This is a genomic window from Uliginosibacterium sangjuense (assembly GCF_059132465.1).
In genome coordinates this window covers 3,059,237-3,115,917 of sequence record NZ_CP101132.1, presented here as the reverse complement: position 1 = coordinate 3,115,917, position 56,681 = coordinate 3,059,237, and the positions used below count along the sequence as shown (strand labels likewise).

Here is a 56,681-nt window from a genome sequence, read left to right as displayed (position 1 = left end):
CGCCCGGGGCGATCTCGAACGGGGCTTCGGCCTCGGGTTCGGCTGGGGTGGTTGGTGCCGGGGCCGGGTTGGGAGCGGCTGGTTTGTCAAAGCTGGCGAACTCGGCGCGGCGGAAGGCGCCGGAGGCCTGGTTGCTGGGAATGATGACGGGGCTGGCCATTTTTTATGCGACCTATACGAAGGCGTCGTCGCCGCCCTTGCCGCCGAGCTGGATCTGCCCTTCCTCCGACAAGCGACGGGCGACCTTGAGGATTTCCTTCTGCGCCGCCTCCACTTCGGACAGGCGCACCGGGCCGCGCGACTCCAGGTCTTCGCGCAGCATCTCGGCGGCGCGGCTGGACATGTTCTTGAAGATCTTCTCGCGCATGTCCGGGTTGGCGCCCTTGAGCGCGATCACCAACTGGTCGCTCTGTACTTCGCGCAGCACGACCTGGATGCCGCGGTCGTCCACATCGAGCAGGTTGTCGAACACGAACATCTCGTCGAGGATGCGCTGGGCGAGGTCCGGGTCGTACTCGCGCACATTGTCGAGAATCGCCGTCTCGGCCGCGCTGCCGACGAAGTTGAGGATGTCGGCGGCATGCCGGGTGCCGCCCATGGCGGTCTTCTTGAGCGTCTGGCCGGAGCCGGAGAGCACGCGGGTCAGGGCCTCGTTGAGTTCCTTCAGCGCGGTGGGCTGCACCCCGTCCAGGGTGGCGATGCGCAGCAGCACGTCGTTGCGCTGGCGCTCGGGGAAGTGCTTGAGGATTTCGCCGGCGTGGTCGTACTCCAGGTGGACCAGGATGGTGGCGATGATCTGCGGGTGTTCGTTCTTGATCAGGTCGGCCGCGGTGGCGGCATCCATCCACTTGAGCGACTCGATGCCCGCGGTGTCCGAGCCCTGCAGCACGCGCGAGATCAGGTTGGCCGCGCGTTCGTCGCCCAGCGCTTTGGTCAGCATGATGCGGATGGTCTCTTCGTCGGGCTCGATGTGTGAGCCTCGCGCGGCCTGCATCTGCAGCTTGTCGAGCAGGCCTTCGACGCGGTCGCGGGCCTGTGGTGGCAGCTTGGCCATCGCGCCGCCGAGTTTCTGCACCTCGCGCGGCGACATGTTCTTGAGCACCTCGGCAGCAGCGTCCGGCCCCAGCGTGAGCAGGAGCAGGGCGCAGTTCTCCAGTCCTTCGTTAGCGTCCTTCGCCACTCTTGCTTTCTCCTGACAGCCATTCCTTCATCATCTGGGCGACCAGCTTCGGATCCTTCAGCGCGATCTCGCGGGCACGCGCCACCTTCTTCTCGAAGCTCATCTTCGCCAGCTCGGCCTCCAGCACCTCCGGCGGAATGTCTTCCATGCCGCCTTCCTTGGCCTCTTCGAGCTGTTCGGCCGGGGTGAGCATCGGTTCTTCCTCTTCCTCCGCTTCCACCTTGGGCGGCAGCACCGCCCCCATCAGCGGGCGCACCACACCGCGCCACACCAGCAGCAGCACCAGCAGCAGGACCAGCCAGCGCGCGGCCTCCTTGGCCATGGCCAGCATCTCGGGGTCCTTCCACACCGGCAGGGCGGCGACCGGCTCGACCAGCGCCTCGGCAAACGCGGTATTGGCCAGGTTCAGGGTGTCGCCGCGCTGCTGGCTGAAGCCCACGGCTTCGCGCACCAGTGCGTCGACGCGCTTCATTTCCTCTTCGCTCAGGGCGACGGGCTTGGCGGTGCCGCGCGCATCCTTCTCCGCCTTGTAATTGACCACGACCGCGACCGACAGGCGCTTGACCTGGCCCAGCGAGCGCTTGACGTGCTGCACCGTCTTGTCCAGCTCGTAGTTGATGGTCGCGCTGCGGTTGCTGTTGAGCGCGGCCGGCTCGCTGGCCGAAGCGCCGGGCACGTTGGGCGAGGTGATCGGTGCGGTGGCTGGCACCGGCGGCTGGTTCGACAGCGCACCGGGCACGCCGGTGGCCGGCGGTTGATTGGTGCGCGCCTCGTTGGTCTGCTCGGAGCGGATCGCGGTATTGGGCTGCGGGTTCGGCTTGTAGGTCTCCGAGGTCTGCTCGGTGGCGTCGAAGTCGACGTCGGCCGTCACCTGGGCGCGGAAGTTGCCCGGACCCAGTACCGGTTCGAGGATCGTCTCGATGCGCCGGATGTAGCTGTGCTCCACGTTTTCCACGTAGGTGAGCTGGCTGGCATCCAGGCCGGGGTTGCGCGGGTCGCGCGCGGTGGTCAGCAGGTTGCCGTTCTGGTCGATCACGCTGACCTGGTTGGCCGGCAGTTGCGGCACGCTGGAGGAGACCAGGTGCACGATGCCGGCCACCTGGGCGGGCTCCAGGCGGCGCCCCGGCTGCAGCGCCACCACCACCGAGGCGGTCGGCTTCTGCTCTTCACGCAGGAAGGCGCTCTGCTTCGGGATCGCCAGGTGCACGCGGGCACCGCTCACCGCCGCCAGCGACTGGATGGTGCGGGCCAGCTCGCCTTCCAGCGCGCGCTGATAGTTGATCTGCTCATGGAACTGGGAGAGGCCGATCTTCTGCGTCTCCATCAGCTCGAAACCTACCAGCCCGCCCTTGGGCAGGCCTTGCGAGGCCAGCGTCAGGCGCAGCTCGTTGGCACGCGAGGCCGGCACGAGGATGGTGCCGCCGCCGTTTTCCACCTTGTAGGGCACGTTCTGCTGCTGCAGCACGGTGAGGATGGCGCCGCCGTCCTTCTCCGCGATATTGGAGAACAGCACCGAGTACTCCGGCTGGCGGCTCCACAGCCATACCCCCATCAGGATGGCCACCGACAGGGCGAGCACCACGGCCCCGGCCATCTTCTGGCGCGGGCTCATGTTGTTGAAGTTGTCGGCGATCACCTGCAGGGGCGAAGGTGCCGGTGCGGTGGCGACGTTCTCTGTTGCCATGTCTCGTTCCCCATGGGTGCCGGCCAGTGGCGGCGCAGCAGGCCCAGTTGTGATGGGCGCATTCTGCGCGGCGGGCGGCAAGCACAAGCGCTCAATAAGCGGCAAGTTTTGCCGGTTAATCCCGATCAGCCCGGCAAGCGAGGCGGGCTAAGCTGCCGGACATCGCCCCTCATGGGGCTGCGCCACGACCATGAACGCACCGTCCACCTCCGCACCTGCCGCCTCACCCGCTTCGCCGGCCGCCTTGCCGCTGGACGCCGCCAGCCTGGCCGAGGCTTTCCAGGCCTTTGCGCGTGCCTCCGACGAGCTGACCCAGGCCTACAACAGTCTGCAGGGCCAGGTGGTGAGCCTGACCGAGCGCCTGGACCTGCTGCTGGCCGCGCTGCCGGCCGGCGTGGTGGTACTCGACAAGGCGGGCGCGGTGGAGCAGATGAACAGCGCCGCGCAGGCCATGCTGGGGCGCGACCTCACCGGCCAGGCCTGGCAGCCGGCGGCCGCCACCTTGTTCGAGGTGACCGACACGCCCGGCGAATGGGCCTTGCTGCCGCTGCCGGCCGATCCGCTGGAGACGCGCCGGGTGTCGATCAACCAGACCGGGCTGGAGCAGTCCGGCGGGCGCATCGTGCTGCTGCACGACGTGTCGGAAGCCTGGCGCATGCGCGTGGCCTCCACGCGCAATGAGCGCCTGGCCGCCATGGGCGAGATGGTGGCCGGCCTGGCGCACCAGTTGCGCACCCCGCTGGCGGCGGCCCTCTTGTATACAGGCCACCTGTCCAACGCCACGCTGGCGGCGGATGAGCGCAGCAGCGTGGCGAACAAGGCGGTGGAGCGCCTGCGCCACCTCGAAAAACTGATCCAGGACATGCTGATCTTCGCGCGCGGCGAAGCCATTGGCCGTGAGTCCTTCGGCATCTGCGAGCTGGTGGCCGAGCTGGCACACATCATCGAACCCGTCGCCGCACGTGCCGGCGTGGGCTTCGGTTTCGGCTGCGAAGCCGGCGCGCAGACCCTGTTTGGCAACCGCAAGGAGATCGCCAGCGCGCTGACCAATCTGCTGGAGAACGCGCTGCAGGCCGTGGGGCGGGGCGGGGCGGTGCAACTGAGTGCTGGCGTCGAGGGCACGCAGGCCTGCTTCCGCGTACAGGACAACGGACGCGGCATCCCGCCCGAACTGCAGGACCGCCTGTTCGAACCCTTCTTCACCACGCGCGCAGACGGCACTGGCCTCGGGCTGGCCATCGCCCGTGGCGTGGCGCGCGCGCATGGCGGCGAGATCGCATTGCGCTCGGTGCCCGGTGATACAGAATTCAGATTCGTGCTGCCTTTAGCCAATTCAGGCAGCGCACAGGGAGCCTCTCAATGATTGATTCACTCAGCATTCTTGTCGTCGATGACGATGCCGGCCTGCGCGACGCCATCGAGCTGATCCTCAAGTCGGCCGGTCACAAGGTCACACTCGCCGCAAGCGGCCCGGAGGCGCTGGAGCGCCTGGGCGCCGGCTTCAACCTGGTGATGACCGACCTGCGCATGGACCCGATGGATGGCCTGGAGCTGCTGGGCCAGATCCGCATCCGCCAGCCGCAACTGCCGGTGGTGCTGATGACCGCCTTCGGCGATGTCGACAAAGCGGTGGCGGCGATGCGCGGCGGTGCCTGCGACTTCCTGATGAAGCCCTTCGAGCCGCCGGTCCTGCTGGAAGTGGTGCGTCGTTATGCCGCCGTCGCACCGACGCAGGACGACATGGTGGCCGAGGACCCGAAGACCAGGAACGTGCTGGCACTGGCCGCCAAGGTCGCCGAAACCGACGCCACCATCATGCTGACCGGCGAGTCCGGCACTGGCAAGGAAGTGTTTGCGCGCTACATCCACCAGCATTCGCGCCGCAAAGGGGGCGCCTTCGTGGCCATCAACTGCGCCGCGATCCCCGAGAACCTGCTGGAAGCGACCCTGTTCGGCTACGAGAAGGGCAGCTTCACCGGCGCCCAGACCTCGCAGGCCGGCAAGTTCGAGCAGGCCCAGGGCGGCACCATCCTGCTTGATGAAATCTCCGAGATGCCCTTGGGGTTGCAGGCCAAGATGCTGCGTGTGCTGCAGGAGCGCGAAGTGGAGCGCGTGGGCGGCAAGAAGCCGGTGGCGCTGGACATCCGCGTGCTGGCCACCAGCAACCGCGACATGATGCGCGAGGTACAGGCTGGGCGCTTCCGCGAAGACCTGTACTACCGCCTCAACGTCTTCCCGCTGGCCATCCCCAGCCTGCGCGAACGGCCCGGCGACGTGCTGCCCCTGGCGCGCCACTTCATCAGCCGCCACGGCGAGCGGATCGGCAAAACGGCAAGAATTGCCGCCGATGCCGCGGCAATTCTTGCCGCCTGGCGCTGGCCCGGCAATGTGCGCGAGCTGGAGAACACCGTTCAGCGCGCGCTGATCGTCGCCTCGGGTGACACCGTGACGGCCGATGACGTGCGCCTGTGCCTGCCCAATGGCGGGGTGGATCTGAGCCCGCCGGACGCCACGGCCGGTCTGCCGTCGCAGCCGGCTGCGGCACAGGAAATGCTTGAAAATCAATCGGCTGAGCGCCCGCAGAACATGAAGGACCTGGAGCGTCAGCACATCATCGAGACCTTGAAGTCGGTGGGGGGCTCACGCAAGAAGGCCGTCGAGAAGCTGGGCATCTCCGAGCGGACCCTCAGATATAAGTTGCAGCAGTACCGGGAAGAGGGCTATACCGATCTATAGGCACGTAACCTGCTTTTACCTTCACTGAATTCATCTGGCAGGCACACATGGACACCCGTGGCATCGAACAACTGATCGGTCAATTGCGCTCGACGGCAGAAGTTGCGTCCAGCAAGACGAACGCGACCACCGACGCCAACGGAGCTGATTTCTCGCAGGCGCTGGCCAATGCGCTGAAAGATGTCAGCCAGGCGCAACAGAACGCCCAGGCCATGGCGCAGGAGTTTTCCACCGGCAATACCGACGTGAACCTGCAAGATGTGATGGTCAACCTGCAGAAGGCCAACCTCTCGTTCCAGCAGATGGTCCAGGTGCGCAACCGCCTGGTCACCGCCTACCAGGACATCATGAACATGCAGGTCTGAGTGTTTCAGACCGCGCCGCCAAGGCCGCCCCAGGGCGGCCTTTGTTTTGCTGCCAACGTTTCATGAACCCTGAAATATCGCTGTAATGTTTCGGCAATACTCTGCGCACTCCTGTTTCCGTAACCCGAAGGAACATCTCATGCGCAAGTTCGCCCTGTCTTCCCTGGTTGCCGCGATGGCTGCCAGCCTGTCGTTCGCTGCCGGCGCGGCCGAAATCACCGGTGCCGGTGCTTCGTTCCCTGCTGCGATCTACTCGGCTTGGGCTGACGCCTACAACAAGGCGACCGGCAACAAGATCAACTATCAATCCATCGGTTCGGGCGCCGGCCTCAAGCAGATCGCCGCCAAGACCGTGGATTTCGGCGCCTCCGATGCGCCCCTGACCCCGGAACAACAGGCCAAGGATGGTCTGGTCCAGTTCCCGACCGTGATCGGTGGCGTGGTGCCCGTGGTCAACATCCCCGGCGTGCAACCCGGCCAACTGAAGCTGACTGGCGCCGTGCTGGCAGACATCTACCTGGGCAAGATCACCAAGTGGAACGACAAGGCCATCGCCGACCTGAACCCCGGCCTGAATCTGCCGGCCTCCGACATCGGCGTGGTGCGTCGTGCTGACGGCTCGGGCACGTCCTTCGTGTTCACCAATTACCTGTCGAAGGTCTCGCCGGAATGGAAGACCAAGGTGGGCGAGGGTACCGCGCCGCAATGGCCGGTCGGCCTGGGTGGCAAGGGCAATGAAGGCGTGGCCGCTTTCGTGCAGCGTCTGCCGGGCTCCATCGGCTACGTCGAATACGTGTATGCCAAGAAGAACAAGCTGGCGCACGCCCTGGTGCAGAACAAGGACAAGCAGTTCCCGGCGCCGGATGATCTGACCTTCGCCGCCGCTGCCGCCAAGGCTGACTGGAGCAAGGGTTTCTACGAAATCCTGACCGAGCAGCCCGGCAAGGATGCCTGGCCGATCACCGCCGCCACCTGGATCGTGATGCACGCCAACCAGGACAAGCCGGCCCAGGGCGCCGAAGTGCTGAAGTTCTTCCAGTGGGCTTACGCCAACGGCGACAAGCTGGCGGCCGATCTGGACTTCGTGGCGCTGCCCGATGAAACGGTCAAGCTGATCCAGTCGTCCTGGAGCAACATCAAGGATGCCTCCGGCAAGCCCGTCTTTACGGCAAAATAAGCCATGAAGGTCTCAGCAGCGTCTGCCGGGACCGCATCCGGGGCCCTCGTGGCCCCGGATGTCATGTCTACGGAAGAACAAGAACCGATGGAACTCCTGCACCGGCCCAAGCGCGACCTGGGGGATCTGGCTTTTACCTGGCTCACGCGCTCGGTGGCCCTGTTCGTGCTGGTCACGATGGTAGGCATCGTGCTGGCGCTGATCTACGCCGCCTGGCCGTCCATTACGCATTCGCACATCGGTTTCCTGCTGAGCGCCGAATGGAATCCGCCGGCTGACCGTTACGGTGCCGTCATTCCGGTCTATGGCACCCTGGTCACCTCGATCATCGCGCTGGTGATCGCGGTGCCGGTGAGTTTCGGCATCGCCTTGTTCCTGACCGAGTTGGCGCCTGTGTGGCTGCGCCGCCCGCTGGGAACGGCCATCGAGCTGTTGGCGGCCATCCCGAGCATCGTTTATGGCATGTGGGGCCTGCTGGTCTTTGCCCCGCTGTTCGCCCAGCATGTCCAGCCCCTGCTGGCGGCCACGCTGGGGCAGGTCCCTCTCGTCGGCGCCCTGTTTTCCGGCCCCGCACTGGGCATCGGCCTGCTGTCGGCCGGCATCATCCTGGCCATCATGATCATCCCCTTCATCGCTTCGGTGATGCGTGATGTGTTCGAAGTGACGCCGGCGATGGTCAAGGAGTCCGCCTACGGCCTGGGCTGTACCACCTGGGAGGTGGTGTGGAACGTCGTCCTGCCGCACTCCAAGGCGGGCGTGGTTGGCGGCATCATGCTGGGCTTGGGCCGCGCGCTGGGCGAGACCATGGCGGTCACCTTCGTGATCGGCAACACCAATTTCCTCAACTCGGCCTCGTTGTTCATGCCGGGCAACAGCATCACCTCGGCGCTCGCCAATGAGTTCGCCGAAGCGGGCCAGGGGCTGCACTCCGCCGCGCTGATGGAGTTGGGGCTGCTGCTTTTCGTCATCACCCTGATCGTGCTGATGATTTCCAAACTGTTCCTGGCCCGCCTGGCGCGCGGCGAGGGCGCCAAGAGCTGAGCGAGGGAAGGACGAAATGGAATTGCTCGCACGTCGCAAGCTCATCAACAAGTTCGCGCTGGCCCTGTCGATGGCGGCCATGGGCTTTGGCCTGTTCTGGCTGGCCTGGATTCTGGTGACCGTACTGAGCCTGGGGTTGGGTGGTCTCAGCATGGACATCTTCACCAAGATGACGCCGCCGCCGGGCGCCGCCGATGGGGGCTTGCTCAACGCCCTGGCGGGGAGCGGCATCATGGTGGCGCTGGCCACCTTGATCGGCACGCCGCTGGGCATCCTGGCCGGCATCTATCTGGCCGAGTACGGCAAGAATTCCTGGTTGGGCTCGACCACGCGCTACGTCAATGACCTGCTGCTGTCGGCCCCCTCCATCGTGATCGGTTTGTTCGTATGGACCGTGGTGGTGGCGCGTACCGGCAACTACTCGGCGTGGTCCGGCATCATCGCGCTGGCCCTGATCGTGGTGCCGGTGGTGGTGCGCACCACCGAGAACATGCTGCAACTGGTGCCCAACTCATTGCGCGAGGCTGCGTTCGCGCTGGGGGCCTCGAAGCGGGTCATGATCCTGAGCGTGTCCCTGCGCGCGGCCAAGGCCGGGGTCGTGACGGGGGTGTTGCTGGCGGTCGCCCGCATCGCCGGCGAGACGGCGCCGCTGCTGTTCACCGCACTGTCCAATCAGTTCTGGACCCTGAACCTCAACGAACCGATGGCCAACCTGCCGGTGACCATCTTCCGTTTCGCCATGAGCCCCTTCGACGAGTGGCAGAAGATTGCCTGGGCTGGCGTGCTGATCATCACCTTCGGGGTGCTGGCACTGAACATCGTGGCTCGCGTCTTCTTCCGCCAGAAGGTCTGACATGAATGACGTACTGAACGTGGCCCCCGTCGCTGCACAGGCAGAGAGAGAAAACATGAGTGCGCTGGTTTCCCAGATCGAATTCAAGAACTTCAACTTCTTCTACGGCAAGTACCGTGCTCTGAAGGACATCAACCTGTCCATCTACAAGAGCAAGGTGACTGCCTTCATCGGCCCGTCCGGCTGCGGCAAGTCGACCCTGCTGCGCACCATCAACCGCATGTTCGACCTGTACCCCGAACAGCGCGCCGAGGGCGAACTGCTGCTGGAAGGCAAGAACCTGCTGGGCAAGGAAATCGACGTCTCGGTGCTGCGGGCCAAGGTGGGCATGGTGTTCCAGAAGCCGACCCCGTTCCCGATGTCGATCTACGACAACATCGCCTTCGGCGTGCGCCTGCACGAGAAGCTGTCGCGCGCCGAAATGGACGAGCGCGTCGAGTGGGCCCTGCGCAAGGCCGCGCTGTGGGATGAAGTGAAGGACAAGCTGCATCAGAGCGGCACCGGCCTGTCCGGTGGCCAGCAACAGCGCCTGTGCATCGCGCGCGGCGTGGCGGTCAAGCCCAAGGTCTTGCTGCTCGACGAGCCGACCTCGGCGCTGGACCCGATCTCGACCATGCGCATCGAGGAGCTGATCGACGAGCTGAAGGATGAGTTCACCATCGTCATCGTGACCCACAACATGCAACAGGCCGCCCGCATCTCGGACTACACCGCCTACATGTATCTGGGCGAGCTGATCGAGTTCGGCGAAACCGACACCATCTTCGTCAAGCCGCAGCGCAAGGCGACCGAAGACTACATCACCGGCCGTTTCGGCTGATCCCGGCGGGGCGGTGTTCCGCCCGCGCCGCGCCTCCCTGGCCGGGCCCCCAGCTGGCTCCTTCCCGCCGGGAGGCCTGTTTTCCCCTACCCCGGTCGGCTGCCTCTTTGCCGGCCGGTGTGTCGACGTTAGCATCCCGTCATGGCGGGCCCGTTTGCGGCCGGCAAGCTGCCCGCAGGGGCGCTTCAGTCCGGCCCGGCCGGACCGTATACGCAGTGATGCACACGACGACGCACCGATGAAAGCATCTCCCGAGGCCTCTCCCTCCCCCGAGGACATGTTCCCGCGCGAACTGCTGGCAAGGGTGTCGGCCTTGCCGGCACTGGCTGAGCAGTTTCGCGATCTCTCCGATTCCGGTGAGCTGGCGCGTCGCGCGCTGGCCCTGCTCGAACAGCAACAGCTCGCTCTGGAACGCATGAACCTGGTGCTGGACAATGCCCAGGACGGCCTGTGGGACTGGAATTTCGAGAGCGGCGAGGACTACCTCAGCGAAACCTGGCTGCGCGCCCTGGGCCTGGACCAGGGGCCGCAAGGCGCGGGCCGCGAGGTGTGGCAGCGCCGCCTTCACCCGGACGATGCGCCAACCGTGCTGCAGCGCCTGGAACAGCATCTCAGGGGCGCGACCGAGATTTTCGTTGCCGAGTACCGCCTGCAGGACGGCAAGGGCGCCTGGCGCTGGATCGCCAGCCGCGGCCGCGTGGTGGCCCGCGGCGCCGATGGCCGGCCGTTGCGTATCGTCGGTTCGCATCGTGATGTGACCGAGCGCAAGGGCTGGGAGATGGAACTCCTGCGCGCCAAGGAGGTGGCCGAGTCGGCCAGCCGCGCCAAGAGCGACTTCCTGGCCAACATGAGCCATGAAATCCGCACCCCCATGAACGGCATCATCGGGATGACCGAACTGGCGCTCGATACCCAGCTCGATCCCGAGCAGCGCGGCTATCTGCAGACCGTCAAAACCTCGGCTGAGTCGCTACTGTCGATCATCAACGACATCCTGGACTTCTCCAAGATCGAGGCCGGCAAGCTGGAGCTGGAGAACATTGAGTTCTCTTTGCCGGCCGTGCTGGGCGACACCTTCAAGGCGCTCGCCCTGCGTGGCCACCAGAAGGGTCTGGAACTGCTGTTCAGCTTGGCGCCCGGTACGCCGCAGGTGTTGCGCGGCGACCCCAACCGCCTGCGCCAGGTGCTGATGAACCTGCTCGGCAACGCCATCAAGTTCACCGAGCGCGGCGAGATCGAGATCCGTGCCCAGATGCTGTCGCGCGAGGGGCATCGGGCACGCATGCAGTTCTCGGTGCGCGACACCGGCATCGGCATCCCGGTTGACAAGCAGGACGAGATCTTCGGCGCGTTCTCCCAGGCCGACACCTCCACCACCCGGCGCTACGGCGGCACTGGGCTGGGGCTGGCGATCTGTCGTCGCCTGGTCGAACTGATGCACGGCCGCATCTGGGTGGAGAGCCAGGCTGCGCAGGGCAGCACCTTCCATTTCACTGCCGAGGTCGACGTGGTGCGCGAGGTGGTCAAGACCGAGCACATCGACCCGCGTTTCACCGGCATGCGAGTACTGGTGGCGGAGAGCAACCCGCGCACCGCGGCCGAGATCGCGGCCACCCTGGGGCGCTGGGGTTTCCTGGCGGCTCAGGCGACCAGCGGCGAGGAGGTCAACGCCCTCCTGCGCAACGCGCACAAATCGGGTGAGGCCTTCGACCTGATGCTGGTCGATGCGCGCATGCCCGAGCCGGGCGGCTTCGGCCTGCCGGCGCGCTTCCACGGCGAAGGCGCGCCCTGCGACCGCATGATCATGATGCTGACCACCGAGTCGCAGCGCAACGACGCGGCGCGTTGTCGTCAGCTCGGGGTGCGCGCGCATCTGGTCAAACCTGCTTCCACCGGCGACCTGCTGGACGCGATCCGCCTGGCGCTGGCGCCGGTCAGCGACCCGGTAACCGACCTCGGCGAGTTCAAGATCGACGAGGCCTTGGCCGAAGCCAAGCAGGATAGCCAGCCGCGCGAGGTGTTGCTGGTCGAGGACAATCCGGTCAACCAGACGGTGGCGACCAAGGTGCTGGAGCGCAATGGTTACCGCGTCACGGTGGCGGGCGACGGTCAGGAAGCCATCGAGTGGTTCGAGAAGAAGCGTTTCGACGTCATCCTCATGGACGTTCAGATGCCCGTGCTGGGCGGGCTGGACGCCACCAAGGCCATCCGCGCACGCGAAGCGCGCCGGAGTTGGGCCATGTCCGGCCGCTGGGAGGCCACGCCCATCATCGCGATGACGGCCCACGTCATGCAGGGCGACCGCGAACGTTGCCTGGAGGCGGGCATGGACGACTACGTGTCCAAGCCGATCCAGCCGGCCGAGCTGTTCTCGGCCATCGACCGCGTGGTGCGACGCTTCGAGGCCACGGATTTCGACGGTAGCAGCACGGTGTTCTGCGACGAGTTCGACAGCGAGGCCAGCATCACCATTGCCGACCTGTCGCAGACGCGCTCCCTGCTGGAAGGCGACGAGTCGGCGTTGCAGACCCTGATCGGCATCTACCTCGGGGACTTGGCCAAGACCTGTGCCCAGTTGCAGGGTGCAGCGTCCAAGGGGGATGCCAAGACGCTGGGGGCCGTCGCGCACTCGGTCAAGTCCTCGGTCGGCGTGTTTGGGGCCTCCCATGCGGCGGATGCGGCGCTCAAGGTTGAAATGGCCGGACGCCGTGGCGAGGTGGAGGCAGCCATTCAGGCCGTGCCGGCGCTGGTGGTGGAGCTCAACCGCCTGGGCGACTACCTGCGGACGCAGCGCAAGACGGTCGATGCCTGAGCTCCTGCGGTGAGTCCGGACGAGGTCGTGACCCGGTATTTCGCCGCGTGTATGTGACACCGAGATTGCCGAGCAGGGGGCTGGCCGGCTATAATCGACAAAATTTATCGACAGCGGGATACGTCCGAGAGGGCGAATCCCGTTTTTTACGTCAGCGGGCCGAGTTTGGGCCGTTCCGCGGGCGTAAATCCTCTTCGCGGGGCCTGCCGGAAGCATCGGTGGGTTCCGACGCCAAGTCTATTTGGAGTGATTGCAACGTGACCGACAGCACGACCCCCGCCACCCTTCACGCCCTGCTCGCTCTTGCCGATGGCACCGTGTTCCGCGGCCAGGGCTTCGGCATCATCGGCAAGACGGTGGGTGAGGTGGTGTTCAACACCGCCATCACCGGCTACCAGGAAATCCTGACCGACCCGTCCTATACGCGCCAGATCGTGACGCTGACGCACCCTCACATCGGCAACGTGGGGGCGAACAAGGAAGACTGCGAGGCCGGCAAGGTCTACGCCGCCGGCCTGATCATCCGCGACCTGCCGTTGCGCGTGTCCAATTTCCGCGCCGAGCAGGATCTCGATTCGTACATGAAGGCCGAGGGAGCGGTCGGCATCGCCGGCATCGACACCCGCAAGCTGACCCGCATCCTGCGTGAGAAGGGCGCCCAGGCCGGCTGCCTGATGACCGCTGCGAGCGCCGCCGAACTGGATGCCGAGGCCGCCGTCGCCGAGGCGCGCGGCTTCCCTGGCCTGGCCGGCATGGACCTGGCCAAGGTCGTGACGACCGACAAGGCCTATCCCTGGACCTCGGGCGAATGGCAGCTGGGCAAGGGCTACGTCGAGCAGGCGCAGGCGCGCTTCCACGTCGTGGCCTACGACTTCGGCGTCAAGCGCAACATCCTGCACATGCTGGCCGAGCGCGGTTGCAAGCTGACCGTGGTGCCGGCGCAGACCAGCGCGGCCGAAGTGCTGGCTCTCAATCCGGACGGTGTCTTCCTGTCCAACGGACCCGGCGATCCGGAGCCCTGTGATTACGCCATCGCGGCCGCGCGCGAGTTTCTTGACCGCAAACTGCCCACCTTTGGCATCTGCCTGGGCCACCAGATCATGGGCTTGGCCGCGGGGGCCAAGACGCTGAAGATGAAGTTCGGCCATCATGGTGCCAACCACCCGGTCAAGGATCTCGATTCCGGCCGCGTGCTGATCACCAGCCAGAACCACGGCTTCGCGGTGGACGCCACCACGCTGCCGGCCAATGTGCGGATTAGCCACGTCTCGCTGTTCGACGGCAGCCTTCAGGGCCTGGTGTGGACGGATCGTCCTGCACTGTGCTTCCAGGGCCACCCCGAGGCGAGCCCCGGCCCGCACGACGTGGCTTACCTGTTCGACCGTTTCATCCAGATGATGACGGCGGCCAAGCAGTAAGAGCCGGTAAGTAAGCCGAATTCCGGGCGCGGCCAGCGGGCCGCGTTCCAACACGCAATGCAATCCAGGTGTTGATATGCCCAAGCGGACAGACATCCAATCCATCCTCATCATCGGCGCCGGCCCGATCATCATTGGTCAGGCCTGCGAGTTCGACTATTCCGGCGCCCAGGCCTGCAAGGCCCTGCGCGACGAAGGCTACCGGGTCATCTTGGTCAATTCGAACCCGGCCACGATCATGACCGACCCCAACATGGCCGATGTGACCTACATCGAGCCCATTACCTGGCAGGTGGTCGAGCGCATCATCGAGAAGGAGCGCCCCGACGCGGTGCTGCCGACCATGGGCGGCCAGACTGCGCTGAACTGCGCGCTGGACCTGTGGCGCAACGGGGTGCTGAACAAGTACAAGGTCGAGCTGATCGGCGCGACGCCAGATGCCATCGACAAGGCCGAGGATCGCCAGAAGTTCAAGGAAGCGATGACGCGCATCGGCCTCGAATCGGCGCGTTCCGGCATCGCCCATACGCTGGAAGAGGCGCTGGCCGTGCAGGCCAAGGTGGGCTTCCCCGCAATCATCCGCCCCAGCTTCACGATGGGCGGCACGGGTGGCGGTATTGCCTACAACATCGAAGAGTTCAACGAGATCTGCACGCGCGGTCTCGACCTCTCGCCGACCAAGGAGCTGCTGATCGAAGAATCGCTGCTCGGCTGGAAGGAGTTCGAGATGGAGGTGGTCCGTGACAAGCATGACAACTGCATCATCGTCTGCTCGATCGAAAACCTCGACCCGATGGGCGTGCATACCGGCGACTCGATCACCATCGCGCCGGCACAGACGCTGACCGACAAGGAATACCAGATCATGCGTAACGCCTCGGTGGCGGTGCTGCGCGAGATCGGGGTGGATACCGGTGGTTCGAACGTGCAGTTCGCGGTCAATCCCAAGGATGGCCGCCTGATCGTCATCGAGATGAACCCGCGTGTGTCGCGCTCTTCGGCGCTGGCCTCCAAAGCGACCGGCTTCCCGATCGCCAAGGTGGCGGCCAAGCTGGCCGTCGGTTTCACGCTGGACGAACTGAAGAACGACATCACGGGTGGGGCCACGCCGGCCTCCTTCGAGCCCTCGATCGACTACATCGTCACCAAGGTGCCGCGTTTTGCCTTCGAGAAGTTCCCGCAGGCCAACAACCGGCTGACTACGCAGATGAAGTCGGTGGGCGAGGTGATGGCCATGGGCCGCACCTTCCAGGAATCCTTCCAGAAGGCTCTGCGTGGCCTGGAGGTCGGCGTCGACGGCCTGAATCAGAAGACCACCGACCGCGAGACGCTGGAGAAGGAGCTGGGCGAGCCCGGCCCCGAGCGCATCTGGTACGTGGGCGATGCCTTCGAGAACGGCTTCACGCTGGAAGAAGTGCACAACCTCACCAAGATCGACCCCTGGTTCCTCGCGCAGATCAAGGACATCGTCGACAAGGAGATGGAGCTGGACGACCGCGCGCTTGACTCCATCGACGCCGACGAGCTGCGCACGCTCAAGCGCAAGGGCTTCTCGGATCGTCGCCTGGCCAAGCTGCTCAAGTCGACCGAGAAGGACGTACGTGCCAAGCGCCATGCCCTGGGCGTGCGTCCGGTCTATAAGCGTGTCGACACCTGTGCGGCCGAATTCGCTTCGAATACGGCCTACATGTACTCCACCTATGAGGAGGAGTGCGAGTCACTGCCGACGAGCAAGAAGAAGATCATGGTGCTGGGCGGTGGCCCGAACCGTATCGGTCAGGGGATCGAGTTCGACTATTGCTGCGTGCATGCCGCGCTCGCGCTGCGCGAGGACGGCTATGAAACCATCATGGTCAACTGCAACCCGGAGACCGTGTCGACCGACTACGACACCTCTGATCGCCTGTACTTCGAGCCACTGACGCTGGAAGACGTACTGGAGATCGTCGCCATCGAGAAACCGGTCGGCGTGATCGTGCAGTTCGGCGGTCAGACGCCGCTGAAGCTGGCGCGTGACCTGGAGGCCAATGGCGTGCCCATCATCGGCACCTCGCCGGACATGATCGATGCTGCCGAAGACCGCGAGCGCTTCCAAAAGCTGCTGCACGACCTCGGCCTCAAGCAACCGCCCAACCGCACCGCGCGTACGCCGGAAGCGGCGATCCAGTCGGCCGACGAGATCGGCTATCCGCTGGTGGTGCGCCCCAGCTATGTGCTGGGTGGTCGCGCGATGGAAATCGTGCACGAGCAGAAGGACCTGGAGCGCTACATGCGCGAGGCCGTCAAGGTCAGCAACGACAGCCCGGTGCTGCTCGACCGCTTCCTGAATGACGCCACCGAGGTCGACGTCGATGCGCTGTCCGACGGCCAGCAGGTCATCATCGGCGGCATCATGCAGCACATCGAACAGGCCGGCGTGCACTCGGGAGACTCCGCTTGCTCGCTGCCGCCCTACACGCTGTCCGCCGCGCTGCAGGACGAGCTGCGTCGCCAGACCGAGCTGATGGCCAAGGCACTGAACGTCGTGGGTCTCATGAACGTGCAGTTCGCGATCCAGGGCGAGACGGTGTATGTCCTCGAAGTGAATCCGCGCGCCTCGCGTACCGTGCCCTTCGTGTCCAAGGCCTGTTCGCTGCCGCTGGCCAAGATCGCCGCGCGCTGTATGGCTGGCCAGAGCCTGGCTTCACAGGGCGTGACGCACGAGATCGTGCCGCCGTACTACTCGGTGAAGGAAGCCGTCTTCCCGTTCAACAAGTTCCCCGGCGTGGACACCATCCTCGGGCCGGAGATGAAGTCGACTGGTGAAGTCATGGGTGTGGGCCGCACGTTTGCAGAGGCTTTCGTGAAGAGCCAGCTCGCTGCGGGCACTCGTCTGCCCTCGACCGGTACGGCCTTCATCAGCGTCAAGCAGTCTGATCGTCCGAAGTCGGTCGAAGTGGCGCGCGAGTTGCTGGACCTGGGTTTCAAGGTCGTGGCCACCAAGGGTACTGCAGGCCATCTGCATGAAGCGGGCCTGACGGCCGTGACGCCGGTGAACAAGGTCATGGAAGGTCGCCCGCACATCGTCGACATGATCAAGAACAACGAGATCGTGTTGGTCATCAATACGGTGGAAGAGAAGCGCCAGGCCATTCTGGATTCGCGCTCCATCCGCACCAGTGCGCTGGCCGCCAAGGTGCCGGTGTTCACCACCATCGAAGGTGCGCGCGCAGCCTGCATGGGCATGCGCCACCTGGCCGGGCTGGAGGTCTACTCCGTACAGAGCCTGCATGCCGAACTGACGAACTGAAACAAGACATGAACAAGGTTCCACTGACCGTAAAGGGCGCCGAAATGCTGCGCGCCGAACTGCATCAACTCAAGACCGTCGAGCGTCCGCGCGTGATCGAAGCGATCGCCGAGGCGCGCTCGCACGGCGACCTGTCGGAAAATGCCGAGTACGATGCCGCCAAGGAGCGCCAGGGTTTCATCGAAGGGCGTATCAAGGAGGTCGAAGGCAAGCTGTCCTCGGCGCAGATCATCGATCCTCAACTGCTGGATGCCGATGGCCGCATCGTGTTCGGTGCGACCGTCGAGCTCGAAGACCTGGAGGCCGGCAGCGCTGTCACCTACCAGATCGTGGGCGATGATGAGGCCGACCTGAAGGCCGGCAAGATTTCGATCTCCTCGCCGATCGCACGTGCCCTGATCGGCAAGTACGCCGGTGACGTGGCCGAGGTGCAGGCGCCGGGCGGCGTGCGCGAGTACGAGGTGCTGGACGTCAAGTACATCTGAGCCTTAGTCCCGCATGAGCCGCCTTGCTGATTACCTGTTCGTGATTCTGCTGACCCTGTGGGTCGGCGGATTGTGGGCCTTGGGCTACGTTTCGGCGCCGGTGCTGTTCAACAGCCTGGCGGATCGGTCCCTGGCTGGCGACATCGCCGGGCGGCAGTTCGACATCATTGCCTGGATCGGTATCGTCGCCGCGATCTACGCGATGATCTTCCTGTTCTTCCGCAACGGCTCAGCAAGCTTCAAGCAGGCTGCCTTCTGGCTGCTGTTGATCATGCTGCTACTGACCCTGGCAGGCCATTTCGGGATCCAGCCGTTGATGGCCAAGCTGCGCGCCGACATGGCGCGCGAGATGATGGCCAGCGTGCTGCGCGACCGCTTCCTGGCCTGGCACGGTATTTCGAGCGTGCTGTACCTGGTGCAGAGCGTGCTGGGCGTGGCCCTGGTCACCCAGGTCTTCAAACGCTGAGGGGCGCTTGCGCGCCCCTCTTGAGAATACTTACGCCGAGCTCTTCTTTGGTCGCGAGCTGCCTTTTGGGGGCTTGCGCAGACGTTGTGAGACACCGGCCATCTTGGCGCGCGGCGGAGCCTTGGTGGTCGGGCGGCCAGGGCGTGTGGCGCTGGTTTTGGCTGCCTTGGCGGGAGCGGACTTGTCCTCCGGCGCCGGGCGGAATACCACCAGCAGCTTGCCGATGCTTTGCACGGCAGCGCAGCCCAGCTCACTGCAGATTTCCTGCAGGAAGGCCTCGCGTTGCTCCCGGTTGTCGCCGTAAACACGAATCTTGATGAGTTCGTGCGCCTTCAGCGAAACGTCGATCTCCTTCATCACGGAAGCGGTCAGGCCATTCTCCGAGATGCTGACGACGGGATTGAGATGATGGGCCTTGGCGCGCAGTTCGCGGCGCTGAGCCGGGGTCAATGAGGTCATTTATTGTGTTTCGATTCAGTCAAAAGCGGATTTTAGTTCGATGAAGCGTAGCAAGACCAGCAAAGGTTGGATGTTGGAGCATGTGAACGACCCCTGGGTGCAGCGTGCCCAGGCTGAAGGCTGGCGCTCGCGAGCGGCATTCAAGCTGATCGAGATCGACAACAAGGACAAGTTGCTCAAGCCCGGCCTGGTCGTGGCCGAGTTGGGATCGGCTCCAGGCTCCTGGTCCCAGGTGGTGGCGAAGCGGGTTCTGCCTAATGGCAAGCTGCTGGCCATGGACCTTCTTCCGATGGACCCTATTCCCGGCGTGGATTTCCTGCAGGGCGACTTTCAGGAGGAGTCCGTCCTGCAAGAATTCGTGTCCAGGCTGGAAGGGCGTGAGGTGGACCTTGTATTGTCCGATATGGCCCCCAATATCTCGGGTATCGCCGTCAGCGATCAGGGGCGTATGTATTACCTGGCCGAACTGGCTCTGGATTTTGCCGAACATCATCTGCGCCCCGGCGGCGCCATGCTGATCAAGGTTTTCCAAGGCTCGGGCTTTGATGCCTACCGTGCCGCCATGGGGCGTTTGTTCGCCAGCGTGCAGGTGCGCAAGCCGGAAGCCTCGCGGGACCGTAGTGCGGAGGTGTACCTGCTGGGCCGCGACCGTCGGGCCTGATCGGCTAAATAGCCTAGCTTAATTGCGACGCTGGAACGAAGCAGCATAGAATTTGTCACAGCTTGGCGTTTCAGGCGCCAAGTCAGCCTGTGTAATCGGGAGCCCCCTTGAATAATCTCGTCAAGAATCTTGCAATCTGGTTGGTGATCGGCGTCGTGCTGATGACCGTCTTCAACCAGTTCAACAGTCGCCAGACGACGGCCAACACCATGGAGTACTCCGAGTTCCTGGAGGAAGCCAAGGCGGGCAACATTGCCAAGGCCACTGTGGATGGCCGGCAGGTCCGCGCCGTGACGCAGGAAGGGCGCGCCATCGTCGTCTATACGCCGAACGACCTGTGGATGGTCAGCGACCTGATGCGCTACGGCGTCAAGGTGACGGCGGCCAAGCCGGATGAAGAGCAGTCCGTGTGGATGAGCATCTTCGTCTCCTGGTTCCCGATGCTGTTGCTGATCGGCGTGTGGATCTTCTTCATGCGCCAGATGCAAGGCGGCGGGCGCGGCGGCGCGTTCTCGTTCGGCAAGAGCAAGGCGCGCATGCTTGATGAATCGGCCAACTCGATCACCTTCGCCGACGTCGCGGGCTGCGACGAAGCCAAGGAGGAGGTGGGCGAACTCGTCGACTTCCTGCGCGACCCCTCCAAGTTCCAGAAACTCGGTGGCCGCATCCCGAAGGGCGTGCTGATGGTCGGCTCTCCGGGTACCGGTAAGACCTTGCTGGCCAAGGCCATCGCTGGCGAAGCCAAGGTGCCCTTCTTCAGCATCTCCGGTTCCGACTTCGTCGAAATGTTCGTCGGCGTGGGTGCGGCCCGCGTGCGCGACATGTTCGAGAACGCCAAGAAGCATGCGCCTTGCATCATCTTCATCGACGAAATTGACGCCGTCGGTCGTCAGCGTGGGGCAGGCCTGGGTGGCGGCAATGATGAGCGCGAACAGACTCTGAACCAGTTGCTGGTCGAAATGGACGGCTTCGAAGGCCAGACCGGCGTGATCGTGATCGCGGCGACCAACCGGCCTGATGTGCTGGACCCGGCGTTGCTGCGCCCGGGCCGCTTCGACCGCCAGGTGACGGTACCGCTGCCCGACATCCGTGGCCGCGAACAGATTCTCAAGGTGCACATGCGCAAGGTGCCGGTGGCGCCGGACGTCGATCCCTCGGTGCTGGCCCGTGGCACCCCCGGCATGGCCGGCGCGGATCTGGCCAACCTGGTGAACGAGGCGGCCTTGTTCGCGGCGCGTAGCAACAAGCGCCTGGTCGACATGGATGACTTCGAGCGCGCCAAGGACAAGATCTTCATGGGGGCCGAGCGCAAGTCCATGGTGATCCTGCCGGAAGAGAAGAAGGCGACCGCCTATCACGAGTCGGGCCACGCCATCATCGGCTCCCTCTTGCCCGGCTGCGACCCGGTGCACAAGGTCACGGTCATCCCGCGTGGTCGCGCGCTGGGTGTGACCTGGCAGTTGCCGGAAAAGGATCGCTTCAGCCTGTACCAGGACCAGATGCTGGCCCAGATCAGCATGCTGTTTGGCGGTCGTGTTGCGGAAGAGTTGTTCGTTGGCAAGGTGTCGACGGGTGCGTCGAACGATTTCGAACGCGCCACCGCAATCGCGCGCGACATGGTGACCCGCTACGGCATGTCCGAGACCCTGGGGCCGATGGTTTACGCAGAGAATGAAGGCGAAGTCTTCCTTGGCCGCTCGGTCACCACGCACAAGAATGTGTCCGAGGCTACGCTGCAGAAGGTGGATGCGGAAATCCGTCGCATCATCGACGAGCAGTACGGATTGGCCCGCCGCCTGCTGGAAGAAAACCGCGACAAGGTCGAGGCCATGACTTCCGCGCTGCTGGAATGGGAAACCATCGACTCAGACCAGATCAAGGACATCATGGCCGGCCTGCCGCCGCGTGCGCCCAAGAGCTATCAGGCTCCGCTCGGAGACCGCCCGGATGGCGGTACGCCGGGCGCTGCGCCTGCCGCGCCAGCGCCTGCTGCTTGACCTTTTGCCTTGCCTCCCGGGCCGACGCTCAGCCGTCGGCCCTTTTCGTTTCTGGAGCCCCCGCATGACGCGCTACTTTCAGTGCGGTCGTTTCAGGCTTGCGCTGGAACGGCCTCTGATCATGGCCATCCTCAATGTCACACCCGATTCCTTCTCGGGCGACGGGCGGATGACGGCCTCGCTGGATGAGGTGTCGGCCCTGGCAGAACAGGCGATCGAGCAGGGCGCCGACATGCTCGACATTGGTGGTGAGTCCACGCGCCCAGGGGCGGCGCCGGTGTCCGTTGAAGAAGAACTCGCGCGTGTCGTGCCGGTCGTCGAGCGCTTGCAGGGATTGGGCGTGCCGCTGTCTGTGGACACCATGAAGCCGGAGGTCATGCGTGCCGCCATCGCGGCGGGCTGCGACATCATCAACGACATCCAGGCCCTGCGTGCTCCCGGCGCCCTGGATGCGGTGGCCGGAACGGACCTCGGGGTATGCCTGATGCACATGCAGGGGGAGCCGCGTACCATGCAGGCCGCGCCGCAGTACGCCGATGTGGTGAGTGAGGTAGAGGCTTTCCTGGCTGAGCGCGCGGCTGCGCTCATGGCAGTGGGAGTGGGGGAGGAGCAGATACTCCTCGATCCAGGCTTTGGCTTTGGCAAGACCCTGGAGCACAACCTTGAATTGTTCCGCGCCCTGCCGAGGCTGGGCGCCCGCTTGCCCGTCCTGGTCGGCGTCTCGCGCAAGTCCATGTTGGGTCAGATCGTCGGACGTGCTGTGGATGATCGCTTGGTGGCCAGCACAGCGGCGGCCTTGTTGGCGGCACAACGTGGCGCCGCCATCTTGCGCGTGCATGATGTCGCGGCGACGCGGGACGTGCTGGCCGTGCTGGACGCGATCGAACAATAGACCCTGCCTTGCGGCACGGCACACTGGAGAAAGAGAAGATGGGGCGCAAGTATTTTGGAACCGATGGCGTGCGCGGGCGGGTGGGGGAAGCGCCGATCACCCCCGATTTCGTGATGCGCCTCGGCTACGCTGCGGGCAAGGCTCTGGTTGCACGTGAGCGCTTGCGCCCTGGCGATCACCCGGCCGTGCTGATCGGCAAGGACACACGGATTTCCGGCTACATGCTGGAAGCTGCGCTGGAGGCGGGCCTCGCCGCGGCGGGGGTGGACGTGATCCTGGCGGGTCCGATCCCGACACCGGCCGTCGCCTACCTGACCCGGGCTTTGCGCTTGCAGGCTGGCGTGGTGATTTCGGCCTCGCACAACCCCTACTACGACAATGGCATCAAGTTCTTCTCGGCTGGCGGGGCTAAGCTGCCCGACGCGGTGGAGAAGGAGATCGAGGCGCATGTCGATGAACCGATGGGTTGTGTCGACTCGGCCAATCTCGGGCGGGCACGGCGCATTGATGATGCCGCCGGACGCTACATCGAGTTCTGCAAGAGCTCCTTCCCGAACGACCTCGACCTGCGCGGCATGAAGATCGCGCTGGATTGCGCCAACGGCGCCGCTTACCACATCGCGCCCAAGGTATTTCACGAACTGGGCGCCGAGGTGGTCTCGGTTGGTGTCGAGCCCAACGGCCTGAACATCAACGATGGAGTTGGCGCCACGGTGCCGGCCAACTTGCGCGCGGCCGTGCTCAAGCATGGTGCCGACATCGGCATTTCGCTGGACGGCGACGCCGATCGCGTCATGATGTGCGACCGTCAGGGTGAGATCTACGACGGCGACAAGTTGCTCTACGTGATTGCCTGCGCCCACCAGGCGCGAGGGCAACTGAATGGCGTGGTTGGGACCTTGATGAGCAATCTGGGGTTCGAGCACGCCATCCGCAAGCTTGGCGTGCCGTTCCACCGCGCCAAGGTGGGCGATCGCTACGTGCTGGAGATGATGCTGGAAAACGGTTGTCGCCTCGGAGGCGAGAACTCCGGCCATGTGATCTGCCTCGACTATCACACCACAGGCGACGGCATCATCTCGGCCTTGCAGGTGCTGTCCGCCCTGCGCCAGAGCGGGCGCGGCCTGGCGCAGGCCTGCGAATCCTTGGTCTTCTATCCGCAAAAACTGATCAACGTGCGCATGCCAGCCGGTTTTGACTGGGCGGGTGACGCCAGCATCGCGGGCGCGCGCCTTGCTGCAGAGCGTGAGCTGGGCGAGAGCGGCCGCGTGCTGCTACGTCCTTCCGGGACCGAGCCTCTGTTGCGAGTCATGGTGGAGGGGGCGGATGCGGCCCAGGTCGAACGCCTGGCGCGGAGCATTGCCGACACCGTGGCCAAGGCTTTCGAGTAAGCGGATGAGAGGCAAGTAAGGGTTTCTTGATCATCGCCGAATCGCCGGCTATACTCTCGCCTCTTTTGATTATTCGGAACAGACCTCGCGCCATGAGCGGTTTCTGGTTCAGCCTCATTCTCGTCCTGCACATCCTCGTCGGCCTCGCCGTGATCGTTTTCGTGCTCCTTCAGCACGGCAAGGGTGCCGACATGGGGGCTGCATTTGGCAGCGGCGCATCCGGCAGTCTGTTCGGTGCAACCGGTTCGGCGAACTTCCTCAGTCGCACGACGGCGGTTCTCGCCACCGGTTTCTTCCTCACAAGTCTGGCTCTTACCTTCCTTGCGGGCAACCGCGAGACCTCCGTGCCGCGCAGCATCATGGAGGGAGTCGAATCGCAGTCCGCCCCGGTGGCGGCTCCTGCACCGGCAGCAGCCTCGGCGCCGGTCGAGATTCCGAAGTAAGTCCTGTCTTTGCTTGGCGTCAATACTGGCGCCGGGTATAATCACGCCGCTTTGAGCGTGCCGACGTGGTGAAATTGGTAGACACGCCATCTTGAGGGGGTGGTGGCGCAAGCCGTATGAGTTCGAGTCTCATCGTCGGCACCATGAATACATAAAAAAACGAAGCGCCCCACAAGGGCGTTTTCGTAAGCCCCTAGTCCCGAACATGTGGTGACCAACATGCTTGAGAGCTACTTCCCGGTTTTGCTGTTTATCCTGGTAGGTCTGGCTATCGGCGTTGCTCCCATTGTCCTCGGCAGTGTGCTTGGCCCCCACAAGCCGGATGCCGAAAAACTCTCCCCTTATGAATGTGGATTCGAGCCCTTCGAAGATGCACGCATGCGCTTCGATGTGCGCTACTACCTGATCGCAATCCTCTTCATCCTCTTTGATCTCGAGGTGGCGTTCCTGCTGCCCTGGGCCTCCATCCTGAAGGAAATCGCCGCTGCGCCCGATGTGCGTCTGTTCGGTTTCTTCGAAATGTTTGTATTTCTCGGCATCCTGGTCATTGGTTACGTCTACGTTTGGAAGAAAGGCGCGCTCGACTGGGAATAAACGGGCCTCGTGCCCGGAAGATTGCAAGCAGGGGTTGAGCCTGTGAGTATTGAAGGCGTTTTTCGCGAGGGGTTCGTTACGACCTCCCTCGATACGGTCATCAACTGGACCCGCACGGGTTCTCTGTGGCCGATGACATTTGGGCTTGCGTGCTGTGCCGTGGAGATGATCCACGCCGGCTGTTCGCGCTATGACCTGGATCGTTTTGGTGTGGTGTTCCGTCCTAGTCCGCGCCAGTCCGACCTGATGATCGTTGCAGGTACGCTGTGCAACAAGATGGCGCCTGCTCTGCGCAAGGTCTATGACCAGATGGCTGAGCCGCGCTGGGTCATCTCCATGGGCTCCTGCGCCAACGGCGGGGGCTACTATCACTACTCCTATTCGGTGGTACGCGGCTGCGATCGCATCGTTCCAGTCGACGTCTACGTGCCCGGCTGTCCGCCGACCGCTGAAGCCTTGCTCTACGGCATCATCCAGCTCCAGAACAAGATTCGCAAAACCAACACGATCGCGCGGTAAGACAAGCCATGACCATGAGTTCAACCCGGATTGAACGGCTTGTCGCCGCGATCCAGACCGTGCTGGCGGACTCTGTGCGTTCGCTGGTGATCGACCTCGGCGAAGTGACACTGGAGGTCGCCGCCGCTGATTACCTCGCTGTGTCGGAAGCCTTGCGCAGCCATTCCGATCTGCGATTCGAGCAATTGATCGACTTGTCGGGCGTGGACTATGCCACCTATGCGGGGGACAAACCTCGTGCGGCCCGCTACGCTGCAGTGCTACACCTGCTGTCCGTTAGCCATAACTGGCGCCTGCGCCTGCGCGTGTTCTGCGAGGACGACGCCTTCCCGGTGCTGCCTTCGGTGGAGGCCGTGTGGCCTTCGGCCAATTGGTACGAGCGTGAAGCCTTCGACCTTTTCGGCATCATGTTCGCCGGTCACCCTGATCTGCGCCGCATCCTCACCGACTACGGTTTCATCGGCCACCCGTTCCGCAAGGACTTCCCGGTGTCCGGTTTCATGGAAATGCGTTACGACCCCGAGCAGGGGCGTGTCATCTATCAGCCGGTCAGCATCGAGCCGCGCGAAGTGACGCCGCGCATCGTGCGCGAGAAGAGCTACGGGGATGTAGGCCATGGCTGAGATTCGTAATTACACCGTCAACTTCGGCCCGCAACACCCGGCCGCGCACGGCGTGCTGCGCCTGGTGCTGGAACTGGACGGCGAAGTCGTCGAGCGCGCCGACCCGCACATCGGCCTGCTGCATCGGGGTACCGAGAAGCTGGCCGAAACGCGTACCTGGATCCAGTCCGTGCCGTACATGGACCGCCTCGACTACGTGTCGATGATGTGCAACGAGCATGCCTACTGCATGGCCATCGAGAAGTTGCTGGGCCTGCAAGTGCCGGAGCGTGCGCTGTACATCCGCACCATGTTCGACGAGATCACACGCATCCTGAACCACCTGCTGAACATCGGCACGCATGCGTTGGACATCGGCGCCATGACGATGGTGCTGTACACCTTCCGTGAGCGTGAAGACCTCATGGATGTGTACGAAGCCGTGTCCGGCGCGCGCATGCATGCGGCCTACTATCGGCCGGGCGGTGTGTACCGCGACCTTCCGGACGCGATGCCCAAGTACGAGGTGAACAAGTTCAAGGACGCGGCTACGGTCAAGAAGCTGAACGCCGCGCGCGAAGGCTCCCTGCTGGACTTCCTGGAAGACTTCACGAATCGCTTCCCGACCTACATCGACGAATACCACACGCTGCTGACCGACAACCGCATCTGGAAGCAGCGTACCGTCGGCATCGGTGTGGTGACCCCCGAGCGCGCCAAGGCCTTGGGCTTCACCGGCGCGATGCTGCGCGGTTCTGGAGTGGAATGGGATTTGCGTAAGAAGCAACCCTACGCGGCATACGACAAAGTCGACTTCGACGTGCCTGTCGGCGTGACCGGCGATTGCTACGACCGTTATCTGGTGCGCATGGAGGAGATGCGCCAGAGCAATCGCATCATTCGCCAGTGCATCGAATGGCTGCGCCAGAATCCGGGCCCGGTCATCACCGACAACCACAAGGTTGCGCCGCCCTCGCGCGCCAAGATGAAGGAAAACATGGAAGAGCTGATCCATCATTTCAAGCTCTTCACTGAAGGTATCCATGTGCCGGAAGGCGAGGCCTACGCCGCCGTCGAACACCCCAAGGGTGAGTTCGGCGTGTATGCGATTTCGGACGGTGCCAACAAACCCTATCGTCTGAAGCTGCGTGCCCCCGGCTTTGCACACCTCGCAGCGATGGACGAGTTGGCAAAGGGCCACATGATTGCCGACGTCGTCGCGATTATTGGAACGATGGATATCGTGTTTGGCGAAATCGATCGCTGACACGTCCAGGACCTGAAAAATGCTGAGCGCTGAATCCCTCAAACAGATCGATCGCGAAGTCGCCAAGTATCCGGCGGACCAGAAGCAGTCGGCCGTCATGTCCGCCCTGCGTATCGCGCAGGTTGAGAAGGGCTGGCTGGCCAACGAGACCATCGAGTTCGTGGCCAACTACCTGGGCATGCCGCCGATGGCTGCCTATGAAGTGGCGAGCTTCTACAACATGTACGACCTGCATCCGGTCGGTCGCCACAAGCTCACCGTGTGCACGAACCTGCCCTGTGCGCTGTCTGGCGGCGTCGAAGCGGCGGAGTATCTGCAGGAGAAGCTGGGCATCGGCTTCAACGAGACGACCGCCGACGGCAAGTTCACGCTCAAGGAAGGCGAGTGCATGGGTGCCTGCGGTGATGCGCCTGTCATTCTCGATAACAACCACCGCATGTGCTGCAAGATGGACCGCGCGAAGATCGACGCCATGATCGAGGAGCTGTCGAAATGAGCGAGAACACGGCAGCACTGCCTTCGGGCTACGGCATCGTCCTCGACGGCAAGGCCGGCGAGAACAGTTGGCGTCTGGCCGACTACGTGCAGCGTGGCGGTTACGAAGCGCTGAAGAAGATCCTGCGCGACAAGATCACGCCGGAAGACATCATCGCCGAGCTCAAGAAGAGCGCACTGCGCGGTCGTGGTGGCGCGGGTTTCCCGACCGGCCTGAAGTGGAGTTTCATGCCGCGCTCCTTCCCGGGCAACAAATACGTTGTCTGCAATTCGGACGAAGGCGAGCCGGGTACGTTCAAGGACCGCGACATCCTGCGCTACAACCCGCACACGGTCATCGAGGGCATGATCATCGCAGGCTATGCGATGGGCTGCGCGGCGGGCTACAACTACATCCACGGCGAAATCTTCGAGGTTTATCAACGTTTCGAGGAGGCTCTGGACGAAGCACGCGCTGCGGGCTTCCTGGGGCAGAACATCCTGGGCTCTGGCTTCAACTTCGACCTGTTCGCGCACCATGGTTACGGCGCCTACATCTGCGGCGAAGAAACCGGCCTGCTGGAATCGCTGGAAGGCAAGAAGGGGCAGCCGCGTTTCAAGCCGCCGTTCCCGGCCAGCTTCGGTCTCTATGGCAAGCCGACCACAATCAACAACACCGAGACCTTTGCTTCGGTGCCCTACATCATCCGCAATGGTGGCGACGACTTCCTCGGTCTAGGCAAGCCCAACAACGGTGGCATGAAGCTGTTCTCGGTGTCGGGCCACGTCAACAAGCCCGGCAACTACGAGATTCCCCTCGGTACGCCGTTCTCGGTGTTGCTTGAAATGGCGGGCGGCATGCGTGGCGGACGCAAGCTCAAGGCGGTGATCCCCGGCGGTTCGTCGGCGCCGGTGTTGCCGGCCAGCGTCATGATGGACCTGACCATGGACTATGACGCCATCGCCAAGGCCGGCTCCATGCTGGGTTCGGGCGCGGTGATCGTGATGGACGAGACGACCTGCATGGTCAAGGCGCTGGAGCGTCTGTCCTACTTCTATCACGAGGAGTCCTGCGGCCAATGCACACCTTGCCGCGAGGGCACAGGCTGGCTCTATCGCATGATGCATCGCATCGAAAATGGCGAGGGCAGGGCGGAAGACTTGGACTTGCTGGACAACGTGGCGGAAAACATCATGGGTCGCACGATCTGTGCGCTGGGTGATGCCGCCGCCATGCCGGTGCGTAGCTTCGTCAAGCATTTCCGCGACGAGTTCCAGTACCACATCGACAACAAGCGTTGCCTCGTCCCGGTGGACGTGCAGCGTGAAGGCAGCAAGATTTACGTGGGCTAAGCACAGATGCTAGAGATCGAAATCGACGGCAAAAAGGTCGAGGTGGCCGACGGCAGCACCGTGATGGATGCTGCCAACAAGGCGGGTACCTTCATTCCCCATTTCTGCTATCACAAGAAGCTGTCCATCGCGGCCAACTGCCGCATGTGCCTGGTGGAAGTGGAGAAGGCGCCGAAGGCTTTGCCGGCCTGTGCCACGCCGGTCACTCCGGGCATGAAGGTGTCCACGCACTCCGAGAAGGCCGTCAAGGCGCAGAAGGCGGTGATGGAGTTCCTGCTCATCAACCACCCGCTGGATTGTCCGATCTGCGACCAGGGTGGCGAATGTCAGTTGCAGGATCTGGCCGTTGGTTATGGCGGCGCAGCTTCGCGCTACAAGGAAGAGAAGCGCGTCGTGTTCAACAAGAACCTCGGCCCGCTGATCAACACCGACATGACGCGCTGCATCCACTGCACGCGCTGTGTGCGCTTCGGTCAGGAAATTGCCGGCATCATGGAGCTGGGCATGGCCAACCGTGGCGAGCATTCCGAGATCATGGCCTTCGTCGACCGTTCGGTGGATTCCGAACTGTCCGGCAACAGCATCGACCTGTGCCCGGTCGGTGCGCTGACATCCAAGCCGTTCCGCTTCGCCGCCCGCACCTGGGAAATGGCGCGCCGCAAATCGGTGAGCCCGCACGACTCCCTGGGTTCCAACCTGATCGTCCAGGTCAAGCACGACAAGGTGTTCCGCGTGCTGCCGCTGGAGAACGAAGAGATCAATGAGTGCTGGCTGTCCGACAAGGACCGCTTCTCCTACGAAGGGCTGGACGCCGAGGATCGCCTGCTCGAGCCACGCATCAAGCATGGCGGCGTGTGGCACAAGGTCGACTGGCAGACCGCGCTGGACTACGTCGTGCGCACGCTGTCCGACATCAAGAAGGATTTTGGCGCCGAGCAGATCGCCGCGCTGGTGTCGCCACACAGTACGGTCGAGGAGATGTACCTCGCGCAGAAACTGGTGCGTGGCCTGGGCTCCGACAACATTGATTTCCGCCTGCGTCAGAGCGATTTCTCGCTGGATGGCAAGCTGGCGGGGGCGCCCTGGCTGGGGCTGCCGGTGGCTGCGCTGTCCACCCTGGATTCAGCACTGGTGATCGGCAGCTTCCTGCGCAAGGATCACCCGCTGATCGCCCAGCGCCTGCGTCGCGCCGTGCGCAGCAACTACACCAAGGTCGCCCGTGTACATGTGGCAGCGGACGACTGGCTGCTGCCGCTGGCGGCGGATCTGATCGTGGCGCCGGCGCAACTGGTGAAGTCGCTGGCCGAGATCGTTGTTGCGCTGGCGGGCAAGACCGGTTCGGCGATTGCGGCTGACCTGGCGGGCGTGACCCAAGGGATGGTGGCGTCCGCTGAGGCGCAGGCTGTCGCGGACAGCTTGCTCAATGGCGAGAAGCGGGCAGTTCTGCTGGGCAACTACGCTGTTCAGCACGCCAACTATGCCTCGCTGCATGTTCTGGCGCTGGAGATTGCGCGTCTGGCTGGGGCGACGCTGGGTGTGACCGGCGAGGCTGCGGGCTCTGTCGGCGGTTATCTGGCCAAGGCGCTGCCGCAGGCGGGCGGCGCCAATGCGGCGCAAGCGCTGTCGGATGCCCGCAAGGCCTATCTGTTGTTGGGCGTGGAGCCCGCGCTGGACACGGCGCAAGGTGCCGCCGCGAAGGCGGTGTTGGCGCAGGCAGGAAGCGTCATCTACATGGGCAGCTTTGCCGGCGACGCGGCGGACTACGCCGATGTCATGCTGCCGATCGCACCCTTCACCGAAACTTCCGGCACTTTCGTCAACGCCGAGGGCCGCGTGCAATCCTTTGTCGCCGTGGCCAAGCCGCAGGGCGAGACGCGCCCGGCCTGGAAGGTGCTGCGTGTGCTGGGCAATCTGCTGGGTCTGCAAGGCTTCGAACAGGACTCCAGCGAAGTGGTGCGCGACGAAGCCTTGTCGGGCGACGTGGCTGCGCAACTGAACAACGCCGTGAGTGGCGTGCTGCCGACCTTGGATGTGGCCAGTGCCGGCCTGCAGCGCATCGCCGATGTGCCGCTGTATTTCGCCGATCCGCTGGTGCGCCGCGCTGCGCCGCTGCAGCGCACGCGCGACGCCGCCGCGCCGACCGTACGCGTCAATGCCAGGACCTTGGCCGGTTTGTCGGTCGAGGCGGGCGCGACTCTGCGTGTGAAGTCGGCTGCGGGTAGCGTCGAGCTGCGTACGGTGCGGGATGACGGCGTGCCGGATGGCTGCGTGCGTGTGGCTGCCGCCCATGCCACGACGGCCGCCCTGGGCAGCCTGTCTGCCGAACTGAGCCTGGAGCGCGTGTGATGGAGCAACTGCTGCAACCCGTCGCCAGCCTGTTCGGCCCGCTGTGGCCGGTGGTCTGGACTCTCGTCAAGATCATCTGCATCGTGGCGCCGCTGATGGTGGGCGTGGCCTATCTGACGCTGGCTGAGCGCAAGGTCATCGGCTGGATCCAGGTCCGCATCGGCCCCAACCGCGTCGGCCCCTTGGGCCTGCTGCAACCCATTGCGGATGGCCTGAAGCTGCTGTTCAAGGAAATCATCATCCCGGCGCGGGCCAATCCGGCCTTGTTCCTGATTGGTCCGATGATGGCCTTTGCGGTGGCGCTGGCCGCCTGGGCGGTGGTGCCGTTCTCGGCCGAGCTGGTGCTGGCGGACGTCAATGCCGGCATCCTGTACCTGATGGCGATCACGTCCATGGGCGTGTATGGCGTCATCATTGCGGGCTGGGCTTCGAACTCGAAGTACGCCTTCCTCGGCGCACTGCGCTCGGCGGCGCAGATGGTGTCCTACGAACTGGCCATGGGCTTCGCACTGGTCTGTGTGCTGATGGTGTCGGGCTCGCTGAACCTGTCCGACATCGTGCGTTCGCAGGGTGAGGGCTGGGCCGCGTCGCATGGGGTGTCGGTGCTGTCCTGGAACTGGCTGCCGCTGCTGCCGATGTTCGTGGTGTACCTGATTTCCGGCGTGGCCGAGACGAACCGTGCGCCCTTCGACGTGGTGGAAGGCGAATCGGAAATCGTGGCCGGCCACATGATCGAATACTCGGGCATGGCCTTCGCGCTGTTCTTCCTGGCCGAGTACGCCAACATGTTCCTGGTGGCGGCCCTGACCTCGGTGTTCTTCCTGGGCGGTTGGCTGTCGCCGGTGGGCTTCCTGCCTGATGGCGTGTGGTGGTTGATCGCCAAGATCGGTTTCGTCCTGTTCCTGTTCCTCTGGTTCCGAGCCACCTTCCCGCGCTTCCGCTATGACCAGATCATGCGTCTGGGCTGGAAGGTATTCATTCCCCTGTGTCTGGCCTGGGTACTCATCACGGGTGTCTGGATCATGTCGCCCCTTTCGCTCTGGAAGTAAGCCATGGGTGCAATGAAACAATTCTTTGGCAGCCTCGTCCTGCTGGAACTGGTCAAGGGGTTGGCCCTGACCGGGCGTCACATGTTCCAGCGCAAGATCACGGTGCAGTTCCCCGAGGAGAAGACGCCGCAGAGCCCGCGCTTCCGCGGCCTGCACGCGCTGCGTCGCTATCCCAACGGGGAAGAGCGCTGCATCGCCTGCAAACTGTGCGAGGCGGTGTGCCCGGCGATGGCGATCACCATCGAGTCTGACCAGCGTGACGACGGTACGCGCCGCACCACGCGCTACGACATCGACCTGACCAAGTGCATCTTCTGCGGCTTCTGCGAAGAAGCCTGCCCGGTGGATGCGATCGTCGAGACGCGCGTGCTGGAGTACCACGGCGAGAAGCGTGGCGATCTCTACTACACCAAGCAGATGCTGCTGGCCGTGGGAGACCGCTACGAGGCGCAGATCGCCCAGGACCGCGAAATCGAGTCGCAATACCGATAGGAGCCGCAGACCGTCACGCGACCGTTTGCCACGACCACATGGACATCTCTCTCTACCTCTTCTACGCCTTCGCCGCGATCCTGGTGTATGCCGGCCTGCGCGTGATTACCTCGCGCAACCCGGTGTCGGCCGTCTTGCACCTGGTGCTGGCTTTCTTCACCGCGGGTTGCATCTGGATGCTGATGCACGCGGAGTTTCTCGCCATTGCGATCGTGCTGATTTACGTCGGTGCGGTGATGGTGCTGTTCCTGTTCGTGGTGATGATGCTGAACATCAACATCGACCGTGTGCGCGAGGGTTTCTGGCGCTACCTGCCGGTGGGTCTGGTGGTGGCCTCCATCATGGTCGTGGAGATGGTGGCAGTCTTGAAAGGCCCCTACTTCAACCTGGAGAACATGCCTGCGCCGGTGGCGCCGCCTGCGGGCACCAGCAACACCCAGGAACTGGCACGCGAACTGTTCACGAACTACGCCTATCCCTTTGAAGTGGCCTCGCTGATCCTGCTGGTGGCGATGATCGCGGCCGTGGCGCTGACGCATCGTCGGCGCGAAGGGAGCAAGTACGCCGACCCGGCCGCGCAGGTCGCGGTCAAGGCGGAAGACCGCATGCGTGTCGTCAGCATGCCGGTCGAGAAGGAATAAGCACAACGCATTTTGACTGGCCGGCGGAGTGCCGGCCTGTGGAGAGACTCATGTTGCCTTTGTCGCACGTCCTCATCCTGAGCGCTGTCCTGTTCGCGATCAGCGTGGTCGGCATCTTCCTGAACCGGAAGAACTTGATCGTGCTGCTGATGGCGATCGAACTGATGCTGCTCGCGGTGAACATGAACTTCGTGGCCTTCTCGCGTTACCTCGGTGACTCGTCGGGCCAGATCTTCGTCTTCTTCACGCTGGTCGTCGCTGCGGCAGAGTCAGCCATAGGTTTGGCCATCCTGGTGACGCTGTTCCGCAACCTGCGCACCATCCACGTGGATGATCTCGACAGCCTGAAGGGCTGAGACACATAACAATGAGCACCACCATGAGCTCCATGCAGAAACTCTACCTGCTCGTGCCCCTGGCCCCTCTGGCCGGCGCCATCCTGGCCGGCTTGTTTGGCAAGCTACTCGGCCGCACGTTGTCACATGTCGTGACCATTCTCGGGGTGGCGATTGCCTTCATCGCCTCGGTGGTGATCTATCAGGATGTGGCTGCCGGCAACACCTTCGAGGGCTCGCTCTATACCTGGGCGACCAGTGGCGGCATCAGCTTCGAGGTGGGTTTCCTGATCGACTCGCTGACCGTGATGATGATGCTGGTGGTGACCTTCGTGTCCCTGATGGTGCACCTCTACACCGTTGGCTACATGGCGGATGATCCTGGCTATCAGCGCTTCTTCAGCTACATCTCGCTGTTCACCTTCTCGATGTTGATGCTTGTGATGAGCAACAACTTCCTGCAGTTGTTCTTCGGCTGGGAAGCGGTGGGCCTGGTGTCCTACCTGCTGATCGGCTTCTGGTACACGCGGCCGACGGCGGTGTATGCCAACCTCAAGGCCTTCCTGGTCAACCGTGTGGGCGACTTCGGTTTCCTGCTGGGTATCGGCCTGATCGCAGCCTTCGCCGGTTCCTTGAACTACCGCGAAGTGTTCGCCGCGATCCCGGTGCTGATGAACCTGACCGTGCCGGCCACAGGCTGGCCGCTGGTCACGGCGATCTGCATCTGCCTGTTCATCGGCGCGATGGGCAAGTCGGCCCAGGTGCCGCTGCATGTGTGGCTGCCGGACTCGATGGAAGGCCCGACGCCGATCTCCGCGCTGATTCACGCCGCGACCATGGTGACCGCCGGCATCTTCATGGTGGCGCGTATGTCGCCGCTGTTCGAGATGTCCGAAACCGCGCTGTCCTTCGTCATGGTGATCGGTGCCACGACCGCGCTGTTCATGGGCTTCCTCGGTATCGTGCAGAACGACATCAAGCGCGTGGTGGCCTATTCCACGCTGTCGCAACTGGGCTACATGACGGTCGCCCTCGGCGCCTCGGCCTACTCGGCTGCGGTGTTCCACCTGATGACACACGCATTCTTCAAGGCCCTGCTGTTCCTGGGCGCAGGTTCGGTGATCATCGGCATGCATCACGATCAGGACATGCGCAACATGGGTGGCCTGTGGAAGTACATGAAGATCACCTGGATCACTTCGCTGATCGGGTCGCTTGCGCTGATCGGCACGCCCTTCCTGGCCGGCTTCTATTCCAAGGACTCCATCATTGAGGCGGTGCATGCCTCGCAGGTCTGGGGCTCCGGTTATGCCTACTTCTGCGTGATCGTGGGGGTGTTCGTTACCGCCTTCTACTCCTTCCGCATGTACTTCATGGTGTTCCACGGCGAGGAGCGCTTCGGTCACGCGCATGATCACCATGAGGATCACGATGACGAAGAGCCGGCCTCGGATCACCACCATGGCCTGGCGCCGGGGCAGAAACCGCATGAGTCGCCGTGGGTCGTGTGGCTGCCTCTGGTGCTGCTGGCTATTCCCTCGGTGCTGGTCGGCTATTTCACGATCCAGCCGATGCTGTTCGGCGACTGGTTCGATGGCGTGATCTTCGTGGCCGAGTCGCACGACGTGCTGGGCGAACTGGCGGCGCACTTCCATGGCCCGGCCGGCATGGCGGTGCACGGTCTGGCTACGCTGCCGTTCTGGCTGGCACTGGCCGGTGTAGTCACAGCTTGGGCGCTGTACCTCAAACGCCCGGACATTCCAGCGGCGATCCAGAAGCGCTTCGGCTTCCTGTACACCCTGCTCGACAACAAGTATTACTTCGACCGCTTCAACGAGGTGGTGTTCGCCGGTGGCGCGCGCCTGCTGGGGCGTGGCTTGTGGAAGGCCGGCGACCAGGCCCTCATCGACGGGGTGGCGGTCAATGGCACGGCGGCGCTGGTGGGCTGGGTGGCGCGCCTGGTCCGCCTGGTGCAGAGCGGTTATGTCTATCAGTATGCCTTCGGCATCATTGCCGGGGTCGTGATCCTGCTTGTGCTGTGGTGGCCCTACCTGCGTGTGGGCGCCTTCGGGGGCTGAGCTTCATCACCAACGCGAATCGACAAGAACGGAAACAATGATGAGTGCGGTCAATTACCTCAACCTGGCGATCTGGATTCCCATCCTCGGGGGGCTCCTGACGCTCGTGACCGGCAGCGACAAGAATGCGAAGGTGGCACGGCTGATTGCCCTGATGGTGGCGCTGGCCGGCTTCCTGGTGACGATTCCCCTCTACACCGGTTTCGATACCACCACGCCGGCCATGCAGTTCGTGATGAACGTGCCGTGGATCGAGTACTTCAGCGTCAACTATCACATCGGCGTGGACGGCATCTCGATGCCCTTCGTGCTGCTCAATAGCTTCATCACGGTGATCGTGGTCGTGGCCGCGTGGGAGGTGATCCAGACCAAGGTGGCGCAGTACATGGCGGCCTTCCTGATCATGTCCGGTCTCATGAACGGCATCTTCTCTGCGCTCGATGGCGTGTTGTTCTACGTCTTCTTCGAGGCCTCGCTGATTCCGCTGTACCTGGCCATCGGGATCTGGGGCGGCCCCAACCGCGTGTATGCCGCGATCAAGTTCTTCCTCTACACGCTGCTGGGCTCGCTGCTGATGTTGCTGGCCTTCATCTACCTGTTCCAGAACTCGGGCGGCAGCTTCAACATCCTGGAGTGGCACCAACTGCAACTGGGCGAGCGCGCGCAGACCTGGATCTTCTGGGCCTTCCTGCTCTCGTTTGCGGTCAAGGTGCCGATGTGGCCGGTGCATACCTGGTTGCCGGACGCGCACGTCGAGGCGCCCACGGGCGGTTCGGTGGTGCTGGCCGCTATTGCCCTGAAGCTGGGCGCCTACGGCTTCCTGCGCTTCTCGCTGCCGATCCTGCCGGATGCCAGCCAGGCCATGGCGCCCTTCATGATCACGCTGTCGCTGATCGCGGTCATCTACATCGGCTTCGTCGCGCTGGTGCAGACCGACATGAAGAAACTGGTGGCCTATTCCTCGATCTCGCACATGGGTTTCGTGACCCTGGGCTTCTTCATGTTCAACCCGCTGGGGGTGGAAGGCGCACTGGTGCAGATGATTTCGCACGGCTTCGTGTCGGGCGCCATGTTCCTGTGCATCGGCGTGCTCTACGACCGCATGCACAGCCGCAACATCGCCGACTACGGCGGCGTCGTGAACACCATGCCCAAGTTCGCCGCCTTCTTCATGCTGTTCGCCATGGCCAATGCCGGCCTGCCGGCCACCAGTGGCTTCGTGGGCGAATTCATGGTCGCCCTGGGGGCGGTGCAATACAACTTCTGGGTCGGCTTCGCGGCGGCCACCACGCTGGTGCTCGGTGCGGCCTACACGCTGTGGATGTACAAGCGCGTGGTCTTCGGCGCCGTGGCCAATGCGCATGTGGCCGAGCTGACCGACATCAACAAGCGCGAGTTCGCATTCCTGGCCGTGCTGGCCGTCTGCGTGCTGGCCATGGGTCTGTACCCCTTCCCGGTGACGGAGGTGATGCACACCTCGGTCAATGAACTGCTGCGCCATGTGGCGCAGGGCAAGCTGTAAGCGATCCGGCACGATATTCGGCGCAACCGAGCAAGCATACGAACATGATGGATTTCCAGATCCCCGATTTCGGCCCCGCCCTGGCGGAGCTCTTCCTGGCTTCAGCGGCGCTGCTGATCCTGCTGCTGATCTCATTCCTCAAGCGCACCGCGAGCAGTGCCGCTTTCTGGCTGAGCCAGATCGCCTTGCTGATGACGGCCGTGCTGTCCCTGATGCCGGTGCTGACCGGTGCCGGCATCGGTTTCACTTTCGGCCAGATGTTCATCAACGATCCGATGGGCGCGGTGCTCAAGAGCCTGGCCTGCTTCGCGGTGCTGTTGGTGTTGCTGTACGGCCGCCGCTACATGTCGGATCGCCGCATCGAGACGCCCGAGTACTATCTGCTGGTGCTGTTCGCGACCCTGGGCATCATGGTGTTGATCACCGCGGGCAACCTGCTGACGGTTTATCTGGGCTTGGAATTGCTGTCGCTGTCGTCCTACGCGCTGGTGGCGATCAATCGCGATTCCGCCCGCTCCACCGAAGCAGCCATGAAGTATTTCGTCCTCGGTGCGCTGTCTTCCGGTCTGCTGCTGTACGGCATCTCGATGATCTACGGGGCGACCCAGACCCTGGACATCGTGGGCGTCTACGGCGCGCTGTTCGAACAACAGGCCAATCGCACGGTGCTGATGTTCGGCGTCGTGTTCCTGGTCGCCGGCATCGCGTTCAAGCTGGGCGTGGTGCCCTTCCACATGTGGATTCCCGACGTTTATGACGGTGCGCCCTCGGCGGTGACCCTGTTCATCAGCACGGCACCCAAGCTGGCCGCGTTCGTCATGACCTTCCGCCTGCTCGCCATCGGCCTGTGGGACTTGGCCGAACAGTGGCAGAAGATGTTGATGTTCACCGCCGTGGCCTCCATCGTGCTGGGCAACCTGGCGGCCATCGCACAGACCAGCTTCAAGCGCATGCTGGCCTACTCAGCCATCTCGCACATGGGCTTCATGCTGCTGGGTCTGGTGTCCGGCGTCATGACGGGGGGCGACCGCGGCGGCATCTACAACGCTTACGGCGCTTCGCTGTTCTACGTGGTGACCTATGCGCTGACCGGCCTGGCCTCGTTCGGCGTGCTGCTGTTGCTGTCGCGCAAGGGCTTCGAAGCGGAGAACATCGACGACTTCAAGGGCTTGAACCAGCGCAGCGCCTGGTGGGCCGCGATGGCAGCGATCGTGATGTTCTCGATGGCCGGCATCCCGTTCTTCGTCGGCTTCTTCTCCAAGTTCTTCGTGCTGCAAACCGTCATCACCACCGGCCGCTTGTGGCTGGCCGTGCTGGCCGTGCTGATGTCGCTGATCGGCGCCTTCTACTACCTGCGCATCGTCAAGCTGATGTACTTCGATGAGCCGACCGACAGTGGCTCGCTGCAGGGCGGCCTGGGCATGCGCGTGGTGCTGAGCCTCAATGTGCTGGCCATCGCGTTGTTGGGTCTGTTCCCCGGGCGCCTGATGCAGTTGTGCGTCAACATCATCAACGCCTCGATCTGAGTGCCGGCATGAAGATGGACGAAGGCCTGACCGAGACGCGCATCGACGGCGAGCAGGTGTTCGACGGCAAGCTGCTCAAGGTCTACCGTGACCGTGTGCGCCTGCCCGACGGCAAGGAAGCATTCCGCGAGTACATCAAGCATCCGGGTGCCTGCGTCGTGATCCCCGAGGTGGCGCCCGGCGTGCTGCTGTTCGAGCGTCAGTTCCGCTACCCGGTGGGCCGGGTGTTCCTCGAACTGCCGGCCGGCAAGCTCGATCCGAACGAGAGTCTGCTGACCTGTGCCCAGCGTGAGCTGGAAGAGGAGACCGGCTATACCGCCGCCTCGTGGCAGCATCTGGGCACCATGCACCCGTGCATTGGTTACTCCGATGAGCGCATCGAGATCTTCCTCGCGCGCCAGCTCAGCGCCGGGCCGCAGCGCCTGGATGAAGGCGAATTCCTGGAACTGGTGGAGCTGTCCTGCGAGGAGGCTTGTCGTGCCGTCCTCGATGGCCGCATCACCGACGCCAAGTCGGTCACCGCCCTGTTTTTCGCCCGCGCCGCGCTGGCGGCGGACTGAGTCGCCCGGCACGCAGGCGATTGCGGCAGCAAGGGCGCACGCGCCTGCTTCCACTGCCCGTGCTGCCTGTTAGAATCCCTGCACATATCAATAAACACGGGCCGCAACCTGAGTGGCCTCGACACCAACGAGAGGAAACATGAAACACACGGCATTTCTGCTTTTGTGTGCGGCCTTCCTGCCCGTTGCGAGCAGTGCCCAGGCAGCGGACGGCAATGCGCGCAGTGGCGAGAAGAAGGTGGCGCTATGCGCCGGCTGCCACGGGATTCCTGGCTACCGCACGACTTTCCCCGAGACCTACAACGTGCCCAAGCTGGGCGGTCAGCACGCGGCCTATGTCGTGGCGGCCCTCAAGGCTTACAAGAGCGGCGAGCGCAAGCATCCCGACATGAACAGCATCGCAGCGAGCCTGTCCGACAAGGACATGGCCGACATCGCGGCTTATTACGCGCAGGTGAAAAAGTGAGCATCCGTATGAAGACCTCCGTCTCCCTCGGCCTGCTCCTGGCCACCACCCTGGTCGTCGCGCCGGTTCATGCGGCCGGCAATGCCGCCAATGGCAAGGCCAAGTCTGCGGCCTGTGCCGCTTGTCATGGCCCCGATGGCAACAGCCCGCTGCCGCTTTATCCCAAGCTCGCAGGCCAGCACGCCGACTACCTGCAGCAGGCGCTCAAGGGCTACAAGTCGGGCGCGCGCAAGAACGAGATCATGAAGGGCATGGCGGCCCCGCTGTCCGCGCAGGACATCGAGGACCTGGCGGCCTTCTACGCCAGTCAACAGGGCCTGTCGGTCAAGCGCTGAGGGCCTGCCCGTCGCGCAGCCAAGAAAAACCGGGCCCAAGCCCGGTTTTTCCTTTTTTGGCGACTGCTCAGCTACCAACCTGGGCGACCCAGGCGGGCAAGGGTGCGCTCCGGTGCAGCACGTCGTCGCGCAGCCACAGTGCGCTGCGTCGCGCGCGCGCGGCGACCGTGGGTAGCGGCAACTGCTGGTAGTCGTCGTTGAAGACCTCGAAGCTGTAGTCGCCGGCATAGCCGAGCTGCTCCAGACGGATTACTAGGTCGGCCAGCTCCGCGCTGTGCGCGCCTTCGCCGGGGAACACGCGGAAGGTGCGCGCGGTGGTCATGCGGTCCTCGAAGCTTTGCGTCTCCTGCCACATGAAGTCGGAGAGCTGGACGAGGAAGATGCGGTCCGGGTCGAGCTCCTCGATGCTGTCCAGCGGGGTCTTGGCGGCGAAGATGTGGTACGAGTCCAGGCCCAAGCCCAGGTTGGGGCAGTCGGCCAGGCACACGAGGTCCCAGGCGGTGGTGAACTCGTTGATGGTGCGCCCCCAGGACAGCCCCTCGTAGGCGACCTTGATGCCCAGCGGCAGGGCCAGGGTGGCGAGCTTGCGCAGATCGCGCGCCAGGGTGTCCATATCCTGAGTGGCGTGGCGCGACACCGAGGAGCAAGCGAGCAGCACGCGGCTGCCCAGTGCGGCGCACATCTCCAGCATCGCGCGCGCGACCTCCAGCTTGTAACCATGGAGGGGTTCGGACAGCCCCTCGAAATCGCGCAGTACCTGGAAGCCAGTGGGGCGCAATCCGCTCGCGCGCACCGCCGCGACTGCCGCTTCCAGGCCGTCGGGATGCCCCACGATGTCACGCGCGCTGAGCATGACCTGGGAGAAGCCGGCCGCGCGCATGGCGGCCAGCTTGGCCTCCAGCGGGCCGGCCAGGGTGATGGTGTCCATGCCGAAACCGTCGAGCGCGCTCATGACTGATCCTGCCCGACCTGGTGGACCAGCTCGAAGGCTACCGAGCCCAGCACGCTGCGCGTGAGTGCGCCGCGATCGTCGGGATGCAGTTCGCTGCCATCGACGAAGCCCACGCCGCGCGCCTGCAACTGACGAACCACCTCGGGTACATCGGCGACGCCCAGGCCGATGCGCTGCAGGCATTCCTGCGTCATGTCCTCGTCGTCATCCCAGGGGAAGGGCTCCACCAGTTGCCACAGGAAGCTGCCGCAGGGGCTCTTCATCAGCTTGCCTTTGGGCATCACGCCGAAGCGTTGCTCGTCGGGAATCCCGGCAAAGCCGAACAGGCGTTCGTAGTAGTACATCCAGTCCGCGCTGCGGTGGCTGCCGACGTATTGCACCACGCCGAAGTAGCGCATGCCGCCAATGGCCGGCGGGTGCGGATCGACGTCGGGGATGGGGGTGAAGTCGATGTCGTAGATCGAGAAGTCGCGCCAGCGATCGACGAAGTAGAAGCGGCTGCCACCCGGGCCGTGGATGGCCGGGATGTGCAGTTCCATGGCGGTGGCATGGCTGGGCACGTCCCACGCACCCAGCGCGAGGCAGGCGAGGTGGGCGGCGCGCGCGTCGGCCACACGCAGGGCCACGGCCGAGATCAGTGGAGCGCCGCCAGCGGTGGCGCTGACCCGCGCGTCCTCGGGGTGCGAGTTCACCACCAGGTTCATCTCGCCCTGGCGGTACAGGGTGACCTCGCGTGAGCGATGGCGCGCCACGGGGCGGAAGCCCATCTGCTCCAGGACCTGGCCCAGGGCTTGCGGTTGCTGCGTGGCGTACTCGATGAATTCGATGCCGGCGATGCCCAGCGGGTTTGGGGTGGCGGGGATGTTCTCGCGGTCGGTGGCGGCGTGCATGTGGGCTCCTTGCATCAGCTATCCAGTTGCGCCAGGGCGCGCAGGGCTTCCGGCGTGGTCGTCGGCAGGGCGAAGAATTCCAGGTAGGCGGGAATCTGCTCGAACAGCATGTCGGCGCCGATCTGCACGCGGCAGCCACGCGCCAGTGCAGCTTTCAGCAGTGGGGTCAGCGCAGCCTTGAGCACTACCTCGCCCACGAAGGTGCTGGGGGCCAGGCGAGCCGGGTCCAGCGGCAGGGGGTCGTCGTCGCGCATGCCCAGTGGCGTGGCGTTGACCACCAGGTCGAAGCCCTGCGGGTCCGGGGCGTGAGCGCTGACCCGCACCTGCGGGTAGTGGTGCTGCAGGCGCTGGGTGAGTGCCAGCACCGGCTCTGTCTGGGGGTCATGGAGCGCCAGGCTGGCCACGCCGGCCGCTGCCAGTGAGGCGGCAATGGCCGAGCCGACTCCGCCACAGCCGAGCACCAGCGCCTGTTTGCCGCGCGGGTCGAAGCCCTTGCGCCGGATGCCGCGCACGAAGCCTTCGCCGTCGAACATGTCACCGACGAGGCGGCCGTCGGACAGGCGGCGTACCGCGTTGCAGGCGCCGGCGATCAGCGCGGCGGGGCTGGCTTCGTCGATCAGGCCGAGGGTGGTCACCTTGTGCGGCATGGTGATCAGGGCGCCGCAGATGTTGGTGAGCGAGAACACCGCGCGTAGCAGGGCAGGGTAGTCGGGTGCCTGACAGCCCATCGGCACCACGACACAATCCACCCCGGCATGTTCGAACCAGGGGTTGTAGATCATCGGCGACTTGAAGGTGTGCGTCGGGTAGCCGATGTGAGCGATGAGGGAGGTCGATCCGCGGATCATGGGGTGTGGCCTGTGCGATCTGTGTCTGACGGCTTTGTGGTGAACCCTTTCCCCAACCCTCTCCCGCTCGCGGGAGAGGGGGCTCGCGCCGGGAGAGGATGCGGCTTAGTGGCTGAATCTCACTTACGCAGCTTGTCCAGCTCGGCCAGCATTTCCTTCACGGTGTCCGGAATGCCCGCGCCGTGCTTGTCGATCACCGGCTTCATGCGCTCGCGCAGCTTGGCCAGCTCGGCAGGCGGGAATTCGCTGATCTGCATGCCGGCCTTCTTCAACTGGTCCAGCGTGCTGGCGGCGGCATCGCGCGAGACCTGGCGCTGGTACTTGGCGGCTTCCATGGCCGAGTCCTGAAGGATCTTCTTCTCGGTGGCGGACAGGCCGTCCCAGACCTTTTTGCTGAAGATCATCGACTGCGGGTTGTACTGGTGATTGGTCAGCGTGGCGTACTTCTGTACCTCGGCGAACTTGTTGGCGAGGATCACGCTGAGCGGGTTCTCCTGCCCATCCACGGCTTTCTGCTCCAATGCGGCATACAGCTCGGGGAAGGCCAGCGGAGTCGGGTTGGCATCCAGCGCCTTGACCCAGTCGACGTTGATCGCGTTGGGGATCACGCGCAGCTTGAGGCCGGCAATGTCTTCTACCTTGGTGACGGGCCGCTTGCTGTTGGTGAGCTGGCGGAAGCCCAGCTCCCAATAGGCCAGGCCGACGATGCCCTTGTCCATCAGCTTGGCGTGCAGGCGCTGGCCCAGCGGGCCATCGACGACCGCATCGGCCTCCTTCGGATTGGCGAACAGGAAGGGGAAGTCGTAGATCTCGAAATCCTTCACCTGCGAGGCGAGGATGCCCGAGTTGAGCACCACGATGTCGATGGTGCCACCCTGCAGCGCGCTGACGTTGGCCGCGTCGCTGCCCAGCGTGCCGCCGGGGAAGAGGTTCACCTTCATTTTGCCGCCGGACTTGGCGGCCACGAGCTCGGCAAATTTCTCGGCCCCGGTGACCAGCGGGTGGCCCTTGGGGTTCTGTTGCGACAGCTTGAAGCTGCGCTCGCTGATGTCTTGCGCGGCTACCGTGCCGAAGGCGGCGAGCAGCAGCGAGGCCAGCATCGACTTGAGGAACAATCGCTTCATGTTGAATCTCCTGTTGGGTTGACGATCCACCGTCGGGACCGACGCTTGTTGGAAGGGGCTGGCCGCGGCGTCGGTCACGCGGCCGGCTCGTGTTTCAGCCAATGAGCCAGCGTGCCGGCACCATCACCAGTTGAGGGAAGAGGATCAGCAGGAAAAGCACGACGAACTGCGCACACATGAAGGGCAGCACGCCCAGCGTGACGCGGTCCAGGCTCACCTTGCCGACGCCGGCCACCGTGTTGAGCACCGTGCCGACCGGCGGGGTGATCAGGCCGATCGCGTTGTTGATGATGAACAGCACGCCGAAGTACACCGGGTCGATGCCGGCGGCGCGCACCAGTGGCATCAGCACCGGGGTCAGCAACATCACGGTGGGGGTGAGGTCGAGCGCGGTGCCGACCAGCATCACCACGATCATGATGATGAACAGCAGCAGCTTGGGGTTGTCGAGGAAGGGCTGCAGCAGCTCGACCAGTTGCGCCGGCAACTGGGCGACGGTGATCATCCAGGCAGAGACCATCGAGGCCGCCACCAGCAACATGATCACCGCGCTGGTCTTGGCGGCCGAGACGAACAGCGGCAGCACCTGGTCCCAGCCGAGTTCGTCGTAGATGAACAGCGAGACGAACATCGCATACACCGCCGCCACCACGGCGGCCTCGGTGGGCGTGAAGATGCCGAACTTGAGACCGACCACCACGATCACCGGCATCACGGCCGCCCATGAGGCCTCGCGCAGCGCGAAGCGGATTTCAGCGGACGATTTGCGCGGCGGCGGGGTCACCTGCTCACGCCGACTCACCCACCACCAGGTGAACCACAGCGAGGCCGCCAGCAGCAGGCCGGGGAAGATGCCGGCCAGGAACAGCTTCGAGATCGACACATTGGCCGTCACCCCGAAGATGATGAAGGCGATGCTGGGCGGAATAACCGGCGCGATGATGCCGGCCGAGGCGATCAGGCCTGCCGAGTGCCCCTTGTCGTGGCCGGCCGCCACCATCATCGGCAGCAGCAGGGCCGACAATGCGGCCGCATCGGCCACCGCCGAGCCCGACAGGGCCGCCATGATGCAGGCCGCCACGATCGCGACGTAGCCCAGCCCGCCCTTGACGTGTCCGACTAGCGCCATGGCCAGATTCACGATGCGGCGCGACAGCCCGCCGGCGTTCATGAATTCACCTGCCAGCATGAAGAAGGGCACCGCCAGCAGCGGGAAGCTGTCAGCGCCGTTGATCACGTTCTGCGCCAGGATCTGTGCGTCGAACATGTTCATGTGCCACATCAGCGCAGCACCGCACAGCAGCAGCGAGAAGGCGATGGGAATGCCCAGCGCGATGGCACTGAGCAGCGAACCGAGGAAGATGGCAATGGTCATCGCGGCCTCCTCAGCGCCGGCTCACGATGGTCTGGTGCTGCAGCTCTTCGGTGTCCTGCACCAGCAAGAGATCGGCATCGGTGACCTGGCCGCTCAGCAGCTTGAGCAGGTCGGCCAGCAGGATCAGTGCGGCGAGGATCGCGAAGGCCATGCCAGAGGCGTAGAAGAAGGCGACCGGTATTTCCATCACCGGGCTGGAGGTGGTCCAGTTGATCTTCACCTGGGCCAGCGAGCCCTCGAACAGCAGCCAGTCGACCCACAGCATCAGCAGGCAGGACAGCACTAGGCAGGCTTTGCGCAGCGGGCGGGGCAGGCGCCCCACCAAAGCGTCGGTGCCCAGGTGGCGCCGCTCGCGCAGCGCGACCGCCGCGCTCAGGAAGGTGACCCACACGAAGAGCCAGCGTGACAGCTCCTCCGACAAGGCAATGCCCGAATTGAAGGCGTAGCGCAGCACCACGTTGCCGAACACCAGCACCACCATCACGGCCAGCAGTAGGCCGGCCAGTGTGTCCAGCCAGCGGCACAGCACCGCAAGCATCCTGTTGAGCATGTCCTTCCGTCTCCTGTCGAGTGATGATCGGGCCGCCTCGTCGGGGGCCTCTCAGCGGCGTGGAAGACTGGCGCGCCCATCAGGCAGGCGCGCGGCAGCGGGGCTTTTCCACATCGCTGAATACAATGTACGAACTGGTTAGTTTTCTCGCCATCAGCGATTACCCGGAGGCGTAGCCATGCTGCGGCGCATGAGGCGCGGCGGATCAGGATGTCGGTGGCCGCGTGCAGGCCTGTGGGGCGCGCAATCGGGTAGGCGTACGCCCCCGGAAATGCAGGCCCTCCCGCTTGTCTGAGCGAGCGCGGACCGATGTCATCTGGTGGGCTTCAGCTATGGCCTGTACGTCACGCCCGCACGAACCTCACCACCATCTCCGCCACGCTGGCCTTGCGGGCCTCGTAGACGGCGGGGGATTCACCGTCGCGCTTGAAGATCAGGTCGAAGGTGTAGCGGTTGGAGACATTGAAGAAGCACAGCGCCGAAATGGAGGCGTGGATGTCCAGCGCATCGAGGCCGGGGCGGAACACGCCACTGGCGACGCCGCGCTCGTAGAGCTCGCGGATGGCCGCGATGGCGGGCACGTTGAGCTGCTGGATCTTGCTGCTCTGGCGCAGATACTGGCCCTGGTTCATGTTCTCCGACATGACCAGGCGGATGTAGTCCTGGTGGCTCCAGTGGTGGTCGAAGGTGAAGGCGACCAGGCGGCGTAGCGCGGCTTCCGGCGCGAGGTCGGCCAGGTGCAGCTCACCCTCGATGCTGCGCATGCTGCGGTAGGACTCCTCCAGCACCGCGAGGTAGAGCCCCTCCTTGCTGCCGAAGTAGTAATAGATCATGCGCTTGCTGGTGCGCGTGGCGTCTGCGATGGCGTCGATGCGGGCGCCCTGTAGCCCTTTGGCGGCGAACTCGGCGGTGGCGACGGCGAGGATCTCGCGCTGTGTGCGCTCCGGGTCGTTGGTGCGGGTCGTCGGCGTAGCGGCGGACGGACGTGTGCGCACCTTGTCCGGCTTGCCTGTGGCGGTTCCGCTGCTGGGTCGGCGGCGCGAATGTACTGGTTGGTCCATTCGCGCAGTATAGGCGCAAGCCTGCGCGGCACGCAGCAGGCTGGCTTGCAGAGTCCGCTGCGGAACGCGGAGCGAAGGGGCCGGGTTCCCCTCTCCCGTTCTCGGGAGAGGGGAAGTCGAGCCTCCCAGGGGGTGAAGAGGGCTGCGAACTCGTCAGTGCGCGATCAGCGGCAAGCCGACATAGTTCTCCGCCAGCGTGCGCTGCGCGGCCTGCGAGTCGAACAGATAGGCCAGTTCCGCCTCCTGCATGCGTTCGCCGAAGCCGCCGCCCTCGGGGAAATTGTGCATCAACGAGGTGAACCACCAGGAGAAGCGCTCCGCCTTCCACACGCGGGCCAGCGCGTGTTGCGAGTAGTGGTCCAGCCCGGCGTCGCTATGTTCCTGGTAATGCTCGATCAGCGCGGCGGACAGGAACTGCACGTCGGAGGCGGCGAGGTTCAGCCCTTTGGCGCCGGTGGGCGGCACGATGTGGGCGGCGTCGCCGGCCAGGAACAGGCGGCCGAAGCGCAGCGGTTCGGCGACGAAGCTGCGCAGCGGGGCGATGCTCTTCTCGATGGAGGGGCCGGTGACCAGGCGCTCGGCGGCCTCGGGGTCGAGGCGGCGGCGCAGCTCGGCCCAGAAGGCTTCGTCGCTCCATTGCTCGGCGCCGTCACCCAGTTGGCATTGCAGGTAATAGCGGCTGCGCGTCTTCGAGCGCATGCTGCACAGCGCGAAGCCGCGCGGGCTGCGTACGTAGATGAGTTCGTCGGACACCGGCGGAACGTCGGCCAGCAGGCCCAGCCAGCCGAAGGGATAGACCTTCTCGAAGCTGCGGATGGCACCGGCCGGCACGCTGGCGCGGCACACGCCATGAAAGCCGTCGCAGCCTGCGATGTAGTCGCAGTCGAGGCGGTGCTCGACGCCGCCTTGCTTGAAGCTGACGTAGGGGTGCGGGCCGTCGAAGTCGTGGATGGCCGTCCCCTGGGCCTCGTACCAGGTGGGCAGGCCGGTCGCTTCGCGCGCGGCCATGAGATCGCGCGTGATCTCGGTCTGGCCATACACGGTGACGTGTTTGCCGCCGGTCAGCGCGGCGAGGTCGATGCGGTGGCGCCGGCCGTCCACGCACAGTTCGAAGCCGTCGTGTGGCAGCCCTTCGCGGTGCATGCGCTCGCCCACGCCGGCGGCGTCCAGCGCGTCGGCCGTGGTCTGTTCGATCACCCCGGCGCGGATGCGCCCCAGCACGTGCTCGGCGCTCTGGCGCTCGATGATCACGTTGGCGATGCCGGCGCGGTGGAGCAGTTGCCCGAGCAGCAGGCCCGAGGGGCCGGCGCCGATGATGGCGACCTGGGTGCGCGGGCGGTGGACTGAACTGGGGCTCATGTCAGAACTCCTCGGTGTCGATCTCGGCCTGGGTGGCCGCGTTGTAGCGCGCGCCGCTGATGTGGGACGGGGTGAAAATCGTGTCCAACGCGCGTAGCAAGGTGGCGTCTGGCTGCAGCGACAGCGCGCCCAGGTTTTCTTCGAGATGGCCCGGCTGCGTCGTACCAGGAATGGCCAGCAGGCAGTCGTCGCGTGCCAGCAGCCAGGCCAGGGCGAGTTGGGCTGGCGTGCAACCGGCTACGCGGGCCAGCGCACGCAACTGCTCGAGCAGCACTAAGTTGCGTGCGTGGTGAACGGGCTCGAAGCGCGGCATGCCGCGGCGGATGTCCTTGGCATCGAGCGCGGCGTAATCGGGCGGCGCGTCGGTGAGGAAGCCGCGCCCCAACGGGCTGAAGGCGACGAAGCTCACGCCCAGCTCGCGACAGGTGGCCAGCACACCCAGCTCCGGGTTGCGCGTCCACAGCGAGTACTCCGACTGCACCGCGGCGATCGGGTGCACCGCGTGGGCGCGACGCAGCGTGGCGGCGGAGACCTCGGACAGGCCGATGGCGCCGATCTTGCCCGCGCGCACCAGCTCGCCCAGCGCGCCCACGCTGTCCTCGATGGGGACCTGCTTGTCCCAGCGGTGCAGGTAGTAGAGGTCGATGTGCTCGGTACGCAGGCGGCGCAGGCTGTCCTCGCAGGTGGCCTTGAGCGTGGCGGGGCGGCCGTCGATCACGCGTTTGCCGTCCACGCCCTGCATGCCGCATTTGCTGGCGAGAAAGATCTCGTGCCGGTGCGGCCCCAGCACGCGCCCCACCAGCATCTCGTTGGCGCCGAAACCGTACAGCGCGGCGGTGTCGAAATGGCGTACGCCGAGGTCCAGGGCGTGCAGCAACAGGCGCGTGGCTTCGTCCTCGCCGGGGGGCGTGCCATAAGCATGGCTGAGATTCATGCAGCCCAGGCCGATAGGCGGGACGGTGTGGCCGGCAAGGAGGCGGGTGGGGGTCGACATGGTGGCGCGCTGATGGTGGTGGGGAGAACGGCACTGGATTCCTGCCCCCGATCAGGTCGAGGGCGGGCTCTGCGCAGGAATGACGGAAAGTGTGGCGAGGGGGCCAATTGCGGTCGTCCCTGCGCAGGCAGGGACCCAGTGACTTTGCTTTTGCCTTTGCGTACGAACAGGCTCCACGGAAAGCCACTGGATTCCTGCCCCCGATCAGGTCGAGGGCGGGCTCTGCGCAGGAATGACGGGCAGCTCGGCTACTTCGCCGCCGCGTGCTTGGCGATCAGGCTGCGCGCGGCATCCAGCATCTCCTGGCCCTTGAAGCCCTTGCCATTCATCTCGGTCACCCAGTCGGCGGCCTGCTTGTCGCCAAGCTTCTTCCACGCAGCCAGCTCGCTGGACGGGATCACGTTGGTGGTGTTCTTCGTGGTGAGCTTCTTGCCCTCCGCGTCGGCCTGCAGGAAGGCCTTGCCCGCCATGCCGGAGAGTGCGATGCCGCTGTTGTTGTCGATCACCTTCTTGAGGTCGGCCGGCAGCGAGTCGTACTTGGCCTTGTTCATCGCCAGCACGAAGGTGGAGGTGTAGAAGGCGGGTTCGCTCGGGTCGGTTTCGGAGTGGTACTTCACCAGTTCCTGGATCTTCACCGCGGGCACCACTTCGTAAGGCACCACCGCGCCGTCGATGACGCCCTTGGACAGCGCGTCGCCCACCTGCGGCACCGGCATGCTGACCGGCGTGGCGCCCAGCATGGCGAGGAACTTGTTGGTCATGCGCGTGGGTGCGCGCAGCTTGAGGCCGCGCAGGTCGGCCATGGTCTTGACCGGCTTGTTCGTCATGTGGAATACGCCGTCGCCGTGCACATGCAGGGCCAGCACCTTCACGTCCTTGAACTCCGCCTGGCTGTATTGCTGGGCGTAGTCCCACAGCGCCTTGGAGGTCGCTTCGGGGTTCTGCATCATGAAGGGCAGCTCAAAGGCTTCCAGCGAGGGGAAGCGGCCGGCGGTATAGCCGGGCAGGGTCCAGATCACGTCGGCCACGCCGTCGCGCACCTGCTCGATGAGTTGCGGCGGCGTGCCGCCCAGTTGCATCGAGGGGTAGCTCTGGCACTTCATGCGGTTGCCCGACTCGGCCGCGATCTTGTCGCACCAGGGCTGCAGCAGCAGGGTGTTGGCGAAGGAACTGGGCGGCAGGAAGTAGTGCAGCTTGAGCGTGACTTCCTGCGCCAGTGCAGCCGGGGCCAGGCACAGCGCGCCGAGGGCGAGTGCTGCGCGGATGTGTTGCAGACTGTTCTTCATCGTGGTTCTCCTCACTGTGGGTGGTGGCGCTGGGTCAGGTGAGCTGGTGCACCAACCACAGCGCGAGCGTGGGGAAGGTGATCAGCAGGGAAAGGCGGATGCCGTCAGTGGCCAGGAAGGGGATGACGCCTTTGTAGGTTTGCGCCATCGGTACATCCTTGGCGAGCCCGTTCATGATGTAGACGTTCAGTCCCACGGGCGGGAAGATCATGCCGATCTCGCACACGGTGAGGATCAGGATGCCGAACCACAGGGCCTTGTCGCCGGGGGCGAGACCGAAGAAGTCCATGCCCATGATGACCGGGAACAGCGTGGGCACCGTCAGCAGGATCATCGACATCTCGTCCATCACGCAGCCGAGCAGGATGTAGAACACCATCAGGCAGCCCATCACGACCACGGGCGAGATCTGCATGTGGGCCACGAGGTCGGCGAGCTGGCCGGGCAGTTGCGACAGCGCCAGCGTGGCGTTGATCATGTCGGCGCCGATGAAGATCAGGAAGATCATGCCGCTGGTCTGCGCCGCGTTGCGTACCGCCACCACGAAGCGGGTGTAGTTCATCTCGCCGCGCAGCGCGATGATGGCGAAGGTCAGCAGGTTGCCGATGGCAGCACCCTCGGTGGCGGTGAAGAGACCGCCGTAGATGCCGCCGAACACGACCAGGAAGATCGCCAGGATGGGCCACACGCCCAAGGCGCTGCGCAGCACTTCGCCAGGGGGCACGGCGCGCGCGGCCGGCGCCTGCTCGGGATTGATGCGCACGACGAGCGCGATGGCGATCAGGTAGCCGATGGCGGCCAGCAAGGCCGGCACGTAGGCGGCGAGGAACATCTTGGTGATGTTCTGCTCGGTCAGGATGGCGTACACCATCAGCGTCACCGAGGGTGGCAGCAGCACGCCCATGGTGCCGCCGGTGGCCAGCACGGCGGTGGCCAGGCGGCCGGAGTAGCCGATGCGGCGCATCTCGGGGTAGGCCACCTGGGCGATGGTGGCGGTGGTCGCCACCGTGCTGCCGGAGATCGAGCCGAAGGCCGCGCAGGCCAGTACGCCGGCCATCGCCATGCCGCCACGGAAGCGTCCGAGCAGCGCATTGGCGAAGTCGAACAGCGCCTTCGACAAACCGCCCTGCACCGCGAAAGCGCCCATCAGCATGAACAGCGGGATCACCGACAGGTCGTACACCGACACGCGGCCATAGACCGCGCCCTTCAGGTGGGCCAGCAGCGGGCTCCAGCCCGAGAGCACGATGTAGCCTACGGCGCCGGGCACGAACATCGCGATGGCGATGGGGATGCGCACCGCCATCAGCACGAGCATGAAGCCGAAGACGGCGATGCCGATCGACATGGTGCTCATGCAGCACCTCGCTGCGCGTCGCGCCAGTGTTCCAGCGTCTGCACCGCGCCGATGAGTGCGCACAGGGTGAAGCCCGGCAGCATCAGCAGGTAGGGCAGCCACAGCGGGATGTCCATCAGCATCGAACGCTCGCCGGCCTCCTTCATGGCTAGTCCGCCGGCGGCCACGCGCCACACGATCAGCGCCATCACCAGGGTGTAGAGCGCGGTGCCGGCGCAGTCCATCCAGCGCTGCACATGGCGTGGCGCGCCGTGAGTGAAGAAGTCCACCATGATGTTGGCGCGGTGGATCTGGGTGAAGGGCATGAAGGAGGCCACCACGACGGCGCCGCCCAGTTGCACCAGCTCCACGTCGCCGAGGATCGGATGGGCGAAGAAGGCGCGGCCGATCACGCTCACCGTGGTCATGCAGGCGATGGCGATCAGCACCGCACCGCCCACGGCTGCGCTGACGTCGCACAGGCGCCGCAGCCAGCGCTCCATGTCCTCGGTGGTCGGGATGGAATGACCCACTGTGTTGTCTCCTTCGTGACGCTTGTCGTTGTAGTAGGGCCTTTGGGGGGCGCGCGTCAGCCGTTGGCCAAGAGCTGCTGCTCCAGCCGGTGCAGCACCTCGTAGCAGGGCAATACCTGCGCCACGCTGGCATTCGGTTCGCGGCCTTCGCGGATCGCCGCGACGAACTCGCGGTCCTGCAGCTCGATGCCATTCATCGACACGTCGACCTGCGACACGTCGATTTTTTCGTCCTTGCCATTGAAGAGGTCGTCGTAGCGCGCGATGTAGGTGCCGCTGTCGCCGATGTAGCGGAAGAAGGTGCCCAGCGGCCCCTCGTTGTTGAACGACAGCGACAAGGTGCAGATCGCGCCATTGGCGGCCTTGAGCTGGATGCTCATGTCCATGGCGATGCCCAGCGTGGGATGGATCGGCCCCTGGATGGCGTTGGCCTGCACGATGGGGCTGCGCGCCTGGTAGGCGAACAGGTCCACGGTGTGCGCGGCGTGGTGCCACAGCAGGTGGTCGGTCCAGCTACGTGGCTGACCCAGCGCGTTCATGTTCGTGCGGCGGAAGAAGTAGGTCTGCACATCCATCTGCTGGATGTTGAATTCGCCCGCCAGGATGCGCTGGCGTACCCATTGGTGGCTGGGGTTGAAGCGGCGCGTGTGGCCGCACATGGCGACGAGACCGGCTTGTTTTTGCAGGGCGACGACGGCCTGTGCATCGGCAAGCGAATCAGCCAGCGGAATCTCTACCTGCACATGCTTGCCGGCGCGCAGGCATTGCATGGCCTGCGCGGCGTGCATCTGCGTCGGCGTGCACAGGATGACGGCGTCGACCTCTGGCAGGGCGAGGCTGTCGGCCAGCTCGGTGCTGACGTGCGGAATGTCGTACTTCACGGCGACCTCGCGCGTCTTTTCCAGTTCGCGTGAAACGAGCGACACGACTTCCACGCCCTCGATGAGTTTCAGCGCGTCGAGGTGCTTGATGCCGAAGGCGCCGGCGCCGGCAAGGGCGATCTTGATGATGGATGACATCAGCTTTCCCCTAAATCGTCATTCCCGCGCAGAGGGGTAAGCAGGCATTTCGGCGAATGCCGAAAGCTCGCAAAGCGGGAATCCACTTTCTCGGGACAAAACCAATCTGTGCGTCGACGTGGATTCCCGCTTTCGCGGGAATGACGAAGAAGGTAGCTCACTTGTTTTCCTCCAGAATCAGATGCCCCACCGCCGTATTCGAGGCGGGTACGTGATAGAAGCGATGCTTTTGCACGGGGGCAGGGCCGCCAGCCACATCGGCCATCGCACCACGCGCGATCAGCCACATCACGAGTTCGATACCTTCAGAGCCGGCTTCGCGCACGTACTCGATGTGCGGCATCCGGGCGAGTTCGGCGGGTTCGGCGATCAGGCGGTCGAGGAAGCGGTTGTCCCACTCGCGGTTGATGAGGCCGGCGCGCGGGCCCTGCAACTGGTGCGTCATGCCGCCGGTACCCCAGATCTGCACCTTGATGTCTTCGTCATAGCTCTCGATGGCGCGGCGGATCGCCTGCCCGAGCTGGAAGCAGCGCCGGCCCGAGGGAACCGGGTACTGCACGACGTTGACAGCCAGTGGAATGAGCTTGAACGGCCATTGCCCATCGGCCGGCACCTGGCCGCACATCAACGACAGCGGCACGGTGAAGCCGTGGTCGATCGGCATGCGATTGACCAGGGTGAGATCGAAGTCCTCCATGATCACGCTCTGCGCGATGTGCGCGGCGAGTTCGGCATGGCCCTCGGCCGGTGGCACCGGGCGCGGGCCCCAGCCCTCGTCGGCCACCGGGTAATGCGACGCAGTGCCCAGCGCAAAGGTGGGGATGAAGTCCAGGCTGAAGGCGTTGGCGTGATCGTTGTAAATGAGGAAGACCACGTCCGGCGTGTTGTCGCGCAGCCACTGGCGGCTGTACTCGTAGCCGGCGAACAGCGGCTGCCAGTAGGGTTCCTGCGTCTTGCCCAGGTCCATCGCGGCGCCGATGGCCGGCACGTGGGAGGTGTACACGCTGGCGGTGATGCGGGCCATTACCGGGACTCCTTCTTCTGTTTGGCATCCCACTCATGCTGGTAGCGGTTTCCCTCGATGGGCCGGCCACCCTTGACCATCATGTCGCGGTAGGCCTCTTCACTCATGCCGGTCATGCTGCCGGCCATCTGCTGGAAGCTCTTGCCGTCGGTGGCGCCGATCTTGGCCAGGAAGTAGATGTTGCCGCCGGCTGCGATGCAGCGATTCAGGTCGCGCGCCAGCACGGCCAGCTTCTGCTCCTCGGTCATCGCCCACTCATCGAGATAGGCACGTTCGTCGGCCTTGAAGCGGGCGCGGTTCTCCGGCTGCATCAGCGACATGCAGAACTGGTTGAGCCAGTAGCCGCGACGGGACTGCTCGGCATCGAAAATCGTGGTGCCGGGGATGTCCTGGTAGGGTTTGTCGAGGGGCATCAGAGGGCCTCCATGTGATGTGCCGTCATTCCCGCGAAAGCGGGAATCCACTTGTATGGGCCATGCGTGGGCAGGAGTGGATTCCCGCTTTCGCGGGAATGACGAATCGAAGTGGGACTCACGACTTCACCTCCTCCGGCCAGTACAGTCGCATCGGGTTGTCGACCAGCAGCTTGTGCTGCAGCTCCGGTGTGACCGCGATGTGCGGGATGAAGTCGACCAGCAGCCCATCGTCGGGCATGTGGTCCTTGAGATTCGGGTGTGGCCAGTCGGAGCCCCACAGCACGCGGTCCGGAAACTGCTCGACGATGCGGCGCGCAAACGGAATGACATCGCGATACGCGTTCCGTTCGCCCTCCAGCGCGCGTGGCCCGCTGACTGAAAGACGCTCCGGGCAGCTGACCTTGCTCCATACGTTCGGATGCTCGCGCATGAAGCGCTCGAATAGTGCGAACTGCGGGCCATCGACCGGCAGGCTGACGTCAGGGCGGCCCATGTGGTCCACGACCACGGTGGTCGGCAGGGCGGTGAAGAAATCCCACAGCTCGGGCAGCTCGACCGCTTCGAAATAGATGACGACATGCCAGCCGAGCTGCGCGATGCGGCCGGCGATCTCCATCAGTTCGTCGCGCGGCGTGAAGTCGACCAGGCGCTTGACGAAGTTGAAGCGCACGCCGCGTACGCCAGCGGCATGCAGCTCTTCCAGCTCACCGTCTGTGATGCTGCGGCGGACCGTGGCGACGCCGCGTGCGCGGCCGCCGGACTGGCGGCAGGCATCGACCATGGCGCGGTTGTCTGCGCCGTGGCAGGTGGCCTGCACGATCACGTTGCGGGCGAAACCGAGGTGGTCGCGCAAGGCGAAGAGCTGAGCGGCGGACGCGTCGCAGGGCGTGTACTTGCGTTCCGGGGCGAAGGGAAACTGCGCGCCGGGACCGAACACATGACAGTGCGCGTCCACCGCGCCGGCAGGCACGACGAAGGCGGGCTTGCTGGGGCCGGCGTACCAGTCCAGCCAGCCGGGTGTCTTGGTGAATGTGTCGGGGGCGTTCATGTACGTTCCTTGAGGGTGGCGAGCAGGCGGTCGGCCTCGCTGCGCCAGTCGGGGCTGCGGGCAAACGCCGGTGTGCCGCGTTCGCCGAAGATGCCGCTGTCGGCCAACTCGGCCATCCAGGCCTGGCGCTCGGCGGTGGCGCTGGCGGAGAGGGGTTCCAGGCCGGCTTCGCGCACGGTCTGCGCGACCTCGCGCATCTCCTCACTGCGCCGACGGCCGTGTTCGATCACGCGCTGGAAGAAGTAGCCGCCTTGTTTCTCCCAGTCGATGCCGGGGAAGGTCTCGGCCAGCGAGGCGAGCACTGCGTCTTCCACGCCGTAGTGGCGGGCGGCGCTGAAGCTCTCGATCAGCATGGCTTCCAGTCCCTTGATGACGACGCTGCGGCACATCTTGGTGGCCGACACTACGCCTGGTTCCTGACTGCCTGCTTTCGCCGCGAAGCCCAGGGTGTCGAGCAGGGTCGCGAAGCGCGCCGCGTGCGGGCCGCCCAGCAGCATGGGCACCTGGCTGCGATAGGGCGGCACCGAGGTCATCACGG

55 protein-coding genes and 1 tRNA gene (2 of these 56 running past the window's edge) are annotated in these 56,681 nt (G+C 64.5%); 35 read left to right on the top strand and 21 right to left on the bottom strand.

The annotated features are described in order from the left end of the window. The 3 genes in view from NMB43_RS14330 to fliF are tightly spaced (at most 12 nt apart) and all read right to left on the bottom strand, a layout consistent with a single transcriptional unit that may run on beyond the window. Positions 1–160: the 5' portion of a flagellar assembly protein FliH gene (locus tag NMB43_RS14330; protein WP_494348840.1), read on the bottom strand. 518 nt of this gene lie to the left of the window's left edge; 160 of the gene's 678 nt are visible here — the first part of the coding sequence; it begins with the start codon at positions 158–160; its stop codon lies beyond the left edge, outside the window. A 12-nt stretch (positions 161–172) separates the two neighbouring features. Beyond that, positions 173–1,180: a flagellar motor switch protein FliG gene (gene fliG, locus NMB43_RS14325; protein ID WP_494348839.1), complete on the bottom strand. Its 1,008-nt coding sequence runs from the start codon at positions 1,178–1,180 to the stop codon at positions 173–175. Next, positions 1,164–2,864, bottom strand: coding sequence for a flagellar basal-body MS-ring/collar protein FliF (fliF, locus tag NMB43_RS14320; RefSeq protein ID WP_494348838.1), 1,701 nt, complete (start codon positions 2,862–2,864; stop codon positions 1,164–1,166). Before fliF ends, fliG begins: the two co-directional genes overlap by 17 nt. A 190-nt stretch (positions 2,865–3,054) precedes the next feature. On the opposite strand from fliF, the gene NMB43_RS14315 reads away from it, so the two are divergent. From NMB43_RS14315 to NMB43_RS14260, 12 genes are all read left to right on the top strand, one after another. Further along, on the top strand, positions 3,055–4,227 hold the full coding sequence (locus NMB43_RS14315) for a sensor histidine kinase (RefSeq protein ID WP_494348837.1): 1,173 nt from the start codon (positions 3,055–3,057) through the stop codon (positions 4,225–4,227). Continuing rightward, a complete protein-coding gene (locus NMB43_RS14310; RefSeq protein WP_494348836.1) occupies positions 4,224–5,600 on the top strand; it encodes a sigma-54-dependent transcriptional regulator in 1,377 nt (458 codons plus the stop codon). The genes NMB43_RS14315 and NMB43_RS14310 overlap by 4 nt, the downstream gene beginning before the upstream one ends. A gap of 47 nt (positions 5,601–5,647) precedes the next feature. Continuing rightward, positions 5,648–5,965, top strand: a complete 318-nt coding sequence (gene fliE, locus NMB43_RS14305; protein ID WP_494348835.1) for a flagellar hook-basal body complex protein FliE — start codon at positions 5,648–5,650, stop codon at positions 5,963–5,965. 139 nt (positions 5,966–6,104) lie between these two features. Next, positions 6,105–7,142 (top strand): phosphate ABC transporter substrate-binding protein PstS, encoded by a 1,038-nt coding sequence (pstS, locus tag NMB43_RS14300; RefSeq protein WP_494348834.1) that lies wholly within the window; start codon positions 6,105–6,107, stop codon positions 7,140–7,142. Between the two features lie 87 nt (positions 7,143–7,229). Further along, positions 7,230–8,183 carry a phosphate ABC transporter permease PstC gene (gene pstC, locus NMB43_RS14295; RefSeq protein ID WP_494348833.1) on the top strand — a complete coding sequence of 318 codons (954 nt, stop codon included), beginning with the start codon at positions 7,230–7,232 and terminating at the stop codon, positions 8,181–8,183. 16 nt (positions 8,184–8,199) lie between these two features. Continuing rightward, on the top strand, positions 8,200–9,036 hold the full coding sequence (gene pstA, locus NMB43_RS14290; protein WP_494348832.1) for a phosphate ABC transporter permease PstA: 837 nt from the start codon (positions 8,200–8,202) through the stop codon (positions 9,034–9,036). Between the two features lie 55 nt (positions 9,037–9,091). Then, entirely contained in the window at positions 9,092–9,856 is a 765-nt protein-coding gene (gene pstB / locus NMB43_RS14285) for a phosphate ABC transporter ATP-binding protein PstB (protein WP_494348831.1), read from the top strand. 238 nt (positions 9,857–10,094) lie between these two features. Beyond that, positions 10,095–12,668, top strand: a complete 2,574-nt coding sequence (locus NMB43_RS14280) for a response regulator (RefSeq protein WP_494348830.1) — start codon at positions 10,095–10,097, stop codon at positions 12,666–12,668. Between the two features lie 257 nt (positions 12,669–12,925). Beyond that, positions 12,926–14,086 carry a glutamine-hydrolyzing carbamoyl-phosphate synthase small subunit gene (gene carA / locus NMB43_RS14275; protein ID WP_494348829.1) on the top strand — a complete coding sequence of 387 codons (1,161 nt, stop codon included), beginning with the start codon at positions 12,926–12,928 and terminating at the stop codon, positions 14,084–14,086. A gap of 76 nt (positions 14,087–14,162) precedes the next feature. Further along, positions 14,163–17,375 carry a carbamoyl-phosphate synthase large subunit gene (carB, locus tag NMB43_RS14270; protein WP_494348828.1) on the top strand — a complete coding sequence of 1,071 codons (3,213 nt, stop codon included), beginning with the start codon at positions 14,163–14,165 and terminating at the stop codon, positions 17,373–17,375. A gap of 8 nt (positions 17,376–17,383) precedes the next feature. Continuing rightward, the gene (gene greA / locus NMB43_RS14265; RefSeq protein WP_494348827.1) at positions 17,384–17,860 is read left to right on the top strand and encodes a transcription elongation factor GreA; all 477 of its coding nucleotides are present in this window, start codon (positions 17,384–17,386) and stop codon (positions 17,858–17,860) included. A gap of 13 nt (positions 17,861–17,873) precedes the next feature. Further along, positions 17,874–18,326, top strand: coding sequence for a DUF4149 domain-containing protein (locus NMB43_RS14260; protein ID WP_494348826.1), 453 nt, complete (start codon positions 17,874–17,876; stop codon positions 18,324–18,326). Between the two features lie 30 nt (positions 18,327–18,356). On the opposite strand, the gene yhbY is transcribed toward NMB43_RS14260, so the two are convergent. Then, the gene (gene yhbY, locus NMB43_RS14255) at positions 18,357–18,785 is read right to left on the bottom strand and encodes a ribosome assembly RNA-binding protein YhbY (RefSeq protein ID WP_494348825.1); all 429 of its coding nucleotides are present in this window, start codon (positions 18,783–18,785) and stop codon (positions 18,357–18,359) included. A 40-nt stretch (positions 18,786–18,825) separates the two neighbouring features. On the opposite strand from yhbY, the gene NMB43_RS14250 reads away from it, so the two are divergent. The 23 genes from NMB43_RS14250 (at position 18,826) to NMB43_RS14140 (ending at position 40,328) form a co-directional block, all read left to right on the top strand. Next, positions 18,826–19,446: an RlmE family RNA methyltransferase gene (locus tag NMB43_RS14250; RefSeq protein ID WP_494348824.1), complete on the top strand. Its 621-nt coding sequence runs from the start codon at positions 18,826–18,828 to the stop codon at positions 19,444–19,446. Between the two features lie 107 nt (positions 19,447–19,553). After that, entirely contained in the window at positions 19,554–21,443 is a 1,890-nt protein-coding gene (gene ftsH / locus NMB43_RS14245; RefSeq protein WP_494348823.1) for an ATP-dependent zinc metalloprotease FtsH, read from the top strand. Positions 21,444–21,507: 64 nt separating this feature from the next. Then, positions 21,508–22,335, top strand: a complete 828-nt coding sequence (gene folP / locus NMB43_RS14240; protein WP_494348822.1) for a dihydropteroate synthase — start codon at positions 21,508–21,510, stop codon at positions 22,333–22,335. Between the two features lie 38 nt (positions 22,336–22,373). Beyond that, the gene (glmM, locus tag NMB43_RS14235; protein WP_494348821.1) at positions 22,374–23,726 is read left to right on the top strand and encodes a phosphoglucosamine mutase; all 1,353 of its coding nucleotides are present in this window, start codon (positions 22,374–22,376) and stop codon (positions 23,724–23,726) included. Between the two features lie 92 nt (positions 23,727–23,818). Further along, positions 23,819–24,169 (top strand): preprotein translocase subunit SecG, encoded by a 351-nt coding sequence (gene secG, locus NMB43_RS14230; protein ID WP_494348820.1) that lies wholly within the window; start codon positions 23,819–23,821, stop codon positions 24,167–24,169. Between the two features lie 59 nt (positions 24,170–24,228). Then, a tRNA-Leu gene (locus NMB43_RS14225) sits at positions 24,229–24,313 on the top strand. Between the two features lie 75 nt (positions 24,314–24,388). Then, complete coding sequence (locus tag NMB43_RS14220) at positions 24,389–24,763, top strand: NADH-quinone oxidoreductase subunit A (protein ID WP_494348819.1); 375 nt, start codon at positions 24,389–24,391, stop codon at positions 24,761–24,763. Between the two features lie 42 nt (positions 24,764–24,805). Beyond that, the gene (locus NMB43_RS14215) at positions 24,806–25,282 is read left to right on the top strand and encodes a NuoB/complex I 20 kDa subunit family protein (protein ID WP_494348818.1); all 477 of its coding nucleotides are present in this window, start codon (positions 24,806–24,808) and stop codon (positions 25,280–25,282) included. 8 nt (positions 25,283–25,290) lie between these two features. Beyond that, positions 25,291–25,905, top strand: a complete 615-nt coding sequence (locus tag NMB43_RS14210) for an NADH-quinone oxidoreductase subunit C (protein ID WP_494348817.1) — start codon at positions 25,291–25,293, stop codon at positions 25,903–25,905. Further along, positions 25,898–27,151, top strand: a complete 1,254-nt coding sequence (locus NMB43_RS14205) for an NADH-quinone oxidoreductase subunit D (protein WP_494348816.1) — start codon at positions 25,898–25,900, stop codon at positions 27,149–27,151. Before NMB43_RS14210 ends, NMB43_RS14205 begins: the two co-directional genes overlap by 8 nt. Positions 27,152–27,170: 19 nt before the next feature. Continuing rightward, positions 27,171–27,647, top strand: coding sequence for an NADH-quinone oxidoreductase subunit NuoE (gene nuoE, locus NMB43_RS14200; RefSeq protein ID WP_494348815.1), 477 nt, complete (start codon positions 27,171–27,173; stop codon positions 27,645–27,647). After that, positions 27,644–28,978, top strand: a complete 1,335-nt coding sequence (gene nuoF / locus NMB43_RS14195; RefSeq protein WP_494348814.1) for an NADH-quinone oxidoreductase subunit NuoF — start codon at positions 27,644–27,646, stop codon at positions 28,976–28,978. Before nuoE ends, nuoF begins: the two co-directional genes overlap by 4 nt. 6 nt (positions 28,979–28,984) lie before the next feature. Next, positions 28,985–31,324, top strand: coding sequence for an NADH-quinone oxidoreductase subunit NuoG (gene nuoG / locus NMB43_RS14190; protein WP_494348813.1), 2,340 nt, complete (start codon positions 28,985–28,987; stop codon positions 31,322–31,324). Further along, on the top strand, positions 31,324–32,373 hold the full coding sequence (nuoH, locus tag NMB43_RS14185) for an NADH-quinone oxidoreductase subunit NuoH (protein WP_494348812.1): 1,050 nt from the start codon (positions 31,324–31,326) through the stop codon (positions 32,371–32,373). The genes nuoG and nuoH overlap by 1 nt, the downstream gene beginning before the upstream one ends. A 3-nt stretch (positions 32,374–32,376) precedes the next feature. Further along, positions 32,377–32,865 carry an NADH-quinone oxidoreductase subunit NuoI gene (gene nuoI / locus NMB43_RS14180; protein ID WP_494348811.1) on the top strand — a complete coding sequence of 163 codons (489 nt, stop codon included), beginning with the start codon at positions 32,377–32,379 and terminating at the stop codon, positions 32,863–32,865. A gap of 38 nt (positions 32,866–32,903) precedes the next feature. Beyond that, a complete protein-coding gene (locus tag NMB43_RS14175; protein ID WP_494348810.1) occupies positions 32,904–33,506 on the top strand; it encodes an NADH-quinone oxidoreductase subunit J in 603 nt (200 codons plus the stop codon). A 50-nt stretch (positions 33,507–33,556) separates the two neighbouring features. After that, positions 33,557–33,862, top strand: coding sequence for an NADH-quinone oxidoreductase subunit NuoK (gene nuoK, locus NMB43_RS14170; RefSeq protein ID WP_494348809.1), 306 nt, complete (start codon positions 33,557–33,559; stop codon positions 33,860–33,862). Positions 33,863–33,885: 23 nt separating this feature from the next. After that, the gene (nuoL, locus tag NMB43_RS14165) at positions 33,886–35,919 is read left to right on the top strand and encodes an NADH-quinone oxidoreductase subunit L (RefSeq protein WP_494352153.1); all 2,034 of its coding nucleotides are present in this window, start codon (positions 33,886–33,888) and stop codon (positions 35,917–35,919) included. A 40-nt stretch (positions 35,920–35,959) separates the two neighbouring features. Next, positions 35,960–37,441 carry an NADH-quinone oxidoreductase subunit M gene (locus NMB43_RS14160; RefSeq protein WP_494348808.1) on the top strand — a complete coding sequence of 494 codons (1,482 nt, stop codon included), beginning with the start codon at positions 35,960–35,962 and terminating at the stop codon, positions 37,439–37,441. Between the two features lie 47 nt (positions 37,442–37,488). Then, a complete protein-coding gene (gene nuoN, locus NMB43_RS14155) occupies positions 37,489–38,967 on the top strand; it encodes an NADH-quinone oxidoreductase subunit NuoN (RefSeq protein ID WP_494352152.1) in 1,479 nt (492 codons plus the stop codon). An 8-nt stretch (positions 38,968–38,975) separates the two neighbouring features. Beyond that, positions 38,976–39,527: an NUDIX domain-containing protein gene (locus tag NMB43_RS14150; protein WP_494348807.1), complete on the top strand. Its 552-nt coding sequence runs from the start codon at positions 38,976–38,978 to the stop codon at positions 39,525–39,527. Between the two features lie 139 nt (positions 39,528–39,666). Continuing rightward, positions 39,667–39,993, top strand: coding sequence for a c-type cytochrome (locus NMB43_RS14145; protein WP_494348806.1), 327 nt, complete (start codon positions 39,667–39,669; stop codon positions 39,991–39,993). 8 nt (positions 39,994–40,001) lie between these two features. Then, positions 40,002–40,328, top strand: a complete 327-nt coding sequence (locus tag NMB43_RS14140; RefSeq protein WP_494348805.1) for a c-type cytochrome — start codon at positions 40,002–40,004, stop codon at positions 40,326–40,328. Between the two features lie 67 nt (positions 40,329–40,395). On the opposite strand, the gene NMB43_RS14135 is transcribed toward NMB43_RS14140, so the two are convergent. The 17 genes from NMB43_RS14135 to NMB43_RS14055 form a co-directional block, all read right to left on the bottom strand. Further along, positions 40,396–41,280 (bottom strand): sugar phosphate isomerase/epimerase family protein, encoded by an 885-nt coding sequence (locus NMB43_RS14135; RefSeq protein WP_494348804.1) that lies wholly within the window; start codon positions 41,278–41,280, stop codon positions 40,396–40,398. After that, a complete protein-coding gene (locus NMB43_RS14130; protein WP_494348803.1) occupies positions 41,277–42,170 on the bottom strand; it encodes a 4-hydroxyphenylpyruvate dioxygenase in 894 nt (297 codons plus the stop codon). Before NMB43_RS14130 ends, NMB43_RS14135 begins: the two co-directional genes overlap by 4 nt. Positions 42,171–42,184: 14 nt before the next feature. After that, the gene (locus NMB43_RS14125; protein ID WP_494348802.1) at positions 42,185–43,018 is read right to left on the bottom strand and encodes a shikimate dehydrogenase family protein; all 834 of its coding nucleotides are present in this window, start codon (positions 43,016–43,018) and stop codon (positions 42,185–42,187) included. A gap of 119 nt (positions 43,019–43,137) precedes the next feature. Next, positions 43,138–44,142, bottom strand: coding sequence for a TRAP transporter substrate-binding protein (locus NMB43_RS14120; protein WP_494348801.1), 1,005 nt, complete (start codon positions 44,140–44,142; stop codon positions 43,138–43,140). A 94-nt stretch (positions 44,143–44,236) separates the two neighbouring features. Beyond that, positions 44,237–45,517: a TRAP transporter large permease subunit gene (locus NMB43_RS14115; protein WP_494348800.1), complete on the bottom strand. Its 1,281-nt coding sequence runs from the start codon at positions 45,515–45,517 to the stop codon at positions 44,237–44,239. Positions 45,518–45,527: 10 nt separating this feature from the next. Continuing rightward, a complete protein-coding gene (locus NMB43_RS14110; protein WP_494348799.1) occupies positions 45,528–46,067 on the bottom strand; it encodes a TRAP transporter small permease in 540 nt (179 codons plus the stop codon). A 344-nt stretch (positions 46,068–46,411) separates the two neighbouring features. Further along, positions 46,412–47,128 (bottom strand): TetR/AcrR family transcriptional regulator, encoded by a 717-nt coding sequence (locus tag NMB43_RS14105; RefSeq protein ID WP_494348798.1) that lies wholly within the window; start codon positions 47,126–47,128, stop codon positions 46,412–46,414. Between the two features lie 153 nt (positions 47,129–47,281). Further along, positions 47,282–48,487, bottom strand: coding sequence for a 4-hydroxybenzoate 3-monooxygenase (pobA, locus tag NMB43_RS14100; RefSeq protein ID WP_494348797.1), 1,206 nt, complete (start codon positions 48,485–48,487; stop codon positions 47,282–47,284). 1 nt (position 48,488) lies between these two features. Next, entirely contained in the window at positions 48,489–49,481 is a 993-nt protein-coding gene (locus tag NMB43_RS14095) for an aldo/keto reductase (protein WP_494348796.1), read from the bottom strand. 248 nt (positions 49,482–49,729) lie between these two features. Next, positions 49,730–50,767: a TRAP transporter substrate-binding protein gene (locus NMB43_RS14090; protein WP_494348795.1), complete on the bottom strand. Its 1,038-nt coding sequence runs from the start codon at positions 50,765–50,767 to the stop codon at positions 49,730–49,732. Positions 50,768–50,801: 34 nt separating this feature from the next. Beyond that, a complete protein-coding gene (locus NMB43_RS14085) occupies positions 50,802–52,124 on the bottom strand; it encodes a TRAP transporter large permease (RefSeq protein ID WP_494348794.1) in 1,323 nt (440 codons plus the stop codon). Next, the gene (locus NMB43_RS14080) at positions 52,121–52,636 is read right to left on the bottom strand and encodes a TRAP transporter small permease (protein WP_494348793.1); all 516 of its coding nucleotides are present in this window, start codon (positions 52,634–52,636) and stop codon (positions 52,121–52,123) included. The genes NMB43_RS14085 and NMB43_RS14080 overlap by 4 nt, the downstream gene beginning before the upstream one ends. A 56-nt stretch (positions 52,637–52,692) precedes the next feature. After that, a complete protein-coding gene (locus NMB43_RS14075; protein WP_494348792.1) occupies positions 52,693–53,655 on the bottom strand; it encodes a Gfo/Idh/MocA family oxidoreductase in 963 nt (320 codons plus the stop codon). A 157-nt stretch (positions 53,656–53,812) separates the two neighbouring features. Further along, a complete protein-coding gene (locus NMB43_RS14070) occupies positions 53,813–54,679 on the bottom strand; it encodes a class III extradiol dioxygenase subunit beta (RefSeq protein WP_494348791.1) in 867 nt (288 codons plus the stop codon). After that, entirely contained in the window at positions 54,679–55,092 is a 414-nt protein-coding gene (gene ligA / locus NMB43_RS14065; RefSeq protein WP_494348790.1) for a protocatechuate 4,5-dioxygenase subunit alpha, read from the bottom strand. The genes NMB43_RS14070 and ligA overlap by 1 nt, the downstream gene beginning before the upstream one ends. A gap of 118 nt (positions 55,093–55,210) precedes the next feature. After that, positions 55,211–56,143 carry an amidohydrolase family protein gene (locus NMB43_RS14060; protein ID WP_494348789.1) on the bottom strand — a complete coding sequence of 311 codons (933 nt, stop codon included), beginning with the start codon at positions 56,141–56,143 and terminating at the stop codon, positions 55,211–55,213. Further along, positions 56,140–56,681: the 3' portion of an NAD(P)-dependent oxidoreductase gene (locus NMB43_RS14055; RefSeq protein ID WP_494348788.1), read on the bottom strand. Its footprint extends 385 nt past the window's final position; the window shows 542 of its 927 coding nt (coding positions 386–927); its start codon lies beyond the right edge, outside the window; it ends in the stop codon at positions 56,140–56,142. Before NMB43_RS14055 ends, NMB43_RS14060 begins: the two co-directional genes overlap by 4 nt.

Coding starts and splice junctions, on each gene's coding strand:
- fliF (WP_494348838.1), bottom strand. CDS start 2,864: ATGGCAACAGAGAACGTCGCCACCGCACCGGCACCTTCGCCCCTGCAG.
- NMB43_RS14315 (WP_494348837.1), top strand. CDS start 3,055: ATGAACGCACCGTCCACCTCCGCACCTGCCGCCTCACCCGCTTCGCCG.
- NMB43_RS14310 (WP_494348836.1), top strand. CDS start 4,224: ATGATTGATTCACTCAGCATTCTTGTCGTCGATGACGATGCCGGCCTG.
- fliE (WP_494348835.1), top strand. CDS start 5,648: ATGGACACCCGTGGCATCGAACAACTGATCGGTCAATTGCGCTCGACG.
- pstS (WP_494348834.1), top strand. CDS start 6,105: ATGCGCAAGTTCGCCCTGTCTTCCCTGGTTGCCGCGATGGCTGCCAGC.
- pstC (WP_494348833.1), top strand. CDS start 7,230: ATGGAACTCCTGCACCGGCCCAAGCGCGACCTGGGGGATCTGGCTTTT.
- pstA (WP_494348832.1), top strand. CDS start 8,200: ATGGAATTGCTCGCACGTCGCAAGCTCATCAACAAGTTCGCGCTGGCC.
- pstB (WP_494348831.1), top strand. CDS start 9,092: ATGAGTGCGCTGGTTTCCCAGATCGAATTCAAGAACTTCAACTTCTTC.
- NMB43_RS14280 (WP_494348830.1), top strand. CDS start 10,095: ATGAAAGCATCTCCCGAGGCCTCTCCCTCCCCCGAGGACATGTTCCCG.
- carB (WP_494348828.1), top strand. CDS start 14,163: ATGCCCAAGCGGACAGACATCCAATCCATCCTCATCATCGGCGCCGGC.
- greA (WP_494348827.1), top strand. CDS start 17,384: ATGAACAAGGTTCCACTGACCGTAAAGGGCGCCGAAATGCTGCGCGCC.
- NMB43_RS14260 (WP_494348826.1), top strand. CDS start 17,874: ATGAGCCGCCTTGCTGATTACCTGTTCGTGATTCTGCTGACCCTGTGG.
- yhbY (WP_494348825.1), bottom strand. CDS start 18,785: ATGACCTCATTGACCCCGGCTCAGCGCCGCGAACTGCGCGCCAAGGCC.
- NMB43_RS14250 (WP_494348824.1), top strand. CDS start 18,826: ATGAAGCGTAGCAAGACCAGCAAAGGTTGGATGTTGGAGCATGTGAAC.
- folP (WP_494348822.1), top strand. CDS start 21,508: ATGACGCGCTACTTTCAGTGCGGTCGTTTCAGGCTTGCGCTGGAACGG.
- glmM (WP_494348821.1), top strand. CDS start 22,374: ATGGGGCGCAAGTATTTTGGAACCGATGGCGTGCGCGGGCGGGTGGGG.
- secG (WP_494348820.1), top strand. CDS start 23,819: ATGAGCGGTTTCTGGTTCAGCCTCATTCTCGTCCTGCACATCCTCGTC.
- NMB43_RS14220 (WP_494348819.1), top strand. CDS start 24,389: ATGCTTGAGAGCTACTTCCCGGTTTTGCTGTTTATCCTGGTAGGTCTG.
- NMB43_RS14210 (WP_494348817.1), top strand. CDS start 25,291: ATGACCATGAGTTCAACCCGGATTGAACGGCTTGTCGCCGCGATCCAG.
- NMB43_RS14205 (WP_494348816.1), top strand. CDS start 25,898: ATGGCTGAGATTCGTAATTACACCGTCAACTTCGGCCCGCAACACCCG.
- nuoE (WP_494348815.1), top strand. CDS start 27,171: ATGCTGAGCGCTGAATCCCTCAAACAGATCGATCGCGAAGTCGCCAAG.
- nuoF (WP_494348814.1), top strand. CDS start 27,644: ATGAGCGAGAACACGGCAGCACTGCCTTCGGGCTACGGCATCGTCCTC.
- nuoG (WP_494348813.1), top strand. CDS start 28,985: ATGCTAGAGATCGAAATCGACGGCAAAAAGGTCGAGGTGGCCGACGGC.
- nuoH (WP_494348812.1), top strand. CDS start 31,324: ATGGAGCAACTGCTGCAACCCGTCGCCAGCCTGTTCGGCCCGCTGTGG.
- nuoI (WP_494348811.1), top strand. CDS start 32,377: ATGGGTGCAATGAAACAATTCTTTGGCAGCCTCGTCCTGCTGGAACTG.
- NMB43_RS14175 (WP_494348810.1), top strand. CDS start 32,904: ATGGACATCTCTCTCTACCTCTTCTACGCCTTCGCCGCGATCCTGGTG.
- nuoK (WP_494348809.1), top strand. CDS start 33,557: ATGTTGCCTTTGTCGCACGTCCTCATCCTGAGCGCTGTCCTGTTCGCG.
- nuoL (WP_494352153.1), top strand. CDS start 33,886: ATGAGCTCCATGCAGAAACTCTACCTGCTCGTGCCCCTGGCCCCTCTG.
- NMB43_RS14160 (WP_494348808.1), top strand. CDS start 35,960: ATGAGTGCGGTCAATTACCTCAACCTGGCGATCTGGATTCCCATCCTC.
- nuoN (WP_494352152.1), top strand. CDS start 37,489: ATGGATTTCCAGATCCCCGATTTCGGCCCCGCCCTGGCGGAGCTCTTC.
- NMB43_RS14150 (WP_494348807.1), top strand. CDS start 38,976: ATGAAGATGGACGAAGGCCTGACCGAGACGCGCATCGACGGCGAGCAG.
- NMB43_RS14145 (WP_494348806.1), top strand. CDS start 39,667: ATGAAACACACGGCATTTCTGCTTTTGTGTGCGGCCTTCCTGCCCGTT.
- NMB43_RS14140 (WP_494348805.1), top strand. CDS start 40,002: ATGAAGACCTCCGTCTCCCTCGGCCTGCTCCTGGCCACCACCCTGGTC.
- NMB43_RS14135 (WP_494348804.1), bottom strand. CDS start 41,280: ATGAGCGCGCTCGACGGTTTCGGCATGGACACCATCACCCTGGCCGGC.
- NMB43_RS14130 (WP_494348803.1), bottom strand. CDS start 42,170: ATGCACGCCGCCACCGACCGCGAGAACATCCCCGCCACCCCAAACCCG.
- NMB43_RS14125 (WP_494348802.1), bottom strand. CDS start 43,018: ATGATCCGCGGATCGACCTCCCTCATCGCTCACATCGGCTACCCGACG.
- NMB43_RS14120 (WP_494348801.1), bottom strand. CDS start 44,142: ATGAAGCGATTGTTCCTCAAGTCGATGCTGGCCTCGCTGCTGCTCGCC.
- NMB43_RS14115 (WP_494348800.1), bottom strand. CDS start 45,517: ATGACCATTGCCATCTTCCTCGGTTCGCTGCTCAGTGCCATCGCGCTG.
- NMB43_RS14110 (WP_494348799.1), bottom strand. CDS start 46,067: ATGCTCAACAGGATGCTTGCGGTGCTGTGCCGCTGGCTGGACACACTG.
- NMB43_RS14105 (WP_494348798.1), bottom strand. CDS start 47,128: ATGGACCAACCAGTACATTCGCGCCGCCGACCCAGCAGCGGAACCGCC.
- pobA (WP_494348797.1), bottom strand. CDS start 48,487: ATGAGCCCCAGTTCAGTCCACCGCCCGCGCACCCAGGTCGCCATCATC.
- NMB43_RS14095 (WP_494348796.1), bottom strand. CDS start 49,481: ATGTCGACCCCCACCCGCCTCCTTGCCGGCCACACCGTCCCGCCTATC.
- NMB43_RS14090 (WP_494348795.1), bottom strand. CDS start 50,767: ATGAAGAACAGTCTGCAACACATCCGCGCAGCACTCGCCCTCGGCGCG.
- NMB43_RS14085 (WP_494348794.1), bottom strand. CDS start 52,124: ATGAGCACCATGTCGATCGGCATCGCCGTCTTCGGCTTCATGCTCGTG.
- NMB43_RS14075 (WP_494348792.1), bottom strand. CDS start 53,655: ATGTCATCCATCATCAAGATCGCCCTTGCCGGCGCCGGCGCCTTCGGC.
- NMB43_RS14070 (WP_494348791.1), bottom strand. CDS start 54,679: ATGGCCCGCATCACCGCCAGCGTGTACACCTCCCACGTGCCGGCCATC.
- ligA (WP_494348790.1), bottom strand. CDS start 55,092: ATGCCCCTCGACAAACCCTACCAGGACATCCCCGGCACCACGATTTTC.
- NMB43_RS14060 (WP_494348789.1), bottom strand. CDS start 56,143: ATGAACGCCCCCGACACATTCACCAAGACACCCGGCTGGCTGGACTGG.